The organism is Nocardiopsis deserti, assembly GCF_008638355.1.
In the GTDB taxonomy this organism is placed as follows: Bacteria; Actinomycetota; Actinomycetes; order Streptosporangiales; family Streptosporangiaceae; genus Nocardiopsis; species Nocardiopsis alborubida.
The window spans coordinates 114,489-170,958 of record NZ_VWVS01000013.1 but is presented as its reverse complement, the minus strand read 5'-3'; the positions used below and the strand labels follow the sequence as shown (position 1 = coordinate 170,958).

Below are 56,470 nucleotides of genomic sequence, written 5' to 3'. Positions count from 1 at the left end.
TCAGGGTGCCGCCCTCGGTGGCGTAGATGTCCTGGCCCTCGTCCGAGGCGAGGAAGTCCACGAAGGCCATGGCCTCCTCCATCCGCTCGGTCTCGGCGTTGACGCCGTAGGCGGCCGAGACCGAGCCCGGCATGAGGGTCTCCTCGGCGTCGTCGGTGGCGGGCAGGGCGAACATGCCCAGCTCGGCGTCGCCGATCTCGGCCTGCACCTGCGACAGGGTGGTGGCGACCTGGACCAGGCCGACCGAGTTGCCCTGGACGACGCTGCTGATGGAGGCCTCGTAGCTGGTGCCGAGGGGGTCGTCGTTGAAGCAGCCCTCCTCCTCCATCTCCAGGTACTTCTCCATGGCCGTGCGCCACTCGGAGTCGGCGAAGGAGGCCTCGCCCGCGGCCATCCGCTCGTCGAAGTCGGGGTTGTCGCTGTAGACGGTGGTGGCGGCCAACGCGTAGGTGACCAGCTGGGTCACCCACGGGGTCTGGTTGCCCAGGGCGAGCAGGCTCATGCCCTCGTCGCGGGCGGTGCCGCACAGGTCGATGAGCTCGCTCCAGGTGGTGGGCGCCTCGGCTCCCAGGCCCTCCAGGGCCTCCTGGCTGTAGATGACGCCGATGCCGCTGTAGGTGACGGGGACGATGTGGGTGACGCCCTCGAACTCGGTGACGGGGCGGTCGCCCTCGGGGATCCGGGACGCGAACTCGGCGTCACTGAGGTCGGCGAGGTAGCCGCTGGGCGCCAGGAGCTGGAGGGCCGCGGGGTTGCCGTTGCCGGGCCAGACGGTGAAGACGTCGGGAGCGGTGCCCGAGGACAGCTGCGTGCGCAGGGTGCTTTGGAGCTGGTCGGTGTCGGCGTAGGTGACGGTGACCTCGGTGTCGGGGTTGGCCTCCTGGAAGGCGGCGACCACCGCGTCCATGGGCACGCGGTCTGTGGAGTTCGCGGACACGGTGAGGCCGTCGGCCGGGCCCGCGCTGTCGGCGCTGCACGAGGTCAGGGCGGCGACGGCCGCCAGGCAGGTCAGGGGGGCGAGGATTTTCTTGGACATGGATCTCTCCGGGTAAGGGGTGCGGGGGCGGCGCGGTGGAGGGGGGTCAGCCCTTCAGTCCTCCGGCGAAGCCCTGGATGACGCGCTTCTGCATGGCGAAGTAGACGGTGAGTACGGGGATCGAGCCGATGATCAGGCCCGCGAAGACCAGTGGCCACTGGGAGACGTACTGGCCGACGAACCCGAACAGGGCCACGGGGATGGTCTGGCTGCCCGAGCCGCTGAGGTACAGGAGCGGGGTCAGGAAGTCGTTCCAGACGAAGATGACGTTGAGGATGACCACCGTTCCGGTGATCGGGCGCAGCAGCGGCAGGACGACGCTGAAGAAGGTGCGCACCGGTCCGGCGCCGTCCATCATCGCGGCCTCCTCGTAGCCGCGGTCCAGGCCGCGCAGGAACCCCGTGTACAGGAACACGGAGAAGGGCATTTGCAGGCCGGTGTAGTAGATGACGAGCGCGAGCGGGTTGCCCAGCAGGCCCAGGTCGCGCATGGTCTGGTAGAGCGGGATGAGCGCCAGCTGGAACGGCAGGAGCAGGCCCAGCATGAACAGCGCGAAGAGCGCGCGCGACCAGCCGCGGGTGGAGCGCGCGAGCGGGTAGGCGGCCAGCGACGAGAGCACGACCAGCAGCACGACGCTGGCCACGGTGACCACGGTGCTGTTGACGATCGCCGGTCCCAGGCTCGCCTGCTGCCAGGCCTGGGCGAAGTTGTCCAGGGTGGGCGTCGCGGACGGGACCAGCGGGGAGGCGCCCGTCTCGTCCTCGGGGCGGAAGGCCTGCACGAGCAGGACGTAGACCGGGAAGGCGAAGACCAGGGCCGCGGCGATCATCACCGCTTCGAGGAGGCCGGTCCGCCACGTGTAGCGCTTCACGAGTTCTTCGCCTCCTGGCGGCCGAGGTAGCCGTACTGGACACCGCTCAGCACGATCACGAACAGGGTGAGGACCACGGCCATGGCCGTGCTGTAGGCGAAGGCGTTGAACTGGAAGGCCTCGCGGTAGATGACGGTGGACAGGGTGTCGGTGGCCCCGCCGGGTCCGCCCTGGGTCATCACCCACACCTGGTCGAACAGCTTGAGTCCGCCGACCAGGGAGAGCATCAGGTTGATGGTGAAGGCGGGGGCGAGCATGGGCCGCACGATGTGCCAGAAGCGCCGGACGGGCCCCGCGCCGTCCATGTCCGAGGCCTCGTAGACCTCCTTGGGGATGGACTGGAGTCCGGCCAGGAAGATGACCATCGAGTACCCGGAGAACTGCCAGACGATGACGCCGACGACCGACCACAGGGCGATGTCGCTGTCGCCCAGCCAGTTCTGCGCGAGGAAGCCCAGACCGAGGCTCTCGAAGGCGGCGTTGAGGGCGCCCTCGGGCGCGTACAGGTACTTCCACAGGTAGGCGGTGACGACCGGGGTGATGACGGCCGGGGCGAAGAAGAACACGCGCAGGACGTTGCGCGACTTGATGTGGCTGTTGACGCCGAGAGCGAGGAGCAGGCCCACCGCGTTCTGCACGACGGTGACCGCGAAGGCGATCAGGAGGGTGTGGACCAGCGCGTCGCGGGCCTTCTCGTCGGCGAACAGGGCGCGGTACTGCTCCAGCCCGACGAAGTCGAAGGAGCGGGCCAGGCCGTCCCAGTCGGTGAGGGAGTAGAGCGCTCCGCGGGCGCTGGGCACCAGTACCGCGAACGCGAAGAAGGCGAGCGCGGGGAGCACGAACCACCAGGGCACGGTGGTCCGGTTGGACCTTGCTCGTCGCGCTGGTGCGGGTGGCGGGCTCGTGCTCCCCGCTGGTGCGGCCTGTGGGGCCTGCGGGGCCATGGCTGTCTCCATCGGGTCTTCCTCGTGGGGCGCGGGAGTGGCGTTCACCGCGCGTCCTTGCGCGCAACTCCGGATTTAACAGAGTTGAAACGATTCATTGAATGGCCTGAAGCTAGGCGGAGGAAGTGACGTGCGTCAACCCCCACAGGCGAACGAAACCTCTTCGCAACCTGGTCGGCCCAACGGGCACTCCCTCACTCTCACCCCCTTCCAACAGTGCAGTGAACTGCACTTTCACTGAATGGAAGGGTGACTTGACACGAGATCAGTTCGATGCGCGCGGACGCCGAGCCCTTGACGCGGGCACGTGGATGTTCCTACGGTGGCGCTTGCCCCCGGTGTTGAAACGGTTCAATTCCTGTGTTCACCCCCGTGCTCGGGTCCGCCACCGCCTTCGCTCCCGTACAGGAGTCCTCTGTGTCCCATCCCCGCACCACCCCCGTCGGCCCCGTGCCCGACGCGCCCACCGCCGAACACCACCGCACGGCACTGGGCATCGGCGAGTCCTCCCCCCGCCTGTCGTGGACGGTGCGCCGGGCGCCGTCCGGCTGGCGGCAGGAGGCCTACGAGATCGAAGTCCGCGGGGAGGACGGCCGGGTCCGGACCAGCGGGCGCGTCGCCGGCGCCGAGTCCGTGCTCGTGCCCTGGCCGGACGCGCCCCTGGCCTCACGCGAGCGCCGGTCGGCTCGGGTGCGCGTGTGGGGAGAGGGGTCCGACGGCCCCTCGGAGTGGAGCCCGCCCCTGGAACTGGAGACCGGCCTGCTGGAGGCGGCCGACTGGTGGGCGGGGATGGTCGGCCCAGCCGACGGACTGGGTGACGACGAGCGCCCCGTGCTGCTGCGGAGCGGCTTCATCCTGCCCTCGCCGCCACGCTCAGCGCGCCTGTACGTCACCGCGCACGGCGTCTTCGAGGCCGAGGTCAACGGCGCGCGCGTGGGCGACGAGGTGCTCGCGCCCGGCTGGACCACCTACCCGGCACGGCTGCGCTACCGCGTCCACGACGTGACCGCGCTACTGCGTGAGGGCGAGAACGTGCTCGGCGCGCACCTGGCCGACGGCTGGTACCGCGGCCGCCTCGGTTTCCACGGGGGCCGCCGCGACGTCTACGGAGACCGCACCGGCCTGCTGGCACAACTGGAGGTCGAATGCGAGGACGGGTCGCGGGCGCGCTTCGGCACCGGGCCCGGATGGCGGTGCGCCCCCTCCCCGACCCTGTCCACCAGCCTCTACGACGGAGAGCGCCACGACGCTCGCCTGGAACCGGCGGGCTGGTCGGAGCCGGGCTTCGACGACACCGGCTGGGCACCCGCGGTGCCCGTCGGGCGCGACCCCGCCACACTGGTGGCGCCGCTGTCTCCGCCGGTGCGCCGCACCGCCGAACTCGACCCGGTCTCGGTCACCCGGACCGCCTCGGGCGCCCTGCTGCTGGACTTCGGTCAAAACCTCGTGGGGCGCCTGCGCTTGCGCGTGGCGGGGCCCGAGGGCACCGAGGTGACCGTGCGCCACGCCGAGGTGCTGGAGGACGGCGAGCTGTGCACCCGCCCGTTGCGCTTCGCCGAGGCCACCGACGCCTACGTGCTGGCGGGCACAGGTGGGGTCGAGGAGTGGGAGCCCCGATTCACCTACCACGGCTTCCGCTACGCGGAGGTCACCGGCTGGCCGGGCGAGCTGGGGCCCGGCGCGGTGACGGCGCTCGTGCTGCACACCGACATGCGCCCCACCGGGGAGTTCACCTGCTCGGACCCGCTCGTGGAGCGGCTGCACGAGAACGTGCGGTGGAGCATGCGCGGCAACTTCGTCGACGTGCCCACCGACTGCCCCCAGCGGGACGAGCGGCTGGGCTGGACCGGCGACATCCAGGTGTTCGCGCCCACCGCGGCCTTCCTGTACGACTGCGCCGGGATGTTGCGCTCGTGGCTGGCGGACCTGGCGGCCGAGCAGTACCCCGACGGCACGGTGCCGTTCATCGTCCCCACCATCCACGCGCCGACCTGGACGCCCGCCTGGCCCGCCGCGGTGTGGGGCGACGCCGCCGTGCTCACCCCGTGGCGGATCTACGAACGCTTCGGTGACGTGCGGGTGCTCCAGGACCAGTACGCCAGTGCCAAGGCGTGGGCGGACCTGGTGGTGGATCGGTTGGAGGCCGACGGCACGTGGCGGCGCGACCGCCAGCTGGGCGACTGGCTCGATCCGGCGGCGCCGCCGGAGGACCCGTTCCTGGCACGCACCGACCCGACGCTGGTGGCCACGGCCTACGCCGCACAGACGCTCCAAACGATGGCCCAGACCGCACGCGTGCTGGACGAGGACGCCGACCGCGAGCGCTACGCGCGCCTGGCCGGGCACGTGCGCGAAGGCTTCCGCTCCGCCTACACCGACGGCGGGGGGCGGCTCACCAGCGACACGCAGACGGCGTACGCGCTGGCCCTGTGCTTCGACCTGCTGCCCGAGGGGCCCGAGCGCGCCGACGCGGCCGACCGCCTCGCCAAGATCGTGGCCGGGGACGGGTACCGCATCGCCACCGGTTTCGCCGGGACTCCCCTGGTGTGCGACGCCCTGTCGCGCCACGGCCACACCGCCACCGCCTACCGACTGCTACTCCAGCGCGAGTCGCCCTCGTGGCTGTACCCGGTGACGATGGGGGCGACCACCGTGTGGGAGCGCTGGGACAGCATGCTGCCCGACGGCAGCGTCAACCCGGGCGAGATGACCTCCTTCAACCACTACGCCCTGGGTGCGGTGGCCGACTGGCTGCACCGCACGGTGGCGGGCCTGGCTCCCGAGGCTCCCGGTTACCGGCGGATCCGCGTCGCGCCCCGGCCGGGCGGCGGGCTGGAGCGAGCAGGCGCCTCCCACGAGACGCCCTACGGGACAGCGAGCGTGCACTGGCGCCGCGACGGGGACCGGCTGCGTGTGTCCGCCGTCGTCCCCCCGGGCGCGACGGCCGTGGTGGACCTGCCCGGAACCGAGCCCTTCGAGGTGGGCAGCGGCGGTCACGACCTGGAGGCGCCCTGGCTGCCCGCCTGAGCGGGGCCGGTGCGGCGCTCCCCGGCGCGCCCGCACCCCACTACGATCGAAAGACCGGGATTGAAGCGTTACAACTCACCCCTCCAGCGGGGACACGGGGAGCACACACGCCGTGAAGGCCGTCAGCATAAGGCAAGTGGCCCGGGAGGCCGGAGTCTCCGTGGCCACGGTGTCCAATTTCCTGAACCGGCCGGAGATCGTCGCCCCGGCCACCCGGGACCGGGTGCGCGGGGCCATCGACGCGCTGGGCTACCGGCCCAACCAGGCCGCCCGCCAGCTCAGCAACGGCTACGGCACCGGGGTGGGCCTGGTCCTGTTCGACGTACGCAATCCCTTCCTCACCGGGGTGGCGCGCGGAGCCGAGGACCGCCTGCACGCTGCGGGGCGCACCGTGGTGCTGTGCAACACCGACGTGGACCCGGGCAAGGAGGAGCGCTACCTGGAGATGCTGCTCCAGCAGCAGGCGCAGGGCGTGCTCATCACCCCGGCGGAGTTGTCCCGGCAGTGGGTGGACGGTGTGCGTTCGCGCGGGCTGCGCACGGTGCTGTTCCACAACTCGACCGACTTCCCGGACGTGTGCTCGGTGGCCGTGGACGACATGGCGGGCGGCGAGATGGCGGCCACCCACCTGTTGGCGCGGGGACATAGGCGAATCACCTGTGTGACCGGGCCCGCGCACATGCGCCAGTCCGTGGACCGCCTGGCGGGGTGCCGCCGCGCGGCGGCGCTGGCGGGTCGGCCGGAGGAGGCCGTGGAGGTGGTGGAGACGGGGGCGTTCACCCTGGACCAGGGGCGGCGCGCGGGCGAACGGATCCTAGCCTCGTCCCGTCCGACGACGGCGGTGTTCTGTGCCAACGACCTGCTGGCGCTGGGCGTGATGCAGGCGGTCACCCGGGCGGGGAGAAGGGTCCCCGACGACGTCGCGGTGGTGGGGTTCGACGACATCGAGTCGGCCGCCACGGCCGGGGTACCACTGACCTCGGTGCACGTGGACAGCCACGCCCTGGGTAGCGCGGCGGCCGGTCTGCTGGTCGAGGAGGTCGAGGACCCCGGGCACCGGCACCGCCGCCTGCTGTTCGCCCCGCACCTGGTCGAGCGCGCCTCCAGCTAGAAGCCGCCCGAGAGGGGTCGGTCCAGCTCGGCCGCCACCCGGGCCGCGGTCTCGCGCAACCAGGTGTGGGCCGCGTCGTGCCGGTGCACCGGGTGCCACCACAGTGCCTCCCGGATCGGTGCCGCTGGGAACGGGCAGGCCAGCGCGCGCAGCCCCGTGCGTTCGGCCGTGTGCTCCACCAGCCGCCGCTGCACCAGCGCCACTCTGCGCGTGCCGCGGACCAGGTCGGGGAGCAGCCGGAAGCTGTGCGCAGAGACCTCCACGCGCGGATCCAGGCCCAGCATGCCCAGCTGGTGGGTGACCGGGGCGTCGTAGGGGCGCTGGTAGACGGCCCACGGCAACCGCGCCAGGTCGTCCATGGTGACCGCCTCGCCCACGGCGTCGTTGTCGGCGTCGACCAGACAGACCCATTCGTCGCGGTACAGCTCCACGGTGGGGTAGCCGCTGATCACCCCGTGCAGTATCAGGACGCCGTCCACTCCCCCGAGCACGCTCTCGGTGGCCTCCACGATCGTGGAGGGCATCTGACGGAAGTGCAGCCGCACACCCGGCGCCTCGGCATGGAGCGCGCGGGCCAGCTGCGCCCCGAAGACCGTGATGGCGTAGTCCGAGGCCAACAGCGTGAAGTCCCGCTGCTCGGTGTCGGGGTGGAAGCGGGCCCGGCTGCTGAAGAGCCGCTCCATGACCGAGCAGGCGTTGGCCGCGGGCACCCGCAGAGCGTGACCCAGGGGCGTCAGCTCGTAGCGGTTGCCCCTGCGCACCAGGAGCTCGTCGGAGAAGTGCCGACGCAGCCTGGCCAAGGCTGCGCTGGTCGCGGGCTGGCTCAGCCCGATGCGCTCCCCCGCCCTGGTGACGTTGCGCTCCTCCAGCAGCGCGCGCAGGGCGACAAGCAGGTTGAGGTCCAGGTTCGCGATGTTCACGTGTGCGCCCTCCCCGCGTTTATCCGCGGCGTGGATCCCATCCATACGGGAGATCTATTTCACAAATCCTTCCGGGTGACCGATGTTAGTGGCATCACACCGGAAGGAAACACCGTGGCAACAGATCCCTCACCCGCCCGCCCCTTCGCCCTCGGCACCTTCTCCGTCGGCGGCGGCGTCCCCTTCCCGGGACTGGTCACGGACGAGGAGGTCCTCGACCTGCGGACCGTGTCCGGCCTGCGGGGGGCGCCGGGCGCCAACCCGGGCACCCGGGACCTGCTGGAGCGCTGGGAAGAAGTCCTGCCCACCCTGCGCGAGCTGGCGGCCTCCGGTGGCGGCAGCGGCTGGCATCGGCTCGCCGACCTACGGGTCCACGCACCCGTCCGGCCGCGCCAGATCCTTCAGTCGGGGGCCAACTACCGCACCCACGTCATCGACTTGGCCGTCGCCCACGAGCCCGAAAATGGCCGCCCGGCCGAGCGGGTGCGCACCGAGGTCGCCGCCATGATGGACCGCAGGGCCGCCGAGGACCAGCCGTACGTGTTCATCGGACTGCCCTCCTCGGTGACCGGGCCCTACGACGACGTGGTCATCCCGAGCTGGTGCGCCAAGCCCGACTGGGAGCTGGAGTTGGCCGCGGTGATCGGCGAACCCGCCTTCCGGGTCTCCCCCGAACAAGCGCTCGGCCACGTGGCCGCCTACACCATCGCCAACGACGTGACCGCCCGCGAACTGGTCTTCCGACGGGACATGCCGGAGATCGGCACCGACTGGCTGCGTGCCAAGAACGCCCCCACCTTCACCCCCCTGGGCCCGTACCTGGTCCCCGCCGAGTTCGTCGCCGACCCCGGCGACCTGCGGGTGACCCTCAGACTCAACGGCCAGGCTATGCAGGACGAGACGACCAAGGACATGATCTTCGACGTCGCCCGGCTGGTCTCCCACGTCTCCCAGACCGTCGAACTGCTCCCCGGCGACCTGGTCCTGACCGGTAGCCCCGCCGGAAACGGCATGCACTGGGGACGACTGCTGCGCCCCGGCGACGTCATGGAGGGCACGATCACCGGCCTGGGCACCCAGCGCAACACCTGCGTGACGGAGGAGGCGTGATGACGGACCGCGCCGGGGACACGGCACTCGACTGCACCGACCCCGAGAGCGCGATCGCCGAGGCCGCGCGCAGGTACTCCAACTGGGGGCGTTGGGGGCCGGACGACGTCCTGGGCACCGTCAACTTCCTCGACCGGACCAGGCGCCGCGAGGCCGCGAAGCTGATCCGCATCGGAGCGAGCTTCTCCCTGTCCCAGCGCTTCGACATGAACGGCCCCCAGAAGGGCTGGCGGCGCCGGACCAATCCCGTGCACACCATGCTCGACACCGGTGTGGACGCGGCCCGGGGCACACAGGGCTTCCCGCACGGCATCGGCGGCGCCGACGACGTGGTGTCCATGCCGCTCCAGTGCTCCACGCAGTGGGACGGGCTCGGGCACATCTTCGACCACGGCAGGGCATGGAACGGCCGCGACGCCGCGCAGGTGGTCACCTCCGAGGGCGACCGGGTCACCGGCATCGAGCACATGGCTTCGCCCGTGGTCGGCCGGGGCGTGCTGCTGGACGTGGGCCGGGTGCTGGGCGAGAACGGCGAACTTCCGGACGGCTTCGCCATCACCACCGAACACCTGGAGGCCACGGCGGCCGCGCACGGGGTCGGGGTGGGCCGGGGCGACATCGTGTGCGTGCGTACCGGCCAACTCACCCGCGCCCGCAGACAGGGGTGGGGCGACTACGCCGGCGGACCCGCGCCGGGACTGTCTTTCACCACCGCCGGGTGGCTGCACTCCACCGAGATCGCGGCGATCGCCACCGACACCTGGGGCTTCGAGGTCCGCCCCAACGAGTTCGACCACGCCTTCCAGCCCCTGCACCAGGTGGCCATCCCCCACATCGGCCTGCTCATCGGCGAGATGTGGGACCTGGACGCGCTCGCGGCACACTGCGCCGCCGACAGCGTCCACGAGTTCTTCCTGACCGCCGCGCCGATCCCGTTCACCGGAGCGGTCGGCTCACCCGTCAACCCCGTCGCCGTCAAGTGAGGTACCCCCCATGGCAGCCGTAAGCAACGCCCTGATCGTCGGGGCCGGAACATCCGGCCTGGCCCTGGCGATCCTGCTCGCCCGCGAAGGCGTACGAGTGGACGTAGCCGAGCTCCGCTCCGACGCCGACACCCTCGGCTCGGGCATCACCGTCCAGGGCAACGCGCTGCGGGTGCTGCGCGACCTCGGCGTGTGGGAGGAGGTCGCCAAGGCGGGCTTCGCCTTCGACAGCCTGGGCATGCGCGCCCCTGACGGCACCCTGTTGGCGGAGATCCCCGACGTGCGCACCGGTGGCCCCGACCTGCCCGCGACCGTCGGCATGAACCGCCCCGAACTGGCCGCGATCCTGACCGGGGCGGCCCGCTCCGCCGGGGCGCGCATCCGCCACGGGCTGACCGTGCGCGACCTGTCCGAGCACTCGGACGGTGTGGAGGCACGGCTCTCCGACGGCACCGCCCAACGCTACGACGTGGTCGTGGGCGCGGACGGGATCCGCTCCACCGTGCGCCGCATGATCGGGATCGACGTGCGGCCCGAGCCCAACGGCATGGGCATCTGGCGCATCCACACCCGCCGCCCGGAGAGCGTGGAGCGCACCGACCTCGTCTACGGGGGACCGTGCTTCATCGCGGGCTACTGCCCCACCGGCCCGGACACCATGTACGCCTATCTCGTGGAACGGGTCCGCGCGCACACCGACCTCACCGAGCGGGAGCGGGCTGATCACATGAGCGCGCTGTCGGAGGGCTACGGCGGTGTGTGGGACGAGATCCGCGCCGACATCGCCGCCTCCGACCGGGTCAACTACACGTGGTTCGAGTCCCTGCTGGTGGAGGCGCCGTGGAACCGGGGCCGGGTGGTGCTCGTCGGTGACGCGGTGCACGCGTGCCCGCCCACCCTCGCCCAGGGCGCCGCCCAGGGTCTGGAGGACGCCCTGGTGCTGGCCGAACTGCTGTTGACCGCCCAAACCGTGGACCAGGCGCTGTTCGACGCGTTCACGACCCGGCGCCTCGAACGCGTGCGCACCGTGGTGGAGGCGTCGGTGACCCTGGCGCGGTGGCAGCTGGACGGGGTGCGCGACGCCGACGTGCCCGGCATGATGCGCAAGGTCTCCGCGCTGGTCTCGGAGCTGCCGTGATCATCGACGTCCACGCTCACGTCCTGCTCCCCGGAGTGGAGGCGGAGGTCGCCGGTCAGCCCGGCCACGAAGAACACAAGGTGTTGGACGCGCGCCGCAACGGCGAGGAGTCCCTGCGCGTCAGCGGGCGCATGATCGGTGAGCGGCTGAGCCGCCTGACCGAGGTGTCCGCCCGGTTGGCCGACATGGACGCCGCCGGTGTGGACGTGCAGCTCGTCAGTCCCTCGCCCTCGCACTACCACTACTGGGCCGCGCCCGCGCTGGCCGGGCGCGCGCACCGGCTGGCCAACGAGGGGGTGGCCGAACACTGCTCCCTCGCCCCCGACCGGCTGCTGGGCCTGGGCCTGGTCCCGCTCCAGCACCCGGAGCTGGCCGTGGAGGTGCTCGACCACGCCCTCTCCCTCGGGCTCAGAGGCGTGGAGATCTCCTCGCACGCCCCCCGCCGGGAGTTGTCCGACCCCGCCTACGAACCGCTGTGGGAGCGGGCCGCCGCCACCGGAGCGGTGCTGTTCGTGCACCCCTTCGGCTGCACGCTCGACGAACGCCTGGACCGCTGGTACCTGTCCAACATCGTCGGGCAGCCCACCGAGAACGCCGTGGCCCTGTCCCACCTGGTCTTCTCCGGGGTTCTGGACCGCCACCCCGGCCTGCGGGTCGTCGCGGCCCACGGCGGCGGCTACCTGCCCACCCACCTGGGCCGCGCCGACCACGGCTGGCGGGTGCGCCCCGAGGCCCGGGGCTGCGCGGAGCCGCCCAGCTCCTACCTGCGGCGCATGTGGTTCGACTCCCTCGTCCACGACCCCGCCGTCCTGCGCCACCTGGTGGAGGCGGTGGGCGCCGAACGGGTCCTGCTGGGTTCGGACCACCCCTTCGACATGGGCGCCGACGCGCCCGTGGCGGCGCTGCGCTCGGCCGGGCTGGACCCGGCCGTGTTCGCCGGGATCAGCGGCGGCAACGCCGCAGTGCTCCTGGACCTGACCACCGACACACCCACGGAGGAATCCCCATGACCGAGCGGCTCATCACCCACCTCAGGCACGTCGCGCTCGCGGTGCCCGACTTTGACAGGCAGCAGAAGTTCTTCACCGACATGTGGAAGCTGACCGAGGCCGAGACCGACACGGGCGTGTCCTTCCTCGCCGCCGAGGGCTCCCCGGAGAACTACGTGGTCCGGCTGCGCCGGGCCGAGGAGAAGCGGATCGACCTGGTGGCCTTCGGCGCGGCCTCACCCGCCGACGTGGACGCCCTCGCCGACCGCCTGATCGGAGCGGGCGTGCGGATGGTCAGCGAGCCGGGTGCAGTGGACACCCCCGGCGGCGGCTACGGGGTGCGCTTCTTCGACGTGGACGGGCGCACTATCGAGGTCTCCGCCGACGTGGCCGTGCGCAGGCACCGCAAGGTGGAGGAGAAGGAGTCCGTCCCCGTCCGGCTCTCCCACGTCGTGCTCAACTCCCCGGACCTGGACCGCACCCGCGCCTGGTACGAGCGGCACCTGGACTTCGCGCTCTCGGACACCCTCATGCACCCGCGCATGGGCAGGGTCATGCACTTCATGCGGTGCAACCCGACCCACCACAGCATCGCCATCGCGCAGGGGCCGCACGCCTCCCTGCACCACGTCTCCTTCGAGATGCGCGGCATCGACGAGTACATGCGCGGCACCGGCCGCCTGCTGCGCGCGGGCGTGCGCAAGATCTGGGGGCCGGGACGCCACATGGCGGGCAACAACACCTTCTCCTACTTCATGGACCCGCACGGCAACACCCTGGAGTACACCACCGAACTGGAGCGGCTCGACGAGGACACCTGGCATCCCCACATGTACGACTTCTCCGACCCCGACGTCACCGACCAGTGGGGGACGGCCAACCCGATGGACGAGTTCGTCGCCAAGGAGTCCTTCAACGACCCCGACCGCGGCTGCTTCGTCGCCCCTCCCATGTAGCTCCGACGCCCACCCACGGGAGAGACCCATGCGACTGGCCACCTACGAGCACGAGGGCCTGCGCCGCTGCGGTGCGGTCGAGGGGGAAGCGGTCCTGCCCTTCCCCGAGGGAACCGACCTGCTCGACCTCGTCGGCGGTGCCCCCGTTCCCGCGACGGGGGCACCCGTGCCCCTGGCTCGGGTGCGGCTGCTGCCGCCCCTGGAGCCGCCCTCGGTGCGCGACTTCGTCACCTTCGAGGAACACGTCGAGGGCGTACGCCGCAGCGTGAGCGGTGAGGCGGGGGTGCCGGACGCCTGGTACGACGCGCCCGCCTTCTACTTCACCAACCCGGCGTCCCTGGTGGGAGCGTACGACGACGTGCCGGTCCCGCCGGGGTGCGGGGCGCTGGACTTCGAACTGGAGGTGGCCGCGGTCGTCGGTCGCGGGGGCTCGGACCTCACCCCGAAGCGGGCCCGCGGGCACGTCTTCGGCTACACCGTGTTCAACGACTGGTCGGCGCGCGACCTCCAGTCACGGGAGATGCAGGTGGGGCTGGGCCCCTGCAAGGGCAAGGACGCGGCCTCGACCCTGGGGCCGTGGCTGGTCACCGCCGACGAACTGGAGCCCCACCGCGACGCGGAGGGTTTCCTGCGCCTGGCCCTGACCGCCGAGGTCAACGGCGAGGTGGTCGGCAGCGACCTGCTGTCCAACATGGCCTGGACCTTCGAGGAGATGCTTGCCCACGCCTCACGGGGCACGCGGGTGCGGCCGGGTGACGTGCTGGGTTCGGGCACCTGCGGCAACGGCGGGTGCCTGGCCGAGCTGTGGGGGCGCGGCGGGCACCAGGACCCGCCCCCGCTCGTCCCGGGCGACACAGTCACGCTGACCGTGGAGGGCATCGGCGCCGTGTCCAACACCGTCGTGCCCGGCGGGGACGTCGAGCCCGTGCGCGGGGCACGCAGGCGCCCCCGCGAACGCCCCTGAGCGGGGAGCGCGGGCTCGGCCGGTCCTTGCCGACCGGGCCCGTCCGGGGAAGAGAAGAGCTTTGGAGCACCTGCGCGACGAGGCGGTCATGGTAACCAGCACCGCACGCGGCCAGGTATGGCGTCTCAGCCTCCCTGGCTGGCACAGGTGCCCACGCCCTCGCCCTCGACGTGGCCAACCCTGAGTACGCGCCCGATCCGTGCGTGCTCCACCGGCACCTGGACGCCACCGATGTGGCGGTGGGCAACGCTCGCCGCCTGGCTGCGGAGTGGGGAGGCCGCGCCGTCGGGTTGGTGGACGAAGCGGAGGCCGCTCTGTGCCACTGCCTGGACGAGATGGGCTCAAGTCGACTTCGAACGAGTGCACTCGGCAGACGTGATCCGGGCGCTGCCTGGCAGCGAGGACCCACCACCTCGGTTTTCCTGCGGGGCCGCTATCGTCACAGTCGATGCCGCTGCTACGAACTGCCACTATCCGGTCACGTGCACCGCGGGCGAGTGGGCGCTGTGCTGCCTGTCAGCTGCAGCCGACGTGGAACCGAGCCAGCGCGGGTTCCACGGCAACAGGCCGTATCCCGGGTTCGCGAGGAAGGCACTGACGTCGCGCCGGTGAGTGTTTCGTACCGGCTTCTTTAGAGGCTCTGGGATGTGAAGACTGTCGAACGTTGTCAGGGTCGGATCATCGGGTGGTTCGAAGATCGGTATGGGAGACATATTCCCATCCGCGTGTCCCCGCTGGTCCTCCTGCTTCTCCACACAGTCCGCACAGAGGGCTTCGACCGTGTTCCGGAACCTGTCCTCTCATGCCGCAGACGCGTCAATGGCATCAGCTCTATCGTTGTGACAACCGTCCACATGTGGGGACAGGAAGGTGCCATGTCACGATCCTCACCTTTGAACGACAGGCAGGTCGAAGTCCTGCGATGGATCGAGCAAGGGTGCCCCCGGCAGGAGTGGCCCAATCGCGCTCGCAAGACCACGGCGCTGGCTCTACAGAGACGAGGTCTGGCCAAGGTCTCTGTGAGGGGTAGTACCTGGTCCGTCGAGATCACTGACGACGGCCGTTACTACCTCGCTTGCAAGCGTTACCGAGGTCCGGGACCAAACACCGCGCCACCACTGCCTGCAGCTCGCGGTGCTAGAAGCCTCCGAAGGCTGATCGAGATCCCCGAGCTGATCCAGCAGCTCCAGGCAAACCACGGTGTCCTCGTGGTGAAGGACCCTGAACCCAGTCTGCGAGCGTCCTATCTGAGGGCAATTAGGAGAAGCAACCGCCTAGGAGAGGCGCCGGCGGGCCACTTTGTGAGATACAGCGGACGAAACAGCGCGGACCTCGTCATCCGTCTGGCCAAGACAGCCGCCCCTGTCCAAAAAGATCGTGGTCCACGTTCTCCGGTTCCCATGTTCGACGGTCTGCAACAGCTTCATGAGGTCGTGGCCAAGCTCGCGGAGGCGGACAGCCCGCTCGATGTCTCCGATCAAGTTCGCTCTCGGGCTGTGCTCATCCTGCAAGCAATCGCAGACGAGACCGAGCGACGCCAGTACCTGTTCGAAGAGAGGCCCGGCGCTTCCGGGTTTCGCATCGGCTTCTACCGCTACTCGTTCAGGGGTTTCGACTTCGACTTGTGGGAGGAAAAGAAGGCCTCCCCAGGGCACTCGGAAGAGGTGACCCCCGGCAGGAAGCACGTGGGGCAGCACATCACTGCCAAGGACGCCCTCGTACCGACAGGACGCCTCATCTTGCGGATGAAGGGCCGATCTACGTGGGCAGACCGTGAAACACGCACGCTCGTCGAGCAGCTTCCCAGCATGTTCGCCGCCCTTGAGGCCCAGGAAGCTCCCGAGCGGGAAGCCCATGATCGGGCAGAACAGAAGTTTCAGGAGGAACGTGAGGAGAGGTGTCGGAGCCAGGAGCGTGAGCGCACACGCCGGGAAGAGGAGACGCGGAAACAGCGGGAACTGTGGGAGGCCGCGCTCGCAGAGGCACGTTCCCAGTGGTTGGTCGACTTCAATCGCACCCGGGTCGGAGAACAGGTGCTTGCCTGGCGTAAGGCATGCGAACTGAGGAGGTTCGCAGCAGAGGTCCGTATCCGTTCGAGCCAGGACACGGCGGAAAACGAGCAACAGCGCATGACCGCCTGGCGGACTGGATCGACCGGGAGGCAGACCACATCGACCCGCTATCGGACAAGCAAGCACTCGGCTTCTCTAATCCTGAGCAAATCGCGCCGAAGGAACTCGATCTGTACATGCCGGCCGACATGACAGCTCATCAGCCTCCTAGGGCCTAACCTGCCGACCGACTGCCCTTTTGCTTTGCCATATATTCCTCAGCACCACCACCATGGCACCGAACTCATGCACGGGATCTCCCGGCTCCCTGTCCTCTCCGAAACTGCGGGGCGCGGTGATGACTCGTGTATCTGCGTTCCGATCCTCACAGGCTCTCATGGTAGACCTGCACCCCAGCGTCACTCATCCTCCCATTCACGATGCGAGTAAGGTGGCCCAGCACAGAACAGGAAGTGATCTGAAAGCCACTCCAACACCTCAACGGGCAATAGGTCCGGGCGCGTCAGCAGAAGTGCGGTCAACTCCTTAGGCCGAGGAGTTGACTTGGGCATCTCAGAGACAGCTTGCGCGCCCCTTCCGTCTCCATACCAAGCAGGGTGGTCCGGGTCCTCGAGTAACACTCGGAGGCGTTCGACGACCCTCGGCCAATTCGGCATCCCAAGATGGTCTCGACCGTAAGTCACAGCACGCCTGACCAAGTACACATCCCATGGATCAGTGACGCACGTATGGTCGCGCAGAGCCAGCAGCGTGTCGACACGCTCCTTCAGGTGCTGGTCATAGGCGCCCAGGTGGCCGTATCCAAGGTCGCGTAGGGTCTTCCCATCGGTCCCTGCCCACACTCGCGACCGATCCAATAGAAAGCGCTCGAAGTTCAGAAGAGCCATCGCCTGGTCCTCAGCCCTCATGATGTCGAGCGCTCGGACGTACAGCGTAGTCGACTCAGCGAACATCGCCGCATCGCTCGGACCCCTACGGCTGGCATGCATGTTCTCCACAGGGCCGTTGCGCCAAACTTCGATGACCAACCCCACTGCCATCGCGTTGGCAGTAGATTCACCGCCAACGATCCCGTTCTCCTCACAGAGAACGCTGTAGTGTGCGTCGAGCGATCGCAGTAAGCGACAATTAGCAGATGCTATCTCACATTTTTCCTCCGGAGCGTTTGGCACACCATCCCCTTCCTTGAGCACACTGGCAGCTCCGAATATAACCATTACGGACACACCGTCGAAGACAATCTAGCAAGGTCATGGCTCAGGACATGTACCAGATCCAGTTGCGATCCTCGGCCACCAAGGAGAGCGTCTGCCACTCCGACTGCTGCGCTGAGGTCGCAGGCCTCCAGGGTGTTGCGATCCTCGGACGCCCCGACGAGCGAACGCCACAGCGTGCAACCTGCCCAAACGCCCTGCGGGCCAGAACTACGCGCTGCCTCAAGATCGGACACTAGTCCCCATCACTAACGAAACGAGCTCGGAACCTTCCCGAAACTTCGTGATCACTTCCGGTTCCTAATCATCCCTGCGCAGCCCAGTTGGACGCACGTAGAGGGTAACGCTCAGCCCACCGCGGCTAGGCTTCTTCCAATCAAGCTGAAGCCGCGCCCCAAGATGTCCTCGCTATCCCTTCTGTTTGATCAACCTGCCCCAGCGTTCCTTACAGCCGAACTGCTCCGCGATCTCTTTGCCGCTGGGAAGCTCACCATCATCGCCGCGTCTGCCCAGAACCCACTGCCATGCCTCGACCTGGAGCGGTGGTACACCCGCGCCCTGTGGTTCATCCGACTGTTCGACCACCCGCAGGTACGTACACGGTTGAGCATCCGTATACGCCGTTTCCTCATCGGGAGCATCATCGGAAACAGGCGGTACCGCCTTCTCATTCTCCGCGAAGTCAAAGATCAGTTGCTCATCGTCTGCGGACGCAGTACGCACGCTCTCCGCACTCGTGCGGAACTCACGCATGAGCAGTTCATACGCACCGATCAACGCGAACGACGGCCAGGCATAGATGATCCTCGACCACATGGTGGGGTCGGCTACCGCGACGTTGGCCGCCAGGGAAGCACCGGAACCGATGATCAGCAGCGCCCACGGCAGCAGGCCGCCCTTGCGGCCGTTGCGGGCATCACTGAGCAGGGTCATGGAGGCGCCGACGATCATGCCGTCGACGGAGAGCGGGAACAGGGCCGCACGCCACTCAGGCTCACCATGGCGCAGGGCGAGTTCATACATGTGCGAGCAGGAGACGACGGCCGCGATGACGGCCAGCATCAGCGCGGTGGCGATGGTCGTCCAACGGGACCAACGGGAAGAATCCATCACAGGTCACCGCCCGTCCAGCGACAGGTCAGTGCTCAGGATCAGGGAGCCCGGCCCCTGTGGGGGAATGGTTGAAGTCCCCCCTCCAACTCGTCCTCCCACGCTCACCAACACTGCGCACGTACGGTCAATGACAACCGGCAGTAACGCACCACCCATCTGTTCCGACATGACGGTGCATCCGGCGAAAAGGACAACTCCCCGTGCTCACCAGCACATGTGTCCAGGCCAGCGAGGTACTTCCGCCTGTGGAACTGCTCAATACTTGAGTGTGTGAGAGTTCTGGGGTGTGCCGTGGGCGCCCTGCCCGGAGCACATCAAGCATCCATGAGCAAGCTTCCCGTCCTGCTGTTCCTTGGGCTGCTTTCAGCGAAATCAGTGCGGGCGCCCTGGCGTTGCCCTTGTTGCTTGACCAACCGGCCCCAGCGCTCCTTGCGATCGAAGCGCGCCGCGATCTCCTTCCCGCTCGGCAGTTCGCCCGTCTCCCGTTGCCGGTCCAGCGCCCATCGCCATGCCCGGTCCTGGAACGGTGACAGGGTCGACTCCGCAATGGCCCCAGCGTCCCTACCGTGTACGACTTGGAAATCAGTGGTCTTCGACGCATCTGAGGTGATCGGGTGCTGGACTTGGCTGGCCTTCGCCTCTGGGGCCGGCTCTGGGGCTTGTCCATCGTCTGCGGACGCAGTGCGTACGCTCCTCGCTGCCGTGCGGAACTCGCGCATGAGCAGCTCGTACGCACCGATGAGCGCGAAGCTCGGCCAGGCGTGGATGATCCTGGACCACATCGTGGGGTCGGCGACCGCGACGTTGGCGGCCAGGGACGCGCCGGAGCCGACGATCAGCAGCGTCCAGGGCAGCAGCCCACCCTTGCGGCCGTGGCGGGCGTCGCTGAGCAGGGTCATGGAAGCGCCGACGATCATGCCGTCCACCGAGAGTGGGAACAGGGCCGCGCGCCACTCCGGTTCGCCGTGGCGCAGCGCGAGTTCGTACATGTGTGAGTAGGACACCACCGCAGCGATGCCCGCGAGCAGCAGCACGGCCGTGATGGTGACCCATCGTGACCAGCGGGAGGACTCCATCCCGATCACCCTTTCTCGGTGATCAAGGGGTCTTCACGGGGCCGGAAGCGCCCTGCCGGGCGGGGTGGGAGACGCCCGTCTCCCACCACCCAGTGGGAGATTTCTGGGAGACGCGAACCTCTCCCAACGGCTCCCAACCGCCGTGAAGATCCCTCAACGGAACCCTCCGACCTGGGTGGATGCTCATCGGCACAGGTCGCTGCGGAGCCGGAACTACCTTGACACGGTAGAGGTCACAGGTTCGAATCCTGTATCGCCCACTTCACTCCGGAGCGACCTTGCCCGGCGGACTTCGTCCGCCTCGCCGGGTCGTTTCGTCGTTTCCTCTGGGAGGCGACCCCCGAAGCCCCCGATGTGGGGCTTCGCCCCACGGGCCGTGGTTGGTTTGCCCAGAGCCCACAGCTTTCTCTCAGGCCAGGACCCCGGTCCTGGCCTGAGGTGTTCTCCGGGGACGCCCTCGTGCGGCGGGTCCCCGGTGGACTCGTGCGCTCCGCGGCCGGACGGGAGCCCGGCCCGTCCCCGGACACACCCGGGCCGCGCCGGGGGCCCTGCCCCCAGCGCGGCCGACACCGGTCCCTACCCCGCTCCTCGGGACAGGCGCGGGGTCCGGGGCGGCTCCTGACGGCGGTTCCCGGTCGCCTCGAAGGCCGCCGCGATCCTCAGCAGGCTCACGTCGTCGTAGGCGCGTCCGGCGAAGGTCAGTCCCACCGGCATGCCCGTGTCGGGCATCGTGCCCATCGGCACCGTCACCGTGGGGATGCCCAGGTGGCGCCAGACGAGGTTGCCGTTGGCGACCCACACACCGTTGCGCCACGCGATATCGGCGGACTCCGGGTTCACGTCGGAGTCGGCAGGCGCGACGTCGGCCACGGCGGGGAAGGCGATCACGTCCAGCCCCAGGCGGTCCAGCCAGTCCTCGAAGTCGACCCGGCGCGTCCTCTCCAGGCCTTTGAGCCCCTCCTCCAGGTGTGGGATCTCGGTGAGGGAGCTGACCCCCGTGCGGCGCACGAACTCCGGATAGACGGCGATGTCGTCGTCGAACCCGTCGTAGCGGTCCGGAAGGGTGCCCGGCTCGTGCGGAAAGATCCGGGCGCCGTCGACCTGCCCCAGGTCGTTCAGACGGGGGTCGCCGTTGGCGCGCAGGAAGTCCTGCCAGGCCCAGGCGGAGAGGTCGAGGATCTCACGGTCGAGGTACTCCGGGCTCACCAGCCCGCGGGTCCTGATGGTGGGGGCGCCCGGCCGGTCCCCCTCGTAGTTGGTCACCACGGGAAGGTCCGTCTCCTGGACGAGGGCGCCGGTCCCCTCCAGGTCGGCCCGCGCCCGTTCCCACAGCCGCAGCACGCTCGGCCGGGTGACCACCGGTCGTCCCGTGGGGCCGCCGATACCGGGGTACTCCGCGGTGCCGGCCTCGGGGTCCTCGCCGATGTAGAGCCGCGGGGCCCCGATCCGCAGACCCTCCAGTACCGTCCGTGCCCGCTCCGGGCCTTCGCAGCCCAGGTCGGCGAAGGATGTCGGCCGGACCCGCGAGGCCGCCGGGACGTCGATCCAGGGCTGGCTGCGCCAGAAGTCCCCGCGCGGTTCGGCGTCGTCCGCGACGATCACCTCCAGGAGCTCCAGCATGTCGGTCATGGTACGGGTGTGGGGCACCACGACGTCCATGGTGGGCACCAGCGGCCAGTTCCCCCGGATGGAGATCACCCCCCAGGACGGGGTGTAGGCGCAGAGGGCGTTGTTGGAGGCGGGCGCGCGCCCGGATGACCAGGTCTCCTCCGCCAGCCCGAAGGCGGCGAAGCTGGCGGCCGTGGCCGTGCCCGAGCCGTTGGAGGAGCCCGAGGCGAAGGCCGAGGTCAGGTAGTTCCCGTTGTAGGGGCTCTCGGCACGCCCGTAGGCACCGCGCTGCATGCCCCCGTTGGCCATGGGCGGCATGTTGGTCAGCCCGATCAGCACGGCCCCGTTCTCCCGCAGGCGCTGCACCGTGAACGAGTCGCGCTGGGCGACGAGGTCCTCGAACGCGGGCGACCCGGCCGCGACCGTCAGCCCGTGCGCCTGGTAGCTGTCCTTGGCGGTGTAGGGAATCCCGTCGAGCGGCCCCAGGGTCCGCCCGCGCGCCCGCCGGGCGTCGGAGGCACGGGCCTCCTCCACGGCACGGGGGTTCATCACCACCACGGCGTTGAGCGCGGTTCCGGCGTGGTCGTAGGCCGCGATACGCGCCAGGTAGCAGCGCACCAGCGCCTCACTGGTGACCCGTCCCCGCTCGAGGTCCTCGCGCAACCGCGGGATCGTGGCCTCGACGACGTCGTAGGGCTCCATCAGCGCGCCCTCCTCTGCTCGCGGCTGGCCGGCTGTTGCTGGGTGATGCAGTGGATGCCGCCGCCGAAACGGAAGATGTCGCGGGCGTCGACCTGTTCGATGTCGCGCCCCGGGTAGGCCTCGGCCAGGATCCGCGCGGCGTCCTCGTCCCGCGGGTCGTCGAAGGCGCACAGCACCACGACCCCGTTGGCGACGTAGTGGTTGATGTAGGACCAGTCGACGAACTCCCCGTCGTCGTCGGTCAGGGTCTCGGGGGCCGGAACGTCGACGACCCGCAACGGGTTGCCGCGCCCGTCGACGGCGCCTTCCAGGACCCGGCGCAGGCCCCGCGTGACCTCGTGGTCCGGGTGTCGGGGATCGTCCTGCCGGTGGAGCAGCACGGTGCCCGACTCGGTGAAGCTCGCCACGATGTCGACGTGTCCCCTGGTGCCGAACTCGCCGTAGTCGCGGGTCAGCCCCCGGGGCAGCCAGACCGCGTGGCCCGTGCCCAGCCTCGCGTGGACCTCCGTCTCGACGTCGCCCTTGCTCAACCCCGGGTTGCGGGCCACGTCCAACTGGACGGTCTCGGTCAGCAGGACCGTACCGGAGGCGTCGACGCAGAAGCCGCCGCCCTCGTTGACCAGGCTGCTCGGGATCCGGGGCACCCCGGCGAGCTCGGCCATCCTGTGTCCCACGAGCCGGTCCGACTCCCAGGCCGCCCACCGCTGGGCGCCCCAGCCGTTGAAGGTCCAGTCGACACCGAGCACCCGCCCGTCGGGGCCGTGGACGAAGGTCAGGCCGGAGTCCCGGAGCCAGGCGTCGTCCAGGGGCACCACCGCGGTGTCCACGCCCGGACCGAGCAGCGCCGCGGCCTCCTCGGTGTCCCCAGGCGCGACCACCACGGTCACCGGCTCGTACCCGGCGACCGTGCGGGCCACCGCGGTCCAGGCCGCGCGCGCACGGCTCAGGGACTCGCTTCCGGGCGGGCCGAAGGTCTCGTTGGCCGGGGGAAAGGCCATCCAGGTGCGTTCGTGAGGCGCCCACTCCGGGGGCATCACCGTGGCGGACAGCTCCTCGGCGGAACTGTGAGCGAACATGTCAGTCCTTGTCGTCGAACGGGGCGCCGGAGCGACGGGGGCCGGGCCGGGGGCGTCAGCCCTCCGTGGGGTACTCCGTGGTCACGAACCGGCGCCGGAAGAACTCGGGGCTGCGCAGGTACTGGACGACCATGGCCGCACCCCCCAGGGCGAAGATGGCGACCCCCAGGACGAACACCAGCCCGACGCCGCCGATCTGTGATCCGGAGCCGTAGGAGGGGTCCATGGAGTCCCAGGCGGTCTGGAAGAAGAAGAGGAGCAGCAGGAGCCCGCCGAGCAGGGGCGCCACCAGCTTGGTCACCAGACCGCCCAACGACGCGGTCGCCTCGCGTCGGAAGTACCAGACGCAGGCGAGGGCGGTCACCCCGTAGTAGAAGCAGACCATCATGCCCAACGTGGTGATCGTGTCCCACAGGACGTTCTCGGAGAGCACCCGCATGACCGCGTAGAAGACGGAGGCGATGACCACCGCCACGACAGTGGCGTAACCGGGGGTGCGGTGCACCGGGCTGACCCGCGCGTACCTGGGGGAGAGTGCTCCGTAGTGGCCCATGGCGAGCATCGTCCGCGCCGGCGAGATCATCGTGGACTGCAGCGAGGAGGCCGACGAGGACAGCACCGCCAGGGACATCAGGACGGCGAAGGGGCCCATGACCGGGCCGGCCAGCGCGGCGAAAACGTTCTCCTGGATGTCGGGGTTACCCAGTCCGAACTCACCGGTGGAGACCCCCGCGAAGGAGAGCGTGGCCACGGACACCACGGTGTAGAGGGCGACGATCACGAGGATGGTGACGATGGCGGCCTTGCCCGGGGTCGTCGTCGTGCCGCGGCTCTCCTCGTTCATCGTCACGACCACGTCCCAGCCCCAGTAGACGAAGACCGAGAGGGCGACACCGGCGGCGAAGGCGGAGAAGGAATCGACGCCGAACGGGTTGAACCACTCGAGCCGCACGGCCGTCGCGTCGAACCCGGACCCGGTGGTGGCCTGGGCGAGCGCGGCGACCGAGAACCACACCAGCACGACGACCTGGAACGAGACCAGGACGTACTGGAACGTCTTGGTGGCCTCCAGTCCCCGGTAGGAGATCCAGGCCGCGAGAGCCATGAAGACCAGACAGGTCACGACGTTGACCGGGACGTTGCGGGTGAGGTCGGCGATCCACTCCTGACCGCTCAGTTGCGCAATCGCCAGGTAGAAGAAGTCGACGGCGATCCCGGCGAGGTTGGACAGCACCAGGATGGTCGCTGCCAGCAGACACCAGCTCGCCATCCACCCCACCCAGGGGCCGAAGGCCCGGGAGGCCCAGGTGAAGGTTGTGCCCGAGTCGGGCATCGCCCTGTTGAGCTGGCGGTAGCCGATCGCCACCAGCAGCATCGGGACGAAGCCGACCAGCAGGATCGCGGGCAGGTGCTCACCGACCGCGGAGGCCGTGGGGCCCAGGGTCCCCGAGAGGGTGTAGGCCGGGGCGATGGTGGAGACGCCGATGACCAGGCCTCCCAGGAGTCCGATCGCTCCCTTGCTGAGGCCCTTCTGGTGGGTCGGGTCGTCGCCGCCCGCCTTCGCGGGCCGTCCTGTCGTGTCCGTCATGGCTTTTCCTGTCGTCGCCGGAGTCGGTCGCGGCACCGGTGGGCCGGCGCCGCGGGAACCGGTGAACCGCGCGGAGCGCGTTCACCAGGGGGTGGGGTTCGTGCGCGGTGCGCCGGCCCCGGGAAGCGGTCACCCGACCGGCGCCGCGCCCGCGCCGAGGAGAGCCCCGAGGACCTCCTCGGCCGCGCGCCTGCCCTGGCGGAGGGCGCCGTCGACGTGCTGGTAGCCCTCGGCTGCGAGGTCCGAGCAGGCCCAGTGGAGGGGGCCCACGGGCTCCCTCTGGTCTGCTCCGTAGCGGTGCAGGCCCCCGAGGTCGAAGCTGGCCGCGTACGCACCGCGGGTCCACTCCTCGGAGGCGAAGTCGGACTCGAAGTAGACGAGGGGTTCGAGCGCCTCGTCGCCGAGGTAGTTCGCGAGCGAGCGCAGGATCGCGCTCCGGCGCCGCTCGGCGTCCTGGCGCAGGAGACCGTCGGCGAGCTCGTCCGAGACGAAGGCGACCAGGGTCCCGCGCGTGTCCCCGTGGTTGGTGTTGTCGTAGACCTCCTGGCACAGCTCCTTCGCGCCGAAGCCGGTGCCGGAGAGCCCCGCGTCCCGCCAGAACGGGGTCTCGTAGACCGCGTGGACCTTGATGACCAGGCCCATCGAGGTGTGCTGGTGCATCTGCTGCTGCAACCACGGGAGCGCGGGCTCGAAGGAGACGCGCGAGTAGAGGTTGGGCGGCACGGCCACGACCACGCGGCGGGCCCGCACGGTGACGCGGTCGGACCAGACCGTGACCCGGCCGCCGTCGTCCCCGTCCTGACCGGCGCCCTCGCTCCAGCGGATGGTCCTGACCGGGCTCCGGAGGAAGACCGTGCCGTCCTCGAGCGCGTCGGCCATCGTCTCGGAGACGGACTGCATGCCTCCAACGACGCGGCGGTCGAGGATGAAGTCCTCGTCCACGAGGTGGGAGAAGGACCCGGCCGAGGCGGCCATGAGGACCGCCTGCAACGCCGAGAACGCGTGGGCGGGCTTGGTCAGCATGCCCCCGGCCATGAAGATGCCGATGTTCTCCCGGGCGGCCTCGTCGTCGCTCTGGCGGCGCAGCCACTCGGTGAAGGAGACGGTGTCGAGCTCACGGGCGCGGGGGTGGTCCCAGGGGCGCTCCGCGCCGATGTCCGCGGCGAGTTCGTCCAGGGCCGCGATGATGCGCTTCGTCTCCGCCACGGTCGCCTCGCCCGCGGGGAACATGTCGCCGGTGTACTCGTGCCGGGAGCCGTCCGGGGCGAGGTAGACGTTGGCCCCCTCCCTGTGGCGCGGGAAGGTGCTCATGCCCAGCTCGTCGAGGAGGCCGAGCAGCTCGGTCTGGTCGGGCGAGACCCACTGTCCCCCCACCTCCAGGAAGGCGCCCTCGACCTGCCGGGACCATGTGCGGCCGCCCACGCGCTCCCGGGCCTCCAGGACCGCGACGGACCGGCCCGCGGCCTGGAGTGTGCGCGCGGCCATCAGTCCGGCCGGCCCGGCGCCCACGACCACGACGTCGCGTTCGAGCGTCTCGGTGCTGCCGATGACGTGTGTGCCACTCATGGGTGTGTTCCTCCGTACATCAAAATGAACATGATTCATTAATAGGCAAGACGGCTCCGCTGTCAAGAGGCGGGAGCCGACGAAAACGGCCGATGACATGGGCCGATGACATGGGACGGCCGCGGGGCGCGGTCCCGCGACCGCCCGGAACCGGCGTGGTTACGCCGCTTCTACACTTGGGGGGACCGCGTCGGTGCCCCACGGCGACAACAGAGGGAAGGCGTCATTGAGTCAGCAACCGCCCAGCGGACGAAGCAGGGGCAGGCCCTCCTCGCCTATCCTGTCCCGCGAACGCGTCGCGCAGGACGCGATCCGCATCGTGGTCGACCGGGGCTACCGGCACCTGACCATGGCGTCGCTGGCGCGTGAGCTCGGGGTCTCCGCCTCGGCGCTCTACAACCACGTCTCCTCCAAGCGTGACGTGCTGGTGCTGATCCAGGACCGCATCAACGAGCAGATCGACTGCTCCTCCTTCGCCACGAAGTCCTGGGACCAGGCGCTGCGGGACTGGGCGCACTCCTACCGGCTCTGCTTCGCGCAGCACACCGAGCTCATTCCGCTCATGGCGGTCCTTCCCGTCGCGGACTCGCCCCAGACGCTGCGGATGTACGAACGGGTCGCCCGCGGCCTGGGCGAGGCCGGGATCGTCGGCGCGGACGCCGTGGACATCATCGTCGGCATCGAGGCGCTCGTCTTCGGGGCCGCCTACGACGCGTCCGCGCCGACGGACATCTTCGACCCCGGCGACCTCCAGGACCTGGCTCCGACCTTCACCCGGTTCGTGGCGCAGCGGCCGCGGGACCCCCGCGCGGCCGCCGACCGGGCCTTCGAGCTCGCGCTCGACGCGCTGATCGGCGGTCTGCGCGAGAGGTTCGCCGACGCCACCGGCTGAGGGGCGGTACCGCCGCGGGCGGGCCCGCCTCAGACCTGGAGCGCGTGCATGACGTGCTTGACCCGGGTGTACTCCTCCACCGAGTACAGCGAGAGGTCCTTGCCGTACCCGGACGACTTGAAACCGCCGTGGGGCATCTCCGCGGTGAGCAGCACGTGCGTGTTCACCCACACGCAGCCGAAGTCGAGCGCGCGCGTCAGGCGCATCGCGGTGCCGTGGTCGGAGGTCCAGACACTGGAGGCCAGCGCGTAGTCCACCCCGTTGGCCAACTCCACGGCCTCCTGTTCGGACTCGAAGGCCTGCACCGTCAGGACCGGGCCGAAGACCTCCTCCTGGACCAGCTCGTCGCTCTGGCGCACACCGGTGACGATCGTCGGCTCGAAGAAGTAGCCTCCGGCGCCGTCGACCGGCCCTCCCCCGGTCACCACGGTGGCGTGGTCGGGGAGCCTGCTCAGCTTGTCCCTGACCGTCTCGAAGTGCCTCGCGTTGTTCAGCGGGCCGAAGTCGTTCTCCGCCTCGTCGGCGTGCCCGGTGGCGGTCCCGCGGGCCGCGTCCGCGAGCAGCTCCACGAGCCGGTCGTGCGCGCTGCCCTCGACCAGCACACGGGTGACGGCGGTGCAGTCCTGTCCGGCGTTGAACGTCGCGAACTCGACGAGCGCCTTGGCCGTCGCAGGCAGGTCGGCGTCGGCGAACACCACGGCGGGCGCCTTGCCGCCGAGTTCGAGGTGCCCCCGCTTGAGGCCCTTGGCCGCGGAGGCGGCCACCTGGCGGCCCGCGCGCACCGAGCCCGTGAGCGAGACCATCGCCGGTTCGGGGTGCTCCACCATGAGCGCCCCGGTGCCGGCGTCGCCCAGGACCACGTTGACCACCCCCGGGGGGAAGATCTCCCCGATGAGCCGCGCCAGGACCAGCGTCGACTCGGGGGTGGTGTCCGAGGGCTTGAGCACGACGCAGTTGCCCGCGGCCAGCGCCGGTCCGAGCTTCCACACCGCCATGAGCAGGGGGTAGTTCCACGGGGTCACCTGCGCCACGACGCCGACCGGCTCCCGGCGGACGTAGGAGGTGTGGCCCTCCATGTACTCCGTCGCCGCGCGCCCCTCCAGCGTGCGGGCGGCGCCCGCGAAGAAGCGCAGGTGGTCCACGCCCATCCCGACCTCCTCCTCGGAGATCACCCGGCGCGGCTGGCCGGTGTTGCGGTGCTGGGCCTCGACGAGCTCGTCGGTGTGGGTCTCCACCGCGTCGGCGAGCTTCAGCAGCAGGCGCTGGCGTTCGGCCGGAACGACGTCCCTCCAGCCGTTGAAGGCCTCACGGGCCGCGGCGAACGCACTGTCGACGTCGACGTGGTCGGAGACGGGCGACACCGCGACGACGCTCCCGTCCGACGGGTTGACGACGTCGATGCTCCCCTGCCCGTGGGCGTCGACGAACCCACCGTTGACGTAGTTCCTGAGACGGCTGCCCATGAGGTCTCCTCGGCCGCGTAGAAAAATGATCCACGTTCATTTTAGAGACGCGCGGAGTGATCGGCAACACAGCACCCGGTGCGAATCAGTCGTCACCCGTTCGCCGGACCGGGCGGAGGGCGCGCGAACCCGGCGCGCCAAGGCCTGAACGCCCCGGCCCCACGGGCTCCTTCCAGCTTCTGGAGACCTGCCGGGTACCGACGGCGGCCCGCCGCCGTGGTTGGCCGTGGGCTGTGGCGCCCTGCTGGTCCTGGTGGCGTTGTCGTGGCCGTGCCGCTGCTCATGGCCCTGAGGCGGGAAGCCCGCTGTGCAGGACCCGGGGCTTCCGCGTGATGCACTCCTGAGCCGCCCGCTGACGGGGCCGGGGCGGCGGGCCGGGCGCCGCCCGGGAGGCCGTGCCGGTGCGTCCGGGAAGACAGCGCGGTTACCCGCGCGGACGGAGGGTACACGAACACCACCCCGACCCCCGGAGGCAACCGTGTTCGCCACCATCGCCGCCGTCCTGTTCGGACTCGCCCTGCTGCTGGAGCTGCTCGGCGAGAACATCCAGGACCTGGTCACCACCACGACCCTCACCCTCGCCGGACTGCTGTTCCTCGCGCTGCACGCGGGGGGCTACGGCTCGGGATGGGGACGCAAGCGCCGATAGGGCCGCGGGCCCGCCGAGGCCCCGGGACCGACGGCTGACGCGGCGGCGGCTAGCGCAGCGAGGTCACGGTCCTGCGGACGGGGCGGCGGGGCTGCCCGTCCGAGAAGAACTCCGGTGACGCGGCCCGGATCCGCCCGACGTCCTCGAACACCGCCCGCAGGTGGGAGCGCAGCGCCTCTACCGCCGTCCCGGTGTCCCCGGCCTCGATCGCGTCCACGACCAGCGTGTGCTGGTCCACCAGCTCCCCGATCGGGCGCGTGTCGATCAGGCTCAGCCGCCGCGCCCGGTCCAGGTGGGCCTTGGCCGCGTTCACCGTCCGCCAGGCGCTCTCGTTGCCCGCCAGCGCCAGCAGCGAGCGGTGGAACTCCTCGTCGAGCTCGAAGAAGCGGTCGTGGTCGGCGCCGCCGCCCGCCTCCCGCTGCGCTCCGAGCAGGACGCGCAGGTCGCCGACGTGGTCCGCCGAGAAGGGGGGCCGGGCCTGGGCGAGGGAGGTGCACTCCACCGCCTCCCGGATGAACTGCGCCTGCCGGACGCGCTCGGGGTCCACGAGCGAGACGAACGTGCCGACCTGGGGGTAGACCTCCACCAGCCCCTCCTCGCGCAGCAGGATGAGGCTCTCGCGCACGGGTGTGCGGCTCACGGCGAGCTCGGTGGCGAGCTCGTTCTCCGACAGGGGCGTGCCCGGCTTGAGCTCCAGGGTGATGATCGCGCGGCGGATGGTTTCCAGGGTGCGGTCCCGCGCGGACAGCAGGGGTCCCCCGGACCGGGTCTGGTCGGCCATGAGAGGAGTCTACCGGCATTGACGCCACTGGTATGGCAGTGCTTGTATGTCAGTTGCCATCATGTTCACGTACGGTTTCCCCGATACTTCTTCGCAGGTGGAAGCCCTTCACAAAGGACCGGCCGATGACCGAACAGGCACCCCCCGCGCCAGCCGGACAGGGGGAGCGCAGCACCCGGGACCTCACCAAGGCCTCGGTGTCCGGGTGGCTGGGGACCGCCATGGAGTTCATGGACTTCCAGCTCTACTCCCTGGCCGCCGCCCTGGTGTTCAACCAGATCTTCTTCCCCGACCTCAACCCCGCGGTCGGCCTGATCGCGGCGATGGGCACCTACGGCGTCGGGTACGTCGCCCGGCTCGCCGGAGCGGTCTACTTCGGCCGCATGGGCGACCGCCTCGGCCCCAAGAAGGTCCTGTTCATCACCGTCGCCCTGATGGGCGTCTCCACCACCCTGATCGGTGCCCTGCCCACCTACCAGCAGGTGGGCCTGCTCGCCCCGATCCTGCTCGTGGGCTTGCGGTTGATCCAGGGCTTCGGCGCGGGCGCCGAGATCGCGGGCGCCACCGTGATGTTGGCCGAGTACGCCCCGGCGAGACGGCGGGGGTTCATCGCCTCCCTGGTGTGTCTGGGCACCAACTCCGGCACCCTGGGCGCCTCCGCGATCTGGGCGGTACTGGTGTTCGCGCTCTCCGAGGAGCAGCTCCTGACCTGGGGCTGGCGCCTCCCCTTCCTGGCCAGCTTCCTCCTGCTGCTCCTGGCTCTGTGGATCCGCCTCTCCGTCAAGGAGAGCCCGGTCTTCGAGCAGCGCGAGGACCTCGTCGACGGTGTGGCGATGTCCCGGAGCGAACTGGCCGCGGCCGCGGTGGAGGAGGACAGGAGCGGTCTGGAGACCGCCCTGCGCCAGCGCAAGGGCCGCGCCTTCCTGCTCGCACTCGGCCTGCGCTTCGGCCAGGCTGGCAACTCCGGCATCGTCCAGACCTTCCTCGTCGGCTACCTCAGCGCCAACCTGCTGCTGAACGACGCGGTCGGCACGTCCGCGATCGTCTACGGCTCCCTGCTCGGCTTCGTCACCGTCCCCCTGGTCGGCGTGCTCGGCGACCGTTTCGGACGCCGCCCCGTCTACCTCTTCCTCACCGTGGCGAGCATGCTGTTCGCCGTGCCCATGATGCTGATGATCGAGACCGGCGACACCGTGCTCGTGACCGTCGCGATGGTCGTCGGGCTCAACCTGTCGGTCCTGGGCCTGTTCTCCGTGGAGAGCGTCACCATGGCCGAGCTGTTCGGAGCGCGCACCCGGTTCACCCAGCTGGCCCTGGCCAAGGAGATCGGCGGCGTCCTGGCCACGGCGATCGGCCCGGTGCTGGCCGCCACGCTCACCGCCGCCACCGGCTCCTGGTGGCCGCTGTCGGCGATGATCATCATCTACTCCCTGATCACCCTCGTCTCCGCCTACCTGGCCCCCGAGGTGCGCGGACGCGACCTGGTCCGACTGGAGGACGCCGTATGAGGGCCGTGACCGTCCACGGAGCCGGAGACCTGCGCGTCGACGAACTCCCCGACCCCGTCCCCGGCGAGGGGGAGGTCGTCGTCGCCGTGGAGTGGGGCGGGATCTGCGGGTCCGACCTCGCCTACTGGCGCCACGGCCGCTCGGGAACGGCCGTGCTGCGCGAACCCCTCGTACTCGGCCACGAGATCGCCGGACGCGTCGCCCGGGTGGGCCCCGGCGTGACCGGCGTCGAGGAGGGGCGGGCCGTCACCGTGCACCCGGCCGAGCTGGTCGGCGACGGGCTCATGCCGGAGCGGCTGGCCGGGCGCACCAACCTCTACCCGAGGGTGCGCTACTTCGGGTCGGCCGCGTTCTCACCGCACACCGACGGCGGGTTCTGCGAACTCAGGAAGGTCGCGGCCCGGCAGCTGCGGCCCCTGCCCGAGGGGGTGGACACCCGCAGCGGAGCGCTGGCCGAACCGCTCGCCGTGGCCTGCCACGCCGTTAACCGCGCGGAGGGCGTCGTGGGAGGTGTCGCGGGCCGGGACGTGTTCGTCAACGGCGCGGGACCGATCGGCTCGCTCGTCGTCGCCGCGCTCAAACACGCGGGGGCGGGGCGGGTCACCGTCGCCGACGTGGGGCAGGCCCCGCTGGAGGTGGCCCGGGCCATGGGCGCCGACGACACGCGCGACCTCTCGCGCGGGGACGCGCTGCCCGAGGACGCCGAGCTGGTCTTCGAGGCCTCCGGCGCCCCCGCCGCCCTCGGCGGGGTCCTGCGCGCGACCGCGCGCGGCGGCACCCTCGTCCAGGTGGGCAACCTTCCCGGAGCGCAGGCCCCGGCGGCGCTGGGCGAGCTCGTCACCAGGGAGATCACCTGGATCGGCTCCTACCGCTTCGTCGAGGAGATCGACGACGCCCTGGCCGCGATGGCCGCGGGCCTGGACGTCACCCCGCTCATGACCCACTCCTTCCCCGTCGGGGAGGCGCACGAGGCGATGCGGACGGCGGCCGATCCCGCCTCCGGCAGCAGCAAGGTCATGCTGCGCTTCGCCTGAGCCGTGCCGCGGACGCCTCCCGCTCCCACCCGGGAGCGGGAGCTCCCGTGCCCTGCCGGAGCGGGCGCTTCCCATCCATCCCAGAAAGGGCATTCCGTGAAGATCACCGACGCACGTGTCGTCGTGTCCTCACCCGGCCGCAACTACGTCACCCTGGTGGTCGAGACCGAGGACGGCGTCACCGGCATCGGCGACGCCACGCTCAACGGCCGCGAGCTCGCGGTCGCCTCCTATCTGCGCGACCACGTGTGCCCGCTGCTCGTCGGACGCGACGCGCGGCGGATCGAGGACACCTGGCAGTACCTGTACAAGGGCGCCTACTGGCGCCGCGGCCCGGTGACGATGACCGCGATCGCCGCCGTGGACGTGGCGCTGTGGGACATCAAGGGCAAGGCCGCGGGCATGCCCCTCTACCAGCTCCTGGGCGGGGCCTCGCGCGAGGGCGTCCTGGTCTACGGGCACGCCAGCGGCACGTCGCTGGACGGGCTCTCCGAGGACTTCCAGCGCCACCTGGACCTGGGCTACCGGGCGATCCGCGTCCAGGCCGCGGTCCCCGGACTGGAGAAGACCTACGGGATCGCCCCGGCGGACGGCCGGGTGTACGAGCCCGCCAGCGGCCACCGGCCCCAGGAGGACACCTGGGACACCCCGGCCTACCTGGACTTCGCGCCGACCATGATCGCCCACGTCCGCGAGCAGTTCGGCTACGGCGTGCACCTGCTGCACGACGTGCACCACCGGCTCACCCCGATCGAGGCGGGCCGCCTGGGCGCGGCGCTCGAACCGTACCGGCTGTTCTGGATGGAGGACCCGACCCCGGCGGAGGACCAGTCCGCGTTCCGGATCCTGCGCCAGCACACCACCACCCCCGTGGCGGTGGGCGAGGTGTTCAACTCGATCTGGGACTGCCAGCAGCTCATCACCGAGCGGCTCATCGACTACGTCCGCGCCTCGGTGTCGCACACCGGCGGCATCACCCACCTGCGCCGCGTGTTCTCCCTCGCGGAGCTGTACGGGGTGCGTTCGGGCTCACACGGCGCCGGGGACCTGTCGCCGGTCGCCATGGCCGCGGCGCTCCACCTCGACCTGGCCATCCCCAACTTCGGCATCCAGGAGCACATGGGGCACACCGGCCCCCACGCGGAGGTCTTCCGCACCTCCTACTCCTTCTCGGACGGGTACATGCACCCCGGAGACGCCCCGGGCCTGGGCGTGGAGTTCGACGAGGAGGCCGCGGCCCGCCATCCCTACGAAGCCAGGTACCTGCCGGTCAACCGGCGGCTCGACGGAACGGTGCACGACTGGTGAGCAAGCACGGACTGGACGTCGTCGTCCTCGGCGAGGTCCTACTGGAAGTGGCCACCGACGCCCCCGTCGCGCACGGGGTTCCGGCCAGGCTCGGTGTCTCGGGCGACGCCCTGAACGTCGCCGCGGCGGCGTCCCGGGCCGGGGCCAGGGTCGGTCTGGCCGCCGTCCTGACCGACGACGAACTCGGACGGGCCGTCGCCGACCGCGTCGCGGAACTGGGCGTGTCCACCGACATGCTGCGCTTCCGCCCCGGACAGCAGGGCGTGTACCTGGTGCACAGCGACCCCGAGGGCGAACGCGCCTTCTCCTACGCGCGCACCGGGAGCGTGGGCTCGACCCTGTCCCCGGAGGACCTGGACGAGGAGGCGGTCGGCGCGGCGGGGGCGGTCGTGGCGGGCGGCATCGCCTGCGCGGTCTCCGACAGCGCGCGCCGGGCGGTCCTGGCCGCGGCGCGCCTGGCACGCAGGTTCGTGTTCGACCCCAACCACCGGCCGCGGCTGGCCTCGCGGGAGGAGGGCGCCGCGACCCTCGCGGAGCTGGCCCGGCACGCCTACCTGGTGACCCCCTCCCACCCCGGTGAGACCTCCGCCCTCCTGGACAGCGCCACCCCCGCGGAGGCGGCCCGACGCCTCCTGGAGGCGGGCGCCCGCAACGTCGCGGTGACCTGCGGGTCGCGCGGCGTCCACCTGGCCACGCGCGGGGAGGCGGAGGGGAGAGGAAGCGGGAAGGGAGACTCGGAGGCGTCCTTGGAGTCCTCCTTGGAGTCCTCCGAGGGGTTCGGGAAGGCGCACCCGGAAGGGGCCTGGGAGGAGTCCTGGATCGACGCGGTCCCCGCTCCCCGTGTCCTGGACCAGACCGGCGCGGGGGACGTGTTCGTGGGTACCCTGACCGCGCGCCTGACCCTGGGTGACCCCCTCGCCGAGGCCGCGCGCCTGGCGGCCGCCGCGGCCAGCCTGAGTGTGGGCGGGCGCGGCGGAACCGGTTTCCTGCCGACCCTGGAGCAGACCCGCGCGCACGCGCGGGAAAAGAAGGAGGAGACGCGATGACCCGGCTGGACCTGGCAGCGCTGCGGTCCGCGGGACGCACCACCGCGCTGGACCGCGCCGACCTGCGCACCGGGGTGGTCCACCTCGGAATCGGCGCGTTCTACCGCGCCCACGGCGCGGTCCTGACCGAGGAGGCCATGCTCGCCACGGGCGAGACCGCCTGGGGCATCAGCGCGGTGACCGGGCGCTCGGCCCGGGTGTGGGAGCAGCTGGCCCCGCAGGACGGACTGTTCACGGTCACCGAACGCGGGGCGGGCGCCCGCCCGGTGCGGGTGGTCTCCTCCGTCCGCGAGACCCTGTCCGGTCCGGCCGACCCCTGGGCCGTGGCGGAGCGCATCGCCCACCCCGACACCCGGATCGTCACCCTCACGGTCACGGAGAAGGGGTACCTGGCGCACCCGGTCACAGGACGCCTGGACACCGGCGACCCCCGGGTGCGCGCCGACCTGGACGGCGGCCCGCCGCTCACGCCGGTGGGGCAGATCGCGCGCGGCCTCCAGCTGCGCCAGCTCCGGGACGCCGGTCCGGTGACCGTGCTCTCCTGCGACAACCTGCCCGACAACGGTGAGCTGACGGCCGCGCTGGTCGCCGACTTCGCCGACGCCCTGCCGGGCGCGGAGGGCGAGCGGCTGCGGTCCTGGGTCGAGGCGCACGCGGCCTTCCCGAACACGATGGTGGACCGGATCGTCCCGGCCACCACACCGGCGGACGTGGACGCGGTCGAGGCGGAGCTGGGCCTGCGCGACGAGGCCGCCGTGGTCGCCGAGCCCTTCCACCAGTGGGTGATCCAGGACCGCTTCGCCGGTCCGCGCCCGCGGTGGGAGGCGGCCGGGGCGACGATCACCGACGACGTGCGGCCGTGGGAGGCGGCCAAGCTGCGCGTGCTCAACGCCAGCCACTCCCTGCTCGCCTATCTCGGCCTCTCCGTGGGTCACACGACGATCGCCGCGTGCGCCGCCGACGACACCGTGTCCGCGGCGGCCCACCGTCTCGTCCACGAGGAGGTCCTGCCCTCGCTCACTCTGCCTGACGGGCTGGACGGCGAGGCCTACGCCGCGTCGGTGCTGCGCCGGTTCGCCAACCCCGCGCTGGGGCACACCACCGCCAAGGTCGGGGCCGACGGCTCCCAGAAGCTCGGCCCCCGCGTTCTGCCCACGGTCCGGGACGTGCTGGCCGGGGGCGGTGAACCGCGGTGGAGCGCCTTGGTGGTGGCGGCGTGGATGCACCACGTCGCCACGGCCGGTCCCGGGGTGGAGGACCCGCTGGCCGACTCCCTGCGCGCGTTGCTGCCCGAGGGCGGCGGGGCGCGGGAGGTGGTCGCCGCGCTGCTGCGTTCGGAGGTCTTCCCCGGGGACCTGGCGTCCCGACCCGTGTTCACCGACCTGCTGGTCCACTGGTACGGGGTCGTGTCCGCCGGAGGCGGCGCGCTGGCGGCGGAGGTCGCCCCGTGAGCGGAGGCGGCAGGGACGACGGAGGCAACGGCATCGGAGCCGTGCTGGCGCTGTCGCCGGTCGTGCCCGTGGTGACGGTGGACTCCCCCGGACGCGCGGTCTCCCTGGCGGAGGCTCTGCTGGCGGGTGGTGTGGGCGTCGTGGAGGTCACCCTGCGCACGCCCGGCGCCCTGGAGGCGGTCCGGGCGGTCGCGAGGGATGTACCGGACATGGTGGTGGGCGCGGGAACCGTGCTCACCCCCCGCCAGGCCGACGAGGCCGCGGAGGCCGGGGCGCGTTTCCTGGTCACGCCCGGCACCACGGACCGGATGCTGCGCCACCTGGTCGCGAGCGGGATCCCCGCCCTGCCGGGGGTGGCCACCGTCAGCGAGGTGCTGGCCGCCCGCGAGGCGGGGATGCTCGCGCAGAAGCTCTTCCCCGCGTCGGTTCCGGGAATCCCGTTCCTGCGTTCGGTGGCGGGCCCGGTCCCCGACGTCGTGTTCTGCCCCACGGGCGGGATCACGGCCGCCACGGCCGCCGACTACCTGGATCTGGACAACGTGGCGTGTGTCGGGGGGAGCTGGCTGACCCCCGAGGATGCGGTCCGGACGGGGGACTGGGCGCGGATCACCGGGTTGGCCGCGGAGGCGGTGCGACTGGGCGGAGGAGCCGTCTAGGCCGGCCGTCCCAGCCGCCTGTGGTTGTGCGTCAGCCCTGGACTCCACGGGCGCGTGGGCGTTCACCGCTGGAGGCTCGGCTCCCCGCGGCGGACCTGCGCGGGACGCCTCCGTATGCGCCCCCAGGGCTTGAACACCGACAGGGCCATGGCCGCGGCGACCGCGGTGGTGGAGACCAGGGGCGGAAACAGCAGTGGGGAGCCGATCGCGAAGGACGTTCCCTCGGCGAGGGCGGTGCGGGCCTGGGTCGCCAGCGCGGTGACCTCGGGTGAGAGCAGCAGGATCACGAGGGTCAGCAGCACGACGTTGGCCACCAGCTTGAGCAGGACCCACCAGTAACGGAGCAGCCCGTACCTGGTCCCCCAGCCGAGGACGATCCCCGACAGCAGGGTGAGGGCGCCGACCGCGACCAGCGGCCACGTCGCGAAGGCCGCGAGGGCGACCGCGACGGAGGCGTCGTCGCCGCCGAGCAGCGCGGTGACCACGAGGACGCCCAGGACGAGGTCGAGCCCGAGCCAGCTTCCGGCCGCGGCGATGTGGGTCAGCAGGACGGCCTTGCGGGTGCGGGTGCCCAGCCGCCGTCGGGGGGTTGTCATGGTGTCCATGCGGCCAGTATCCGAGCGCGGACCGGAGACGGCGTACAGCCGAGGACGTATTTCGGTGTACGCAGACGCGCGGCCCGTGAGAAGGGTCGCAATGGGCGCGGACGCTTTGACCGCCGCGGAGGCAACAGTGTTTACTCGACAGGGGTGAACGCCTGTTCACCCCACACGTCACCTGGAGCCTCGATGCCGTCCGCCCCGCGCCTGCCCTCCTGGGCGACCACGGGAATCCTCACCCTCTGCGGCCTGATCGTCTCGTTGCAGCAGACCCTCGTGATCCCCCTGCTTCCGGACCTGCCGAGGATCCTCGACGTGTCCGCCGACGACGCGTCCTGGCTGGTCACCGCCACGCTGCTCACCGGCGCTGTGGCCACGCCGATCGTCTCCCGCATGGCCGACATGTACGGCAAGCGCAGGATGCTGCTCGTCTCCCTCGCCGTCATGACGGCGGGCTCGCTCATCGCGGCCCTGGGCGGCAGCTTCGTACCCATGCTGTTCGGGCGCGCCATGCAGGGGTTCGGCGCCTCACTGATCCCGGTGGGCATGAGCATCATGCGCGACGAGCTGCCCCGGGAGAAGCTCTCGGGGGGTATCGCCCTGATGAGCGCCACCCTCGGCATCGGCTCCGCCCTGGGGCTGCCGCTGTCCGGTGTGCTCTACAGCGCGTTCGGCTGGACCTCCCTGTTCTGGTCGGCCGCGGCCGTCGGTGCCGTGCTCCTCGTGCTCATCCGCCTGCTGGTCGAGGAGTCCCCCCAGCGCTTCCCCGGCCGCTTCGACATCACGGGCGCGCTCGTGCTCTCGGTCGTCCTCGTGGGCTTCCTGCTCGCGCTGTCCAAGGGCTCGTCGTGGGGGTGGAACAGCGGCCAGACCCTGGGGCTGACCGCGTTCTCCGCCGTCGCGCTCGTGGTGTGGATCCCCCTCCAGCTGCGCACGCGCGAGCCCATGGTGAACCTGCGCACGGCCTTTCGCCGCCCGGTCCTGCTCACCAACGTGTCCTCGTACTTCGTCGGGTTCGCGATGTTCCTCAACGGCCTGGTCACCACGCAGGAGCTCCAGGTGCCCGTGGAGACCGGGTACGGGCTGGCCCTGCCCGTGGCCGTCGCCGGGCTGGCGATGGTGCCGGGCGGTCTGATGATGCTGGTCTTCTCGCCCGTCGCCAGCCGCATGCTCAACCGGTGGGGCGGGAAACCGACCCTGGTGACCGGCGGGACGATCATGGGCCTGACCTACCTGTGGCGGGTGTTCAACGCCGACACCGTGCTGGAGGTGATGCTGGGGACGATGTTCGTCAGCATCGGCACCGCCATCGCCTTCGCCGCCATGCCCTCCCTGGTCATGGCCGCCGCGCCCCGGAGCGAGACCGCGTCGGCGAACGGGCTCAACACCCTGGTCCGGTCGCTGGGCACCTCCAGCGGCAGCGCCGTGGTCGCGCTGGTCTTCGCCTCGCTGACCGTGGACGTGGGCGGCGCGGTGTTCCCCTCCGCCCAGGCCATGGACCTGTCCCACTGGCTCGGTGTGGCCGCGTGCCTGGTCAGCGTGCTGGTGGGCGCCTTCGTTCCGGGCCGTGCCCCCGCCGGGTCGGGCGCGGGGCCCGCACGCGACCAGCGGGAGGTGGAGGCGTGACCGGGGCCGACAGCCGCGGCACCATCGTCGCCGCGGCGCGGCGGCTCTTCTTCGAGCACGGGTACAAGGGTGTGACCGTCCGCGACATCGCCGCCGCCGCGGGGGTCTCCCCCGCCCTGGTGATCAAGCACTACGGCAGCAAGGCCGAACTCTTCAACGAGGTGGGGCCGCACGAGATCCCCCTGGCGGAGCTGGGCCTGCCCCGCTCCGCCATCGGCCGCGCCCTGGTGCGCAAGGTCCTCACCCGCCGCGAGCACGGCGCACCGGAGGGCTGGCTGGCCACCACCGCCCACGTGCGCGAGTCCCCCGAGCCCGACCGCTCCCGCGAGGAGGTGCGCACGAGGCTCCTGGACAGCGTCGGCGCCCTGCTCGGGGACACCACCCCCGAACGCCGCTACGCCAGCGCCGTCTCCTGCCAGATGCTCGGCCTCGCCGAGGGCGTCCGCGTCCTGGGCATGTTCCCGGAGGAGGAGACCTCCCGGGAGGAGCTGCTGAACCTGTACGCCCCCCTGATCCAGCAGCAGGTCGACGCCTGCGCGCGGGCCTGCGCCGCCCAGCCGGGCGAGCCGTGACCCCGCCGGGGCCGCCGTCTGGTAAGCCGGACAGGGTGAACAGCGCGGGAGAACTCGAAGGACAGGGTGAGGGCGGGTCGCCGGACCGGGGGGCGGCTTCGAAGGAGAGGATCGTCCAATGGCTCTGGCCGCTGGCGGCCGTGGTGGTCGTGGCCGTGGGCATGGTCCTCGGCTACGCGTTCTTCAGCTGAGCCCGATGGAGCCCTCCGGGTTCGGGCGGCCTCAGGCGCCGCCCGGGGAGGTGCCCGGCAGGCGGGTGGCCACCCACTGGTCATCGGAGTCGCGGCGCATCTCCAGGGGGCCGTGGTCCTCGCCGGGGTAGACCAGGGCGACCGTGGCGATGGGGACCTCCCCCTCCAGGTCGGTGTTCATGGTGACCTCGCCGACCTCCATGCCCTCACCGCCCTGGAGCGACTCGGCGTAGAGGGGGAAGGCCGCCGGGCAGTCCTCGGCGCCGTGCTCGTCGGCCACCACCGTGCGCGCGGCCTCGTCCATCAGCGCGCAGCCCGCCTCGCCGTCGGCGGCCATGAGGGAGGCGAGGAAGCCCTCCGCGGCGCGCCGCACGTGGGTCTGGGCGTCCGGGTCCACCGCCGCGGCGCTCTCCCCGGCCTGCCCCGCGGTCTCCTCCGGGGCCTCCTCGCCGGAGCAGGCCGTGGCGGCCAGGAGCAGGGCCAGCAGCGGGGCGGACAGAGGAAGTCGTCTCATGGCGGGCGCCTTTCGAGGGGGCGGGGCGTCGTCCGCACCATTGTTACCGTATCGGCCCGCTCCGTGACCAGCGGTGTCCACGCGGCCGGGCTCCCGACCACCACCAAAAGCCCGGCCTGTGGCGGGCTCGGGGGTTGTCGGTGGGGCCGGGCTCTGGTGATATGGGAACGCGGTCCCCTCCCGACGGAACCGCTCCGGACTTTCTGGCGCACAGAGCACGCGCGGGCGTGCCACGGGCGGCTCCGCCGTGCGTCCGCGCCGGAGGTGACATGACCTACTCCCTGCGGGAGAGCCGTTCGACGGACCCGTTCGCCCGTATCCCCCCGGAGTTGGGCGCCCGGCTGCGCCCGCTGGTGCCGTCCTTGGCGGAGGAGGCCCTGGAGGGCATCCGGCGCCGGGCGGAGTTCCACGCCGCGCCCCTGGAGCCGGCCGACGCCGAGGGGCTTCGGCGGACGGTGGAATCCGGGCTGCGCGCCTTCCTGGACCGGGTGGAGGGCGGCGGCCGCTCTCCCGGGCACGTGGACGCGCTGGCCGCCGAGTTCCGGGCCTTCGGTGCGGGTGAGGCCCGGCACGGGCGCACCCTGGAGTGCCTGCACACGGGGATGCGCACGGCGGCGGCCGTGGCGTGGCGGCGGCTGGCCGACGCGGACGCGCTCACCCGCGACCACATGGCGGTGCTGGGAGAGGCGATCTTCGCGTTCCAGGAGGAGGTCTCGACCGCCGCGGCCGAGGGCCACGCACGGGTGCGCGGCGCCGGGGTGGACGCGCTGCGCAGACGCCGGGCGCGGCTGCTGGAGGTGCTGCTGGCCGAGACGGGCGCTCGGCAGGAGGCGGGGGCGGTGCCCGCGCTGGCCCGGGCCGCCCGGTGGCGGCTGCCCGAGCGGGTGGCGGTGGCGTTGCTGTACCGGGGCACGGACCGCGCGACGGAGGCCCTGAGCGGCCTGTCGGCGGGCGCGCTGCCAGCCGCGGCGGCGTTCTCGCATCTCACCGCGCTGCCGTCGGACGTGCTCGTGGGCCTGGACCGGGTGGAGCCGTGCGCGGTGGTGCCCGACCCCGAGGGGCCGGGGCGGCTGCGGTCGCTGGAGCGCTCGCTGCGCGGGTCCTGCGCGGTGCTGGGGCCGAGTGTGTCCCTGGACCGGGCGCCGGTGTCGCTGGCCCGGGCCCGGGACCTGGCGGAGCTCGTGCGGACGGGCGTGGTCCCGGGTGGGGGCGTGGTGCGGTGGGACGACCACCTGCCCGTGCTGCTGCTGTCGCGCGACCCCGGGCTGGTCGCGGAGATGGCGCGGTCCCGGCTCGCTCCGCTGGTGCCGCTGCGTCCGCGCCAGCGGGAGCGGATGGCCGACACCCTGCTGGCATGGTTGGAGTCGGGGCTCAACGCCAACGAGGCGGCGGAGCGGCTGAGCATCCACCCGCAGACCGTGCGCTACCGGTTGCGCCAGCTGGAGGAGCTGTTCGGCGACCGGCTGCGCGAGCCCGGAGAGCGTTTCGAACTGGAGCTGGTCCTGCGGGCCCGCCGCCTGCTCGGTCCCGTGGAGGAGGGCCCGGTGCGGCCGGGCGGCGGGTGACGGGCGCCCGCGGTGCCCGTCACCGCTTCCGGGGGCGCGGACGATGGTCGATCAGCCACCGGTACCGGTGCGGGGCATCGAATGACCGAACATCCGCCGTGGACGGTTGGGCGAGGGCCGCAGGGGATCACGCGCGTTTGCGCGTCACGGGGTCACTGCCAGGTGGCTGCCTCCGGGTCGATCCCGTGGGTGCGGGCGCACTCGTCGATGCTCTGCCGAAACCAGGAGGCCAACCCGAACCGGATTCCGTCGTAGTGGGAGGAGAAACCGGGGTCGGACTCGAACATTCTTCCCAGACACACCTGCATCTGTCGCGTGAGCGGGAAGAAGTTGGAGAACACTTCGCGGTGGCGTTCGACGAGCGCGTCCGCTTCCGGGCTGCCCGGAACGAAGCCCCGATCGAGGGCGTCGCCCAGATCGCGCTGCAACGTGGACATCGCCGAGGAGAGCGACCGCCACTGCTCCCGAGTGCGGGAGGCGGACCGCTCGGCGAACTGCGCCCACTGCTCGGAATCCCCCCACACGGCGCGGGCCCTCCGGGACCAGTGAGCGTCCCAGTCCGCACCGAAGACCTCCGCCTGCGTTTCGTCGTCGAGAAGGATCCCCCGCTCGTGAGCCTCGGTCATCCGTTCCAGGCGCTCGTCGAGCCGTCGCAGGTCCTGGATGCGCTCGGCGAGCCGGGCACGCTGCTCACGCAAGGTGGCGGCGATCTCCGCTGTCCGGCCGTCGAGGACCTCACGCACCGCGTCCAGCCCGAGACCGGTCTCCCGGTAGGCGACGATCCGACGCAGCCGTTGCAGGTCCGCGTCGGTGTACTGGCGATAGCCGGCGGTGGTGCGCGCGGACGGCGACGCCAGGCCGATCTCGTCCCAGTGATGGAGCGTGCGGACGGTCACCCCCACCAGCCCAGCGGCAGCGCCCACCGTGACACCGCCACGGACGTCACGCTCGCGTTCGACCATGGACACCATTGTGGCCCTCCTCCTCCGCTCCCGGGGCGACGATTCCGACCGAGGCGAGGTCACGCGCCTCCTGGCTGTCAGGATCGAGCTCCTGTGCCGCGGTGAACACGACCCGCGCGCCCTCAGGGGTGGTCACCTCGACGTCGCGGGTACGCCACGGCGTGTCCCGCGGCCCGGTCACGCTGCCCGGCACGAGACCCGAACACGCCTCGACGAGCGGATCGACCTCGCTCAGCACGCACAGGAAGCTCACGCTCATCACCGGTGCTTCGGGCGGCTCGGCACCGGCCTCCGCAGGGACGAGCAGGACGTCCTGGAACGCCCACCGGCGCAGGTGGACCACCTGCCCCGGGACGCTGAACAGTTCGACGAAGCCGAACCCCCGCACCCAGAAATCCGTCGACGCCGCCAGATCCGTCGTCGGAACCGTCACGAACACCGGCATCGCGTAGACACCGCGGAACACCTCTGGCGCAACCGCCTCCGGTCCGCGCTCGGATACGGGTCCCATCTCGAACGCGTTGAAGAAACCACTCATGCGGTCCACCGTCCCGCCTCACGCGGCGTGAGGGTCAAGCCCGACCCGTGAACCCGACGGCCTCAGGCGGTGTCGCCGTCGTCGACCGGGCCGTAGACGTCCGCGACGCCGGCCGCCTCACCCGGACACGGCGGTGACGGGCGCGCGGAGCGCCCGTCACCGCTTCCGGGGGCGGCCGTGCGGTTGTCCACAGGCGAAAGACGGGCCTTCCTCGGCGGATCCGCCGAGGACTAGCGTGGTGAACGGGGGATTCCCGGAGCCCTCCGGCTTCGTGCTGCCCGCGCCCCGCCCCCGGCCTCGACCCCTCAGCCCCGCGGCGCCAGTGCCCGCACCACCGCGGCCGGGTCCGCGTTCGGCGGGCCGATCGGCGCGATCACCGGGGTGGTCACCCCGTTGTCGGCGTAGGCCCGGATTCGCTCACGGCAGTGCTCGGCGGGGCCGTGCACGATGAGCTCGTCCACCACCGAGTCCGGGATCGCGGCCAGCGCGCCCCTGCGGTCCCCCTCGTCCCACGCCTTCCACATCGGGGTGAGCTCCTCCCTGCCCAGCCACTCGTGGAACGCCCGGTAGACGGGGACGTTGAGGTAGGCCGAGATGGCCCACCGGCCGATCCCGCGGGCGGTGTCCGGGTCGGCGTCGGGGATGGCGAAGATCCGCGCGACCACCTCCTTGTCCTCGCCGTACTGGCGCACGTGGGGCACCACCGTGCGCACGTCCTCCGGAGAGAGCCAGTTGATGACGGCGCCGTCGCCCTCGCGTCCGGCGAGCCGGAGCATGCCCGGCCGCAGTGCCGCCACCAGCAGCGGAGGAGCCTGCTCGGGGACCGCGCCGAGCGTGAAGCCGTTGACGCTGAAGGTGTCGTAGTCCTCCTTGACCTTCGCTCCGGTGAGCGCGGCGCGCAGGAAGCGCACGGTGTCGCGCACCTTCTTGTACGGCTCCTCGAAGGGGATGGAGTTCCACCGCTCCACGATCACGTTGGAGGACGTGCCCACGCCCAGCGCGAAGCGGCCCGGCGCGGCGGCGGCCAGGGCGGCGGCGCTCATCGCCAGGGTGGCCGGACCGCGCGTGTAGGCGGGCACGATCGCGGTGCCCAGGCGCAGCCGGGGCGCCCACACGCTGGCCAGGGCGAGGGGGGTGAAGGCGTCGGTGCCGTTGGCCTCGGCCGACCAGACGTCGGTGTAGCCCAGGTCCGGCAGCTGCTCGACGAGGGTCCGCTGCTCGGAGAGCGGGACCCCCTCCAGCGGGATGGTGATGCCCCAGCGAGTGGTCATGGCGACTCCCTGTCGGTGTGGAACCGAATCCGGTTCTTGTGCCGTGCTGGCAGCACCGTACCGCCCGGTCGGTCTGTTGTCTCGGGGCGCCTCCCTCCTTCGCGCCGTCGGCACCGGCGCGCCGCCCTCCTCCTGCCCGGCGCACTGCCGCCGCCCTCCGACACGGCCCGCCGCCCCGGGACGCGCGTGCCCGATGGGGCGTATGTTCGTAGGGCCCGGACCGGAGTCCCGCCGACGGCGTGCGCCCCGGCCGGGCCGCACGAGCGCATCCCAGACGAACGAAGGAGGCCCCTTCGTGGCCACGCCACCCTCCCCCTACGACTTCCTGCCCCAGGTCGCGTCGTTCACCGTCACCAGCAACGACGTCACCGACGGACAGACCCTGCCCCAGGCCCAGGTCAGCGGGATCATGGGCGCCGGAGGCGGGGACGTCTCACCGCACCTGTCCTGGAGCGGTTTCCCCGAGGGGACGCGCAGCTTCGCCGTCACCTGCTTCGACCCGGACGCACCCACCGCCAGCGGCTTCTGGCACTGGTCGGTGGCCAACATCCCGGCCGACGTCACCGAGCTGGCGACGGGCGCCGGAGACGGCTCCGGCATCCCCGAAACGGCCGTGACCCTGCGCAACGACGCGGGCGGACACCGCTACGTCGGCGCGGCCCCGCCCGCCGGGCACGGCCCGCACCGCTACTTCTTCGTGGTGCACGCGGTGGACGTGCCCCGCCTGGAGGTGGACGAGTCGGCGAGTCCGGCCTTCCTCGGCTTCAACCTGTTCTCGCACGCGCTGGGCCGGGCGATGATCACCCCCGTCTACGAGGTGAAGTAGCCCGCGAAGGCGGCGCGCAGCCCGGGCCGGGAACAGGCCCCGGGGCCACGGGACACGTCGAGGGCGGGCTGTGTGGGACCGCGCCGCACCGCCCGCCCTCGGCCCTCTCCTCCCAGGGGCCGGGGGATACACGCGCAGTGGGCCCTTCCGGTTGTCCTGACAACCGGATTCGGCCATTTCCGGGCCATCGGGCACCCCGCGGTCTAGGCTCGGTAACCATCCCCCAGTCCGCCGTCCACGTCGGAAAGGGTTCGACCGGTGCCACAGCAGCCTGCGAGCAAACCAACCGTCGTGGTCACGACAGCGGGATCGGCTCCCACGCCCGGGACCATCCTCCATCTGCGGGAACAGGGTTTCCGCGTGGTGGCGACCGATGTGGACCCCGCCGCGCCGGGCCTGTACCTGGCCGACCGCGGGTACCTGGTGCCGCCGGGCGACAGCGAGGCCTTCCTGCCCAGGATGCGGACGCTGTGCGCGGACGAGGGGGCCGTCGCGGTCATCCCCCTGGTCGACGAGGAACTGGTCCGGGTGGGCGAGCTCGCCAAGGACGGCGTGGAGGTGCTGCTGCCCCGGCTGGACTTCGTCACCACCTGCCTGGACAAGTACGTGCTGATGCGGGAACTGGAGGACGCCGGGATCGGCGTGCCGCGCACCTGGCTGGCCTCGGAGTGGCCGAGCGGCGCCGCGGACGCCGCACCCGGCGGCCTCATCGTCAAACCGCGCTGCGGACGCGGGAGCCGCGGGGTGGTGGTCATCGACTCGGTCCGCGACATGGCGCGGGTGGTGTCCGAGGGCGGTTACGCGGCGGACGAGCTGATCGTGCAGGAGCTGGTCGGCGGACCCGAGTACACGGTGTCCGTGGTGGTGTGGCGGGACGGCGGGGTCCAGGCCGTGGTGCCCAAGGAGGTCGTCCTCAAGCAGGGCGTGACCAGGTACGCGGTGACCAGGCGCCACCGCGAGGTGGCCCGCGTCTGCCGGGCGGTCCAGTCCGCGCTGCGCGCCGACGGCCCCTTCAACGTGCAGCTGTGCCTGGACGCGGACGGCAGGCCGAGGATCTTCGAGATCAACCCGCGCTTCTCCTCCACCGCCTCGCTCACCGCGGCGGCCGGGGTCGACGAGATCACCGGACTGCTGCGGCAGGCCGTCGCGGACGGGCCCCGTCTGGAGGACGACTGGCGCGAGGGGGTGGCGATGGTGCGGCGGTGGACGGACGAGTTCGTCAGCGAGGCGGAGTTCACCTCCCACGGCATCTCCCCCGCCCCCACGGGCGCCCCGGAGCTGCCCCGGCAGCTGTCCCCCGGCGGCACGGGCCCGATTCCCGTCGTTCCGGTGCGTGTGCGGTGACGGGCCCCGGAACCGGGGCCGGTGGCGGCGGGGTCCGCGGCGACGGGGACACCCCGGGGTCCGCCGGAACCGTGACCGCCGGTGGTGCGGGTACGGACGGCGCACCCGAGAAGCCCGGTACGAACGGTGCTGTCGGCACCGCACGTACGGACGGTGCGACTGGTACTGCTGAGGCTCCCGGTGGCGCCGGTGCGCACCCGCTGGCCGAGGCGATGGCGGCGGCGGTCGTGGAGGTCGGCGGCCTGCTGCGCGGGTGGCGCTCCGACGCGGACGCGCGCAGCGGGGTGTGGGAGGGCAGCCAGTTCAAGGCCCGGGCCGACGCCATGGCACACCGGGCCCTGTCCGAGCGGCTCACCGCGATCGACGGACGGATCCCGGTGGTCAGTGAGGAGGACCCCGAGTCGCTGCGCGGGGAGCGACCGCCCCGGTACTGGCTGATCGACCCCGTCGACGGGACCGCCAGCTACGTCCACGGGTTCCCCGGATACGTCACGCAGGTCGCGCTGGTGAGCGGGGGACGGCCGGAGGCGGCCGCCGTGTTCGCCCCCGAGACCGCGACCCTCTACACGGCCGCGCGCGGCCGTGGTGCGCGCCGGGACGGACGCCCCCTGCCTCCCCCGCGCCCCGCCCCGTCGGGAGGGGGCGTGCTCACCGACAACACCCCGCGACCGGAGGGGATCGCCCGCCGGGTCCGCGACCGCTTCGGCTACGGCGGGTACCTGGAGAGCGGCAGCATCTCGCTGAAGCTGTGCCTGGTCGCCGAGGGGTCCGCGCACCTGTTCGTCAAGGACGTGCCGGTCCGCGACTGGGACGTGGCGGCGCCCGCCCTGGTCCTGGAGGAGGTGGGCGGCCTGGTCACGCGGCTGGACGGCAGCCCGTTCGACTACCGGGGGGCCTACGAGCACACCGGGCTGGTGGGCGCCGCCGACCCCGCCTTGTGCCGAGCCGTCTCCGCCTGGCTGACCCCCTGAACCGTGTCCCACGAGCCGTCCCGGGACCGCGGACGCGGGGGCGCGACTCACTTTCCGTGTATCCCTTTTCCACACCGGGTGCGGCGCGTATCGTGTGGTCACCAACTCGCGCCTTTGGGGGTGGGAAGTGGAGGACGAACGCCTGCCGCTGTACCAGATGCGCGCCTCGGACGCCGAACGCGACCTCACGGTGGACCGCCTCACCACCGCGTTCGTCGAGGGCCGCCTGGACCACGAGGAGTACGACCGCCGGGTCGGTCTGGCACTGGGCGCGGTGCTGCTCGGCGAACTGCGCCCGCTGACCGCGGACCTGCCGGTGTCCCCGCCTCCGGTGCACGGGGTCCCCGAGGCGGCACACACCGATCCGGGGTCCCATCGCGGCCCCCGGGACGGCCACGGGCCCCCCGACGCGGGCGACCTGTCGCTCCTGGGCACCCCCTGGCACGAATGGGGCGACGAGTGGCGCTGGTGGACGGGTGTGGCGGTGATCCTGACGAGCGTGTGGGGCGTGGTCAGCCTGATGGGCGGCGAGCTCGTACCCTACTGGCCGCTGGTGCCGCTGGGCATCTGGGCCGCGGTCCTGCTCGCCTCCGCCATCTGGCCCAGTGAGGGGGAGCCGCCCTGACGCGGCACGGTCCCCGCCCCCGTGGGCGGCCGACGCTTCGCGCGCGGCCGGACCCGCGGCGGGAGGGGGTCAGCCCGCGGCGTGGAGCCAGCGCACCGGGGCGCCGTCGCCCGCGTAGCGGAAGGGTTCCAGCTCCTCGTCCCAGGCGCGGCCGGTGAGGCGTTCGATCTCGGCGGCCAGCTCGGTGCCGTCGGCCGCGGCCCGCTCCACCGCCAGGCGCAGTCGGCCCTCGGGCACGAGGACCTCCCCCGCCGCGCTGGTGAGGGCGGTGAACATACCGAGGGACGGCGTGTAGCTGTAGCGCACGCCGTCGCAGCCGGGCGATCCCTCCTCGGTCACCTCGAACCGCAGGCGCTGCCACGTGTTCAGCGCCGAGGCCACCGAGCCCGCGGTGCCCGGCTTCCCCTGCCAGTTGAGCTCGGCTCGGTGGTGGCCGGGTGCCGCCGGTTGGGCGACCCAGTCGAGTTTCACGGGTACTCCAACGACGCCCGCGACCGCCCACTCGACATGTGGGCACAGCGCCGCTGGCGCGGAGTGGACGTACAAGACGCCACGTGCGGACACCGAACCTCCTGATACGAACGAGTGCGCTTCCCCGACGCCCTCGTACCACGAGAAGGTTGCATACCCGCCTGAATGCTTTTGCCCCATTGTGCCCCAAGGGCACCTTGAGAACCAGCGCTCACTTTGCTTTTTCCAGCGTTCCCCCCACCTCCTGGAGCCCCAGAAGCTAGCGTGAGCCCCGGCGAGCGGGAGTCTGATCATAGTGGGGGCGGGTGTGCCAGACCAGTCGCACGAGGACATCCATGACAGCCAGGCACCTCCTCAAACCGTACTTTCGACCTTTTCTGGGGAGGAAGCACCCCCACCTTTGCCGGTTCCGGCCACAACCGGCGGTGATACAGCCGGGCCCAATCCGGCCCGGGACCACGGTGAGGCCGACGCGGCCGCTCCCAGCGACGCCGAGCTCGTACGGGGCGCCTGCCGGGGCGAACACAGGGCGTGGGAGGCCATCGTGGACCGGCACCTGCCGGTCGTGAACGCGATCGCGCGCTCCTACCGCCTGTCCTCCCCGGACCGGGAGGACGCGGTGCAGACGGTGTGGCTCACCCTCAACCAGCAGCTGCCCCGCCTGCACTCCCCCGAGCGGCTCCGTGGCTGGCTGCGCCGGGTCGCCCACGACGCCTGCGGCCGACAGCGCCGCCACAGCACCCGGGACCAGCCGGTCGATCCCCAGAGCCTCACCCGGGTGTCCCTCGCGGAGGCCCCGGGCCCCGAGGCGCAGTACCTGCGCAAGGAGGAGCACGAGGAGCTGCACCGAGCGATCCGGCGACTCACCGACCCGGGCGAGCGGCGGGCCGCCCTGCGCTACCTCGACGGGGCCGCGGGGCTGCCCGTGCCCTCCGCCCCCTGCGACCCGGAGGCCGCCGACGGCCGGGTCCACCCCCGGACCGCCGCGAACCAGCGCCGCCGTATGCTCCGCAGACTCCGCCGCATCCTGGAGGAACCCACATGAGCGACCACGACGACCCGACTCGGGCCCTGGCGGGGCGCGCCGCCGCCCTGGCCGCCTTCGATCGCGGCGACGACGGCGCCGACGTGGCGACCCTGACCGGGGAGAGGTCCCCGGTGGGCGAGGTGCTGCGCTCGGCGGACGGGGGCGCGGACGGCGTGCTGGTCACCGCCCTGCGTTTCGAGCACGGGGGCCTCACCGTCGACCTGCGGGTCCACGCGCACGGTCGGCTGCGCTCGCTGTCGGGGCTGGCCACGGGGGAGTACGACCACGCGGTCCTGCGCGTGCGCCGCCCCGGCTCCGGGGAGGACCTGCGGATCGGCGAGGACGGCGGGTTCGCGCTGTCCGGTCTGGCCCGCGGCCCGATCAGCCTGGCGCTGCTCAGGGCGGGACGCCCCCCGGTGGTGACCGGCTGGTTCACCGTCTGACCACGCGTGCTGCCGGGGCACCGGTGATCCCATGCGTCACAGAAAAGGGGAAGGCCGAACCTGGATTGCAGACAGACGCGAACCGGCTCCTGATGATGGCCCTTCGACCGGCTTCGTCCGGGTTCGCGTCAGCCGAGTTGTCCACAGGCGGGCGCAGCCCCTCCCGTGCGCCCTCCGGCACTGCTATCACTGGGTGCGGCCCGCCCCCTCGGTGAAAGGCATCGGACGTGTCCCTGCGCGCCCAGCCCTCCCCCCTCGCCCCCGAGTCCCCCCTCTCCGCCGCCTGTCCCGACCGCCACGCGCTGCGGTCCGGCAGGTCCCTGCTCGCCCGCGTGAGCCACGGGGTACGGCTGGCGCAGGGCGGCATGTTCGAGCAGACCGCGGCACTGCTGGACGAGGCCCACCGGCGCCTGCGCGGCCACCCGGTGGCCGAGTCCGCGACGGTGATGCCCGGAGTCCTGCTCAACCTGGGTCTGGCGCAGACGCTGTGCGGCCGCTTCCCACAGGCCGAGGAGCACCTGCGAGAGGCCCGGTCCCTGGCCCGGGAGCGCCGACTGCCGTTGATGGACCTGGTCATCCGACAGAACCTGGGCTGCCTCAGCCTCTACCGGGGCGACGCCTCCACGGCCATCGCCACCTTCCACGGCCTGACCGACCGGCTGCCCTCCGACCGCAGGGAGGCGCTGCACGTGGACCTGGCCGAGGCGCTGCTGGCCGAGGGCCTGGTGGAGGAGGCGGCGACGGCGCTCGCGGACGGCCCCTGGGCCGGGGGCTCGTCGGCGAACACCCTGCTGGTGGAGGCCAAACTGCGGCTGCTGAGGGGCGACCACCGCCACACGGTCGAGCTCACCCGCCGGGTACGGCACTCCTTCGGTACGGGCTCGCTGTGGTACCGGCTGGCCACCCGCCTGGAGAGGATGGCGCTGCGCGAGGGCCGGACCGCCTCCCCCGTGGTCCGGGCCAGGAACGCCCTGGCCGTCCGCACGCCCCTGGCCGCGCCGCGGCCGTCGGGGACCGGAGCCGCCCAGCTGGCCCTGGACACCCTGGACGCGCACGACTCCCTCGCGCCGGGCCCCTGGCTGGCGGGCGCGGTGAGCGACCCCCACGTCGTCCGCGCGGGCCTGGAGAGCGCCCTGCGCGCCGGGGAGGCGACCACCGCCCTGGAGTGGGCGGAGCTGGCCCGGACCTGGGCCGCGCCCCACGTCCCCGGTCCCCGCGTGCGCACACCGGCGACGGCCTCACTGGCCGACCGCTACCGCGCTGCCCTGGTCCGCGGCCGCGACCCGCACGCCCTGGCCCGGCGCCTGGAGTCGACCCGCTGGCAGGCGCACCACGGGGCCCCGGGCGCGCGCCGCGCCCCCGCACCTGCGCCCGTGGCCGGTGCGCTGCTGGAGCGGCTGGGCGACCGGGCCTTCGTGCGGTACACGCGGGCGGGCGGGGACGCCGTCGCGCTCGTGGCCGCGGCCGGACGGGTCCACGCCCGTGTCCTGGGGCCGCTCACGCACGTGGCCCGGGCCCTGGCCCGGTTCGTCCATCCCGTGGCGCTTCCCCGGCACGCGGGCGAGGCACTGGAGGCGGCCGACGGTGCCGCCCGTGTCCTCCTCGAACCGCTGTTGGCACTGGTCGGCGACCGCCCGCTGGTCGTGGCCGGTGACGCCTACCTCGGCGATCCCCCCTGGGGCATGCTCCCCGCGCTGCGGGGCCGTCCGCTGAACCTGGTGCCCGGCGCCGGGTTCTGGCTGGACCGGACCGGCTCCGGCGTTCCCACGCCCCGCCCGCCTGAGCGGGTGCTGCTGGTGGCGGCACCCGAACCGGACGGGGCGGCACGCGAGGTCGCCGCACTGGCCGACGTGTACCCGCAGGCGCGCGTGCTCTGCGCCGACCGGGCCCTGCGCTCCGACGTCCTGGCCGCCCTCGACCGGGCCGACCTGGTCCACCTGGCGGGGCACGGGCGCGTCCCCGGCCGCTCGCCCATGCTCGCCTCGGTCGGTCTGGGCGACGAACCGCTGCTCGCCTGCGACCTGGCCGGACTGCCCCGGGCCCCGGACACGGTGGTGCTGTCGACCTGCTGGAGCGGCCGGGGCTTCGCGGACCGCGCCGGGGCGCCGCTCGGGTTCACCGGCGCGCTGCTCGCGGCCGGGGTCCGCACGGTGGTGGCCAGCCCCGTTCCCGTCCGGGACGCGGGGACCGTCGAGGCCATGCGCCTCTTCCACCGCGCGCTCGTCGCGGGCGTCCCCGCGCCCGAGGCGGTGGCTGTCCACCTCGGGCGTACGGGGTTCTGCTGCTTCGGTGCCTGAGGCCGCTACCAGCCGCGCTCGCGCCACTCCCCCAGGTACGGGCGCTCGGCGCCCAGGGTGGTGTCGCTTCCGTGCCCGGGATAGACCCAGGTGTCGTCGGCCAGCACCCCGAACAGGCGCTCCTCCACGTCCGCGAACAGGACGCGGAAGTCGTCGTCGGACCAGGTGCGGCCGACGCCTCCAGGAAAGAGGGAGTCACCCGTGAACAGGTGGGTGTGGCCCTCGGGGTCGTCGTAGCGCAGGGCGATCGACCCGGGGGTGTGCCCGCGCAGGTGGATGACGGTGAGGTGGCACTCCCCGACCGGGACGCGCGCCCCGTGCACGACGGGTTCGTCCACGGAGACCGGGAGCTCGTCGCCGTCGTCGGGGTGGGCGACCGTGCGGGCCCCGGTCTGGCCCACGATCTCGGCGAGGGCCTGCCAGTGGTCCTGGTGGCGGTGGGTGGTGACCACCCGCGTCAGGCCCTCCTCACCGATCAGCTCCAGGATGCGGTCGGGCTCCGCCGCCGCGTCGATGAGGACGGCCTCGCCCGTGGCCTGGCAGCGCAGCAGGTAGGCGTTGTTGTCCATGGGGCCGACGGCCAGTTTGGTGATGGTCAGGTGCGGTAGTCGTCGCAGGTCGGCGGGACCGCCGACCCTGGTATCTCCGGAGTAGCTCACCCGACCATTGTGGCCCGCGCCCGGGAGCGGACGCACCCGGGTGTCACGGGTGTGCGGCCGCGACGCGCCCGGACGGGGCGCGCCGTGGCCGGGATCACCTGGCCCAGCGGGGCGCGCGCTTGTCGAAGAAGGCGGCACGGCCCTCGGCGGCGTCCTCTCCGGCGAAGAACTCGGCGGACAACTCTCCCATCCGGGCGAAGGCCCCGGCGCGCCGGTCCGGGGCCGCCAGCGCGCCCGAACCCAGTTCGCCCAGGAGCTCCTTGGTGCGCGACAGCGCGCGTGGCGCCGAGCCCCGCAGTCCTTCCAGGATCGCGTCCACGGCGTGCGGCATGTCGCGGTCGGGGACGGCCTGGGTGAGGAGGCCGGCCTTGGCGGCGGCGGAGGCGTCGAACAGCTCGCCGGTGAGGAAGTAGCGGCTGAGCTGGCGCGAGTGCATCCGTGCGGACACCGGGACGGAGATGATGGCGGGGACCACGCCGATGCGCACCTCGGTGAAGGCGAACGTGGCGCTCTTGGGTGCCAGGGCGATGTCGGCGGCGGCCACCAGCCCGATGCCCCCGGCGCGGGCGGCGCCGTTGAGCACGGCGACCACCGGTTTGGGGGCGCCCATGATCTGCTCGAAGATCTCGGGGAGCTCGGGCGCCGGTTCGACCGGGACGCCCCGGAGGGCCGCGCCGACCTCCTTCAGGTCGGCTCCCGCGCAGAACACCGGGCCGGTGGCGGTGAGCACGACGGCGCGCACCTCGTCGTCGGCCACCGCCTCGGTCAGGGCCGCGGACAGCTGCGCGCGCAGGCGCGCGGACAGGGCGTTGCGGTTGCGGGGGGAGTCGAGGGTGACCGTGGCGATGGAGCGCTCGACGGCCAGGCGTACCAGGGGCGTGTCGTCCGGGGGGGTCGGGGACGGGTGCTGCGTCATCGCAGGCGGGCCTTTCTCAGGGTCCATACTCGCGGATGCGGGAGAGGGGGAACGCGCGCGTGCCTGTCGCGGCGCGCGTACGCGCCCGGCTCGTGGCCGGACGCGTCTCGCTCTGTGGCGTCGTGCACGAATGCCGGTCCCACCCTAGACAACCGGATCGTCAGGACACCACGTCTGTTCACACCCTGCTTGTTAAGTCCCGCTCACGGGTGGCCGCGCGTGTGACGCGGGGGCGCGCCCCCGGCCCGTCCCCCGCCCCGGCCGCCCGGCGCCCGCGCCGCGGCGGACCCCGGCGCCGGTCGGCCCGACCCCTCCCGGAGGAAACGGTCGAGGCCCCTTCGCGGTCCCGGTGCCCTCAGGGCCGGGTGGTCGCCTCGGACAGGGCGTCGGCGAAGTGCATCATGGCCGACACCGCCCCGGCGCCGTCCGCGGCCTCGCTGACCCTCAGGGTGAGGGGCTCGGCGGTGATCGCGCCGGTGTACCCGTGGTCGAGCTCGCACTCCTCGTCGGCGCAGGCGGCCGGTTCGAGGTCGATGTGGGCGATCGCACCCCAGTTCACGGACAGGTTGACGCTCAGCACCAGCTCGCTGGGCATGCTGCCCGGCGTGTACTGGGCGGGGTTGGGCACCACGCGGGTCAGGGCGACCGACTGGATGTTGCCCAACTGGATGCTGTCGGTGGTGGTGGAGGCGTGCGAGGTGCCGCCGGGTTCGGTGGGCGGGTGCTCGTCGGTGTGGCACACCACGAGGCGGGTCGCGGTCAGCAGCATCACCGTGATGTGCCGCCGCATCTCCATGGCCGGGTCGAAGGTCGCCTCGTGGTGCACGATGAACGCCTCGGCGCCCTCGTTGCCAAGGGCGGTGGCGACGGCGTCGATCACGAGCGCGGGGTAGTACCCGCTGCGTTCGATCTCCGTCCGCCAGTCCGTGGACACGGCGCGTGTTTTCCTCATACTCCTATCCTGCCCCTTTCCCGTGACACTTCGCGACCGGGACGTGAAACGGGATGCCCATCCCATGATCAGAACGTCACCCCGCGCAGTCGCCGGGGCCCGGCGTCGGGCCGCACGTCGGGGGCCTCGCGCAACCAGATGCGCGCGCCCAGCACGTGGGCGCCGGTGGCGTTGACCAGGACCGGGTCCAGGTCGACGTAGCCGATCTCGGGGAAGGCCTCCACCAGGCGCGAGACCCGGACGAGGAGTTCCTCCAAGGCCTCCACGTTGGGCTGCTCGGCGAGCGAGGTCGCACCGGCGGGCAGCCCGAACAACAGCGGGGCGGCCCGCACCGCGTGGATGAGGTCGGCGGCGTCCATGTCGGTGAGCGGCGCCAGCCGGAACGCCCGGTCGTCGAGCAGTTCGGCGGTCACGTCCGCCAGCCCGAAGGAGACCACCGACCCGAAGGACTGGTTGTCGCCCGCCCGGATGACCGTGGGCACCCCGGGGGCCACCATGCGCTGCACGACCAGCGAGGCCTCGTCACCGAAGCGGTCGTGCAGGGCCGCGAAGGCGCTGCGCACGTCGTCGGGGGTGCGCAGGTCGGCGCGGACGAACGTGCCGCCCGCGCGCAGGCGCAGGTCCGGGGAGTCGGCCTTGACCACCGCCGGGTAGCCCAGCTGGCCCGCGGCCACCACGGCCCCCTCCTCCGAGGTCACCGGGATGTCGGGGTAGGCGGAGATGCCGTAGCAGGCCAGCAGGTCGCGGGCGTCCTCGCCGGAGATCGCCTTCTCCTCGTCGTAGCGGCGCTCGCCGCCGAACCAGGCGACCTCCTCGGCCGAGGGCGTGGCGTTCTTGAGCGCGCGGACGATGGTGGCGCGGGCCCGGGCCCCGTCGATGTCGGGCAGCTCGGGGTGGCGTCCGGGCCTGCGGTCGCGCCACTGGGCGTAGCGGGTGGCGTAGGCCAGGGCGCGCACGGCGTCCTCGGGCGAGGGGTAGGAGGGCACCGAGCCGCGCAGGGTCTGGCCCTGCTCGCCGACGCGGCGCAGCTCCTCCGGGACTCCCTGGCGGGCCAGGTAGGTGGTGACGACGGGCTTGGTCGAGTCCAGGGAGCGGGCCCGCAGCACGCGGGCGACGTCGTCGGAGATGGGGTGCAGCGCGGGGACGAACACGACCACGACCGAGTGCACGTCCTCGGCGGCCAGGGCCGCCTCCAGGGCGCGGTCGAAGTCCTCCGCGGTGGCCTGGGGGCCGAGGTTGACCGGGTCGT

General features: G+C 71.8%; 52 protein-coding genes and 1 tRNA gene (2 of these 53 only partly in view). 29 read left to right on the top strand and 24 right to left on the bottom strand.

The annotated features are described in order from the left end of the window. The 3 genes in view from FYW99_RS17580 to FYW99_RS17570 are tightly spaced (at most 46 nt apart) and all read right to left on the bottom strand, a layout consistent with a single transcriptional unit that may run on beyond the window. On the bottom strand, positions 1-1,036 hold the 5' portion of the coding sequence (locus FYW99_RS17580; RefSeq protein ID WP_150253113.1) for an ABC transporter substrate-binding protein. 215 nt of this gene lie to the left of the window's left edge; the window shows 1,036 of its 1,251 coding nt (coding positions 1-1,036); the start codon lies at positions 1,034-1,036; the stop codon falls past the left edge of the window. Positions 1,037-1,082: 46 nt separating this feature from the next. Next, positions 1,083-1,907: a carbohydrate ABC transporter permease gene (locus FYW99_RS17575; protein ID WP_150253112.1), complete on the bottom strand. Its 825-nt coding sequence runs from the start codon at positions 1,905-1,907 to the stop codon at positions 1,083-1,085. After that, entirely contained in the window at positions 1,904-2,863 is a 960-nt protein-coding gene (locus tag FYW99_RS17570; protein WP_150253270.1) for a carbohydrate ABC transporter permease, read from the bottom strand. The genes FYW99_RS17575 and FYW99_RS17570 overlap by 4 nt, the downstream gene beginning before the upstream one ends. 405 nt (positions 2,864-3,268) lie before the next feature. On the opposite strand from FYW99_RS17570, the gene FYW99_RS17565 reads away from it, so the two are divergent. Both FYW99_RS17565 and FYW99_RS17560 read left to right on the top strand, forming a co-directional pair. Further along, a complete protein-coding gene (locus tag FYW99_RS17565) occupies positions 3,269-5,878 on the top strand; it encodes a glycoside hydrolase family 78 protein (RefSeq protein WP_190394701.1) in 2,610 nt (869 codons plus the stop codon). 112 nt (positions 5,879-5,990) lie between these two features. Further along, positions 5,991-6,989, top strand: a complete 999-nt coding sequence (locus tag FYW99_RS17560) for a LacI family DNA-binding transcriptional regulator (protein WP_223839108.1) — start codon at positions 5,991-5,993, stop codon at positions 6,987-6,989. Here FYW99_RS17560 and FYW99_RS17555 read toward each other — a convergent pair. Continuing rightward, positions 6,986-7,909, bottom strand: a complete 924-nt coding sequence (locus tag FYW99_RS17555; RefSeq protein WP_150253109.1) for a LysR family transcriptional regulator — start codon at positions 7,907-7,909, stop codon at positions 6,986-6,988. The genes FYW99_RS17560 and FYW99_RS17555 overlap by 4 nt on opposite strands. A gap of 114 nt (positions 7,910-8,023) precedes the next feature. On the opposite strand from FYW99_RS17555, the gene FYW99_RS17550 reads away from it, so the two are divergent. From FYW99_RS17550 to FYW99_RS17525, 6 genes are read left to right on the top strand one after another with little or no spacing between them, the layout of a single operon-like run. Further along, positions 8,024-9,019, top strand: coding sequence for a fumarylacetoacetate hydrolase family protein (locus FYW99_RS17550; protein WP_150253108.1), 996 nt, complete (start codon positions 8,024-8,026; stop codon positions 9,017-9,019). Beyond that, positions 9,019-10,002: a cyclase family protein gene (locus tag FYW99_RS17545; protein ID WP_150253107.1), complete on the top strand. Its 984-nt coding sequence runs from the start codon at positions 9,019-9,021 to the stop codon at positions 10,000-10,002. Before FYW99_RS17550 ends, FYW99_RS17545 begins: the two co-directional genes overlap by 1 nt. 10 nt (positions 10,003-10,012) lie before the next feature. Continuing rightward, a complete protein-coding gene (locus FYW99_RS17540; RefSeq protein ID WP_150253106.1) occupies positions 10,013-11,140 on the top strand; it encodes an FAD-dependent oxidoreductase in 1,128 nt (375 codons plus the stop codon). Further along, entirely contained in the window at positions 11,137-12,150 is a 1,014-nt protein-coding gene (locus tag FYW99_RS17535; RefSeq protein ID WP_150253105.1) for an amidohydrolase family protein, read from the top strand. Before FYW99_RS17540 ends, FYW99_RS17535 begins: the two co-directional genes overlap by 4 nt. Continuing rightward, on the top strand, positions 12,147-13,085 hold the full coding sequence (locus FYW99_RS17530) for a VOC family protein (RefSeq protein ID WP_150253104.1): 939 nt from the start codon (positions 12,147-12,149) through the stop codon (positions 13,083-13,085). Before FYW99_RS17535 ends, FYW99_RS17530 begins: the two co-directional genes overlap by 4 nt. Before the next feature lie 28 nt (positions 13,086-13,113). Continuing rightward, positions 13,114-14,049 carry a fumarylacetoacetate hydrolase family protein gene (locus FYW99_RS17525; protein ID WP_150253103.1) on the top strand — a complete coding sequence of 312 codons (936 nt, stop codon included), beginning with the start codon at positions 13,114-13,116 and terminating at the stop codon, positions 14,047-14,049. 125 nt (positions 14,050-14,174) lie between these two features. On the opposite strand, the gene FYW99_RS17520 is transcribed toward FYW99_RS17525, so the two are convergent. Continuing rightward, positions 14,175-14,372, bottom strand: coding sequence for a hypothetical protein (locus FYW99_RS17520; protein ID WP_150253102.1), 198 nt, complete (start codon positions 14,370-14,372; stop codon positions 14,175-14,177). Positions 14,373-14,696: 324 nt separating this feature from the next. Here FYW99_RS17520 and FYW99_RS17515 point away from each other — a divergent pair, with 324 nt between their 5' ends. Beyond that, positions 14,697-16,313 carry a hypothetical protein gene (locus tag FYW99_RS17515; protein WP_150253101.1) on the top strand — a complete coding sequence of 539 codons (1,617 nt, stop codon included), beginning with the start codon at positions 14,697-14,699 and terminating at the stop codon, positions 16,311-16,313. Between the two features lie 206 nt (positions 16,314-16,519). On the opposite strand, the gene FYW99_RS17510 is transcribed toward FYW99_RS17515, so the two are convergent. The 3 genes from FYW99_RS17510 to FYW99_RS17500 form a co-directional block, all read right to left on the bottom strand. Continuing rightward, positions 16,520-17,347, bottom strand: coding sequence for a hypothetical protein (locus tag FYW99_RS17510; protein WP_150253100.1), 828 nt, complete (start codon positions 17,345-17,347; stop codon positions 16,520-16,522). Between the two features lie 396 nt (positions 17,348-17,743). Further along, the gene (locus FYW99_RS17505; RefSeq protein ID WP_150253099.1) at positions 17,744-18,445 is read right to left on the bottom strand and encodes a DUF2637 domain-containing protein; all 702 of its coding nucleotides are present in this window, start codon (positions 18,443-18,445) and stop codon (positions 17,744-17,746) included. Between the two features lie 317 nt (positions 18,446-18,762). Next, positions 18,763-19,524, bottom strand: a complete 762-nt coding sequence (locus tag FYW99_RS17500; protein WP_150253098.1) for a DUF2637 domain-containing protein — start codon at positions 19,522-19,524, stop codon at positions 18,763-18,765. 173 nt (positions 19,525-19,697) lie between these two features. On the opposite strand from FYW99_RS17500, the gene FYW99_RS17495 reads away from it, so the two are divergent. Beyond that, positions 19,698-19,784: transfer RNA gene (locus tag FYW99_RS17495), tRNA-Val, on the top strand. 316 nt (positions 19,785-20,100) lie between these two features. On the opposite strand, the gene FYW99_RS17490 is transcribed toward FYW99_RS17495, so the two are convergent. The 4 genes from FYW99_RS17490 to FYW99_RS17475 all read right to left on the bottom strand — a co-directional run bounded on the left by FYW99_RS17490 (position 20,101) and on the right by FYW99_RS17475 (position 26,064). Then, positions 20,101-21,834, bottom strand: a complete 1,734-nt coding sequence (locus FYW99_RS17490; RefSeq protein WP_150253097.1) for an amidase — start codon at positions 21,832-21,834, stop codon at positions 20,101-20,103. Next, entirely contained in the window at positions 21,834-22,910 is a 1,077-nt protein-coding gene (locus tag FYW99_RS17485; RefSeq protein WP_150253096.1) for an agmatine deiminase family protein, read from the bottom strand. Before FYW99_RS17485 ends, FYW99_RS17490 begins: the two co-directional genes overlap by 1 nt. A 55-nt stretch (positions 22,911-22,965) precedes the next feature. Then, the gene (locus FYW99_RS17480) at positions 22,966-24,498 is read right to left on the bottom strand and encodes an APC family permease (protein WP_150253095.1); all 1,533 of its coding nucleotides are present in this window, start codon (positions 24,496-24,498) and stop codon (positions 22,966-22,968) included. 129 nt (positions 24,499-24,627) lie between these two features. Next, positions 24,628-26,064 (bottom strand): flavin monoamine oxidase family protein, encoded by a 1,437-nt coding sequence (locus tag FYW99_RS17475; protein ID WP_150253094.1) that lies wholly within the window; start codon positions 26,062-26,064, stop codon positions 24,628-24,630. A 226-nt stretch (positions 26,065-26,290) separates the two neighbouring features. On the opposite strand from FYW99_RS17475, the gene FYW99_RS17470 reads away from it, so the two are divergent. After that, positions 26,291-26,956, top strand: a complete 666-nt coding sequence (locus tag FYW99_RS17470; RefSeq protein ID WP_150253093.1) for a TetR/AcrR family transcriptional regulator — start codon at positions 26,291-26,293, stop codon at positions 26,954-26,956. A 29-nt stretch (positions 26,957-26,985) separates the two neighbouring features. Here FYW99_RS17470 and FYW99_RS17465 read toward each other — a convergent pair whose 3' ends face one another. Continuing rightward, positions 26,986-28,419: a gamma-aminobutyraldehyde dehydrogenase gene (locus tag FYW99_RS17465; protein ID WP_150253092.1), complete on the bottom strand. Its 1,434-nt coding sequence runs from the start codon at positions 28,417-28,419 to the stop codon at positions 26,986-26,988. Positions 28,420-28,897: 478 nt separating this feature from the next. Between FYW99_RS17465 and FYW99_RS31800 the strand changes: the two genes are divergently transcribed. Beyond that, positions 28,898-29,068, top strand: coding sequence for a hypothetical protein (locus tag FYW99_RS31800; protein WP_017565250.1), 171 nt, complete (start codon positions 28,898-28,900; stop codon positions 29,066-29,068). Positions 29,069-29,117: 49 nt separating this feature from the next. On the opposite strand, the gene FYW99_RS17460 is transcribed toward FYW99_RS31800, so the two are convergent. Next, on the bottom strand, positions 29,118-29,849 hold the full coding sequence (locus tag FYW99_RS17460) for a GntR family transcriptional regulator (RefSeq protein WP_150253091.1): 732 nt from the start codon (positions 29,847-29,849) through the stop codon (positions 29,118-29,120). Positions 29,850-29,974: 125 nt separating this feature from the next. On the opposite strand from FYW99_RS17460, the gene FYW99_RS17455 reads away from it, so the two are divergent. From FYW99_RS17455 to eda, 6 genes are all read left to right on the top strand, one after another. Then, positions 29,975-31,357, top strand: a complete 1,383-nt coding sequence (locus tag FYW99_RS17455; RefSeq protein ID WP_150253090.1) for an MFS transporter — start codon at positions 29,975-29,977, stop codon at positions 31,355-31,357. After that, positions 31,354-32,391, top strand: a complete 1,038-nt coding sequence (locus FYW99_RS17450; RefSeq protein WP_150253089.1) for an L-idonate 5-dehydrogenase — start codon at positions 31,354-31,356, stop codon at positions 32,389-32,391. The genes FYW99_RS17455 and FYW99_RS17450 overlap by 4 nt, the downstream gene beginning before the upstream one ends. A 96-nt stretch (positions 32,392-32,487) precedes the next feature. Then, positions 32,488-33,699, top strand: a complete 1,212-nt coding sequence (gene manD / locus FYW99_RS17445) for a D-mannonate dehydratase ManD (RefSeq protein WP_150253088.1) — start codon at positions 32,488-32,490, stop codon at positions 33,697-33,699. Then, on the top strand, positions 33,696-34,745 hold the full coding sequence (locus FYW99_RS17440; protein ID WP_150253087.1) for a PfkB family carbohydrate kinase: 1,050 nt from the start codon (positions 33,696-33,698) through the stop codon (positions 34,743-34,745). Before manD ends, FYW99_RS17440 begins: the two co-directional genes overlap by 4 nt. Continuing rightward, the gene (locus FYW99_RS17435; RefSeq protein WP_150253086.1) at positions 34,742-36,196 is read left to right on the top strand and encodes a mannitol dehydrogenase family protein; all 1,455 of its coding nucleotides are present in this window, start codon (positions 34,742-34,744) and stop codon (positions 36,194-36,196) included. The genes FYW99_RS17440 and FYW99_RS17435 overlap by 4 nt, the downstream gene beginning before the upstream one ends. Continuing rightward, positions 36,193-36,852, top strand: a complete 660-nt coding sequence (gene eda, locus FYW99_RS17430) for a bifunctional 4-hydroxy-2-oxoglutarate aldolase/2-dehydro-3-deoxy-phosphogluconate aldolase (RefSeq protein ID WP_150253085.1) — start codon at positions 36,193-36,195, stop codon at positions 36,850-36,852. The genes FYW99_RS17435 and eda overlap by 4 nt, the downstream gene beginning before the upstream one ends. A gap of 62 nt (positions 36,853-36,914) precedes the next feature. Here the strand turns inward: eda and FYW99_RS17425 are convergent, their stop codons facing one another. After that, entirely contained in the window at positions 36,915-37,457 is a 543-nt protein-coding gene (locus tag FYW99_RS17425) for a hypothetical protein (RefSeq protein ID WP_150253084.1), read from the bottom strand. 183 nt (positions 37,458-37,640) lie between these two features. On the opposite strand from FYW99_RS17425, the gene FYW99_RS17420 reads away from it, so the two are divergent. From FYW99_RS17420 to FYW99_RS31795, 3 genes are read left to right on the top strand one after another with little or no spacing between them, the layout of a single operon-like run. Then, complete coding sequence (locus FYW99_RS17420; RefSeq protein ID WP_150253083.1) at positions 37,641-39,077, top strand: MFS transporter; 1,437 nt, start codon at positions 37,641-37,643, stop codon at positions 39,075-39,077. Continuing rightward, complete coding sequence (locus FYW99_RS17415) at positions 39,074-39,649, top strand: TetR/AcrR family transcriptional regulator (RefSeq protein ID WP_150253082.1); 576 nt, start codon at positions 39,074-39,076, stop codon at positions 39,647-39,649. The genes FYW99_RS17420 and FYW99_RS17415 overlap by 4 nt, the downstream gene beginning before the upstream one ends. Positions 39,650-39,684: 35 nt before the next feature. Further along, positions 39,685-39,840 carry a hypothetical protein gene (locus FYW99_RS31795; RefSeq protein WP_190394700.1) on the top strand — a complete coding sequence of 52 codons (156 nt, stop codon included), beginning with the start codon at positions 39,685-39,687 and terminating at the stop codon, positions 39,838-39,840. A gap of 31 nt (positions 39,841-39,871) precedes the next feature. Here FYW99_RS31795 and FYW99_RS17410 read toward each other — a convergent pair whose 3' ends face one another. After that, a complete protein-coding gene (locus FYW99_RS17410) occupies positions 39,872-40,354 on the bottom strand; it encodes a hypothetical protein (RefSeq protein ID WP_150253081.1) in 483 nt (160 codons plus the stop codon). 269 nt (positions 40,355-40,623) lie between these two features. Between FYW99_RS17410 and FYW99_RS17405 the strand changes: the two genes are divergently transcribed. Beyond that, positions 40,624-41,919 carry a PucR family transcriptional regulator gene (locus FYW99_RS17405; protein WP_150253080.1) on the top strand — a complete coding sequence of 432 codons (1,296 nt, stop codon included), beginning with the start codon at positions 40,624-40,626 and terminating at the stop codon, positions 41,917-41,919. 152 nt (positions 41,920-42,071) lie between these two features. Here FYW99_RS17405 and FYW99_RS17400 read toward each other — a convergent pair whose 3' ends face one another. From FYW99_RS17400 to FYW99_RS17390, 3 genes are all read right to left on the bottom strand, one after another. Beyond that, positions 42,072-42,881: a MerR family transcriptional regulator gene (locus FYW99_RS17400; RefSeq protein ID WP_223839106.1), complete on the bottom strand. Its 810-nt coding sequence runs from the start codon at positions 42,879-42,881 to the stop codon at positions 42,072-42,074. Then, positions 42,862-43,419: a VOC family protein gene (locus tag FYW99_RS17395; protein ID WP_150253078.1), complete on the bottom strand. Its 558-nt coding sequence runs from the start codon at positions 43,417-43,419 to the stop codon at positions 42,862-42,864. The genes FYW99_RS17400 and FYW99_RS17395 overlap by 20 nt, the downstream gene beginning before the upstream one ends. 305 nt (positions 43,420-43,724) lie before the next feature. Next, the gene (locus FYW99_RS17390; RefSeq protein ID WP_150253077.1) at positions 43,725-44,690 is read right to left on the bottom strand and encodes an LLM class F420-dependent oxidoreductase; all 966 of its coding nucleotides are present in this window, start codon (positions 44,688-44,690) and stop codon (positions 43,725-43,727) included. 295 nt (positions 44,691-44,985) lie between these two features. On the opposite strand from FYW99_RS17390, the gene FYW99_RS17385 reads away from it, so the two are divergent. From FYW99_RS17385 to FYW99_RS17370, 4 genes are all read left to right on the top strand, one after another. Further along, complete coding sequence (locus FYW99_RS17385) at positions 44,986-45,516, top strand: YbhB/YbcL family Raf kinase inhibitor-like protein (protein WP_150253076.1); 531 nt, start codon at positions 44,986-44,988, stop codon at positions 45,514-45,516. 291 nt (positions 45,517-45,807) lie between these two features. Continuing rightward, the gene (locus FYW99_RS17380; protein ID WP_150253075.1) at positions 45,808-46,860 is read left to right on the top strand and encodes an ATP-grasp domain-containing protein; all 1,053 of its coding nucleotides are present in this window, start codon (positions 45,808-45,810) and stop codon (positions 46,858-46,860) included. Positions 46,861-47,072: 212 nt separating this feature from the next. Continuing rightward, on the top strand, positions 47,073-47,831 hold the full coding sequence (locus FYW99_RS17375; RefSeq protein ID WP_150253269.1) for an inositol monophosphatase family protein: 759 nt from the start codon (positions 47,073-47,075) through the stop codon (positions 47,829-47,831). Between the two features lie 127 nt (positions 47,832-47,958). Then, complete coding sequence (locus FYW99_RS17370; RefSeq protein WP_150253074.1) at positions 47,959-48,456, top strand: DUF1707 SHOCT-like domain-containing protein; 498 nt, start codon at positions 47,959-47,961, stop codon at positions 48,454-48,456. 69 nt (positions 48,457-48,525) lie between these two features. Here FYW99_RS17370 and FYW99_RS17365 read toward each other — a convergent pair whose 3' ends face one another. Continuing rightward, the gene (locus FYW99_RS17365; protein ID WP_150253073.1) at positions 48,526-49,020 is read right to left on the bottom strand and encodes a DUF3145 domain-containing protein; all 495 of its coding nucleotides are present in this window, start codon (positions 49,018-49,020) and stop codon (positions 48,526-48,528) included. A gap of 448 nt (positions 49,021-49,468) precedes the next feature. Here FYW99_RS17365 and FYW99_RS17360 point away from each other — a divergent pair, with 448 nt between their 5' ends. From FYW99_RS17360 to FYW99_RS17350, 3 genes are all read left to right on the top strand, one after another. Continuing rightward, complete coding sequence (locus FYW99_RS17360; RefSeq protein WP_317846999.1) at positions 49,469-49,972, top strand: sigma-70 family RNA polymerase sigma factor; 504 nt, start codon at positions 49,469-49,471, stop codon at positions 49,970-49,972. Beyond that, positions 49,969-50,397 (top strand): hypothetical protein, encoded by a 429-nt coding sequence (locus tag FYW99_RS17355; protein ID WP_150253071.1) that lies wholly within the window; start codon positions 49,969-49,971, stop codon positions 50,395-50,397. The genes FYW99_RS17360 and FYW99_RS17355 overlap by 4 nt, the downstream gene beginning before the upstream one ends. 227 nt (positions 50,398-50,624) lie before the next feature. Next, a complete protein-coding gene (locus FYW99_RS17350; RefSeq protein ID WP_150253070.1) occupies positions 50,625-52,694 on the top strand; it encodes a CHAT domain-containing protein in 2,070 nt (689 codons plus the stop codon). 5 nt (positions 52,695-52,699) lie between these two features. On the opposite strand, the gene FYW99_RS17345 is transcribed toward FYW99_RS17350, so the two are convergent. From FYW99_RS17345 to FYW99_RS17330, 4 genes are all read right to left on the bottom strand, one after another. After that, entirely contained in the window at positions 52,700-53,353 is a 654-nt protein-coding gene (locus FYW99_RS17345) for an MBL fold metallo-hydrolase (RefSeq protein WP_150253069.1), read from the bottom strand. A gap of 94 nt (positions 53,354-53,447) precedes the next feature. Then, entirely contained in the window at positions 53,448-54,269 is an 822-nt protein-coding gene (locus FYW99_RS17340; RefSeq protein WP_150253068.1) for an enoyl-CoA hydratase-related protein, read from the bottom strand. Positions 54,270-54,624: 355 nt separating this feature from the next. Beyond that, positions 54,625-55,203: a DUF5998 family protein gene (locus FYW99_RS17335; RefSeq protein ID WP_017565276.1), complete on the bottom strand. Its 579-nt coding sequence runs from the start codon at positions 55,201-55,203 to the stop codon at positions 54,625-54,627. 86 nt (positions 55,204-55,289) lie between these two features. Then, positions 55,290-56,470, bottom strand: the end of a protein-coding gene (locus FYW99_RS17330; protein WP_150253067.1) for a bifunctional acetate--CoA ligase family protein/GNAT family N-acetyltransferase. 1,540 nt of this gene lie beyond the right edge of the window; only the last 1,181 of its 2,721 coding nucleotides appear in the window; its start codon lies off the right edge, out of view; its stop codon occupies positions 55,290-55,292.

Coding starts and splice junctions, on each gene's coding strand:
- FYW99_RS17490 (WP_150253097.1), bottom strand. CDS start 21,834: ATGGAGCCCTACGACGTCGTCGAGGCCACGATCCCGCGGTTGCGCGAG.
- FYW99_RS17475 (WP_150253094.1), bottom strand. CDS start 26,064: ATGAGTGGCACACACGTCATCGGCAGCACCGAGACGCTCGAACGCGAC.
- FYW99_RS17420 (WP_150253083.1), top strand. CDS start 37,641: ATGCCGTCCGCCCCGCGCCTGCCCTCCTGGGCGACCACGGGAATCCTC.
- FYW99_RS17390 (WP_150253077.1), bottom strand. CDS start 44,690: ATGACCACTCGCTGGGGCATCACCATCCCGCTGGAGGGGGTCCCGCTC.
- FYW99_RS17485 (WP_150253096.1), bottom strand. CDS start 22,910: ATGTTCGCTCACAGTTCCGCCGAGGAGCTGTCCGCCACGGTGATGCCC.
- FYW99_RS17435 (WP_150253086.1), top strand. CDS start 34,742: ATGACCCGGCTGGACCTGGCAGCGCTGCGGTCCGCGGGACGCACCACC.
- FYW99_RS17410 (WP_150253081.1), bottom strand. CDS start 40,354: ATGAGACGACTTCCTCTGTCCGCCCCGCTGCTGGCCCTGCTCCTGGCC.
- FYW99_RS17400 (WP_223839106.1), bottom strand. CDS start 42,881: ATGGTCGAACGCGAGCGTGACGTCCGTGGCGGTGTCACGGTGGGCGCT.
- FYW99_RS17395 (WP_150253078.1), bottom strand. CDS start 43,419: ATGAGTGGTTTCTTCAACGCGTTCGAGATGGGACCCGTATCCGAGCGC.
- FYW99_RS17480 (WP_150253095.1), bottom strand. CDS start 24,498: ATGACGGACACGACAGGACGGCCCGCGAAGGCGGGCGGCGACGACCCG.
- FYW99_RS17355 (WP_150253071.1), top strand. CDS start 49,969: ATGAGCGACCACGACGACCCGACTCGGGCCCTGGCGGGGCGCGCCGCC.
- FYW99_RS17530 (WP_150253104.1), top strand. CDS start 12,147: ATGACCGAGCGGCTCATCACCCACCTCAGGCACGTCGCGCTCGCGGTG.
- FYW99_RS17450 (WP_150253089.1), top strand. CDS start 31,354: ATGAGGGCCGTGACCGTCCACGGAGCCGGAGACCTGCGCGTCGACGAA.
- FYW99_RS17375 (WP_150253269.1), top strand. CDS start 47,073: ATGGCGGCGGCGGTCGTGGAGGTCGGCGGCCTGCTGCGCGGGTGGCGC.
- FYW99_RS17455 (WP_150253090.1), top strand. CDS start 29,975: ATGACCGAACAGGCACCCCCCGCGCCAGCCGGACAGGGGGAGCGCAGC.
- FYW99_RS17465 (WP_150253092.1), bottom strand. CDS start 28,419: ATGGGCAGCCGTCTCAGGAACTACGTCAACGGTGGGTTCGTCGACGCC.
- FYW99_RS17340 (WP_150253068.1), bottom strand. CDS start 54,269: ATGACGCAGCACCCGTCCCCGACCCCCCCGGACGACACGCCCCTGGTA.
- FYW99_RS17425 (WP_150253084.1), bottom strand. CDS start 37,457: ATGGACACCATGACAACCCCCCGACGGCGGCTGGGCACCCGCACCCGC.
- FYW99_RS17405 (WP_150253080.1), top strand. CDS start 40,624: ATGACCTACTCCCTGCGGGAGAGCCGTTCGACGGACCCGTTCGCCCGT.
- FYW99_RS17545 (WP_150253107.1), top strand. CDS start 9,019: ATGACGGACCGCGCCGGGGACACGGCACTCGACTGCACCGACCCCGAG.
- FYW99_RS17540 (WP_150253106.1), top strand. CDS start 10,013: ATGGCAGCCGTAAGCAACGCCCTGATCGTCGGGGCCGGAACATCCGGC.
- FYW99_RS17525 (WP_150253103.1), top strand. CDS start 13,114: ATGCGACTGGCCACCTACGAGCACGAGGGCCTGCGCCGCTGCGGTGCG.
- FYW99_RS17505 (WP_150253099.1), bottom strand. CDS start 18,445: ATGGATTCTTCCCGTTGGTCCCGTTGGACGACCATCGCCACCGCGCTG.
- FYW99_RS17500 (WP_150253098.1), bottom strand. CDS start 19,524: ATGGAGTCCTCCCGCTGGTCACGATGGGTCACCATCACGGCCGTGCTG.
- FYW99_RS17570 (WP_150253270.1), bottom strand. CDS start 2,863: ATGGAGACAGCCATGGCCCCGCAGGCCCCACAGGCCGCACCAGCGGGG.
- FYW99_RS17460 (WP_150253091.1), bottom strand. CDS start 29,849: ATGGCCGACCAGACCCGGTCCGGGGGACCCCTGCTGTCCGCGCGGGAC.